The sequence below is a fragment of the Lujinxingia vulgaris genome (genome assembly GCF_007997005.1).
Taxonomy (GTDB): domain Bacteria; phylum Myxococcota_A; class Bradymonadia; order Bradymonadales; family Bradymonadaceae; genus Lujinxingia.
This window is the reverse complement of the sequence record NZ_VOSL01000006.1, coordinates 57,672-115,342: the sequence shown is the minus strand read 5'-3', so window position 1 is coordinate 115,342 and position 57,671 is coordinate 57,672. Positions and strand designations below refer to the sequence as shown.

Annotated in this window: 50 protein-coding genes and 1 tRNA gene (2 of these 51 cut by a window edge); 20 read left to right on the top strand and 31 right to left on the bottom strand. The window is 64.9% G+C overall.

Going from position 1 to position 57,671, the window contains the following annotated elements:
- The 7 genes from FRC96_RS01330 to FRC96_RS01300 form a co-directional block, all read right to left on the bottom strand.
- Positions 1 to 717, bottom strand: the 5' portion of a protein-coding gene (locus tag FRC96_RS01330; protein ID WP_146972238.1) for a hypothetical protein. 66 nt of this gene lie to the left of the window's left edge; the window shows 717 of its 783 coding nt (coding positions 1–717); it begins with the start codon at positions 715 to 717; the stop codon falls past the left edge of the window.
- Positions 718 to 777: 60 nt separating this feature from the next.
- The gene (locus FRC96_RS01325; protein ID WP_146972237.1) at positions 778 to 1,704 is read right to left on the bottom strand and encodes a PfkB family carbohydrate kinase; all 927 of its coding nucleotides are present in this window, start codon (positions 1,702 to 1,704) and stop codon (positions 778 to 780) included.
- A gap of 74 nt (positions 1,705 to 1,778) precedes the next feature.
- Positions 1,779 to 2,942, bottom strand: a complete 1,164-nt coding sequence (gene rlmN / locus FRC96_RS01320) for a 23S rRNA (adenine(2503)-C(2))-methyltransferase RlmN (protein WP_146972236.1) — start codon at positions 2,940 to 2,942, stop codon at positions 1,779 to 1,781.
- A 194-nt stretch (positions 2,943 to 3,136) separates the two neighbouring features.
- Positions 3,137 to 3,565: a nucleoside-diphosphate kinase gene (ndk, locus tag FRC96_RS01315; RefSeq protein ID WP_115602982.1), complete on the bottom strand. Its 429-nt coding sequence runs from the start codon at positions 3,563 to 3,565 to the stop codon at positions 3,137 to 3,139.
- Positions 3,566 to 3,625: 60 nt separating this feature from the next.
- Entirely contained in the window at positions 3,626 to 4,495 is an 870-nt protein-coding gene (gene sucD, locus FRC96_RS01310; protein WP_146972235.1) for a succinate--CoA ligase subunit alpha, read from the bottom strand.
- Between the two features lie 84 nt (positions 4,496 to 4,579).
- Entirely contained in the window at positions 4,580 to 5,743 is a 1,164-nt protein-coding gene (gene sucC, locus FRC96_RS01305) for an ADP-forming succinate--CoA ligase subunit beta (protein ID WP_146972234.1), read from the bottom strand.
- A 191-nt stretch (positions 5,744 to 5,934) separates the two neighbouring features.
- Positions 5,935 to 6,612 (bottom strand): hypothetical protein, encoded by a 678-nt coding sequence (locus FRC96_RS01300; RefSeq protein ID WP_146972233.1) that lies wholly within the window; start codon positions 6,610 to 6,612, stop codon positions 5,935 to 5,937.
- Positions 6,613 to 6,880: 268 nt separating this feature from the next.
- On the opposite strand from FRC96_RS01300, the gene aspS reads away from it, so the two are divergent.
- From aspS to FRC96_RS01260, 8 genes are all read left to right on the top strand, one after another.
- Positions 6,881 to 8,689, top strand: a complete 1,809-nt coding sequence (gene aspS / locus FRC96_RS01295; protein ID WP_349632743.1) for an aspartate--tRNA ligase — start codon at positions 6,881 to 6,883, stop codon at positions 8,687 to 8,689.
- A gap of 243 nt (positions 8,690 to 8,932) precedes the next feature.
- Positions 8,933 to 10,864, top strand: coding sequence for an ABC transporter substrate-binding protein (locus tag FRC96_RS01290; RefSeq protein WP_146972231.1), 1,932 nt, complete (start codon positions 8,933 to 8,935; stop codon positions 10,862 to 10,864).
- Positions 10,865 to 10,977: 113 nt separating this feature from the next.
- Positions 10,978 to 12,471 carry an ABC transporter permease gene (locus tag FRC96_RS01285; RefSeq protein ID WP_146972230.1) on the top strand — a complete coding sequence of 498 codons (1,494 nt, stop codon included), beginning with the start codon at positions 10,978 to 10,980 and terminating at the stop codon, positions 12,469 to 12,471.
- A gap of 87 nt (positions 12,472 to 12,558) precedes the next feature.
- Positions 12,559 to 13,809 carry an ABC transporter permease gene (locus FRC96_RS21630; protein WP_230469734.1) on the top strand — a complete coding sequence of 417 codons (1,251 nt, stop codon included), beginning with the start codon at positions 12,559 to 12,561 and terminating at the stop codon, positions 13,807 to 13,809.
- An 11-nt stretch (positions 13,810 to 13,820) separates the two neighbouring features.
- Positions 13,821 to 14,924, top strand: a complete 1,104-nt coding sequence (locus FRC96_RS01275; protein ID WP_146972229.1) for an ABC transporter ATP-binding protein — start codon at positions 13,821 to 13,823, stop codon at positions 14,922 to 14,924.
- Between the two features lie 27 nt (positions 14,925 to 14,951).
- Positions 14,952 to 16,214, top strand: a complete 1,263-nt coding sequence (locus FRC96_RS01270; RefSeq protein ID WP_146972228.1) for an ABC transporter ATP-binding protein — start codon at positions 14,952 to 14,954, stop codon at positions 16,212 to 16,214.
- Between the two features lie 209 nt (positions 16,215 to 16,423).
- Positions 16,424 to 18,658, top strand: coding sequence for an ATPase, T2SS/T4P/T4SS family (locus FRC96_RS01265; protein ID WP_146972227.1), 2,235 nt, complete (start codon positions 16,424 to 16,426; stop codon positions 18,656 to 18,658).
- 76 nt (positions 18,659 to 18,734) lie between these two features.
- Complete coding sequence (locus tag FRC96_RS01260) at positions 18,735 to 20,060, top strand: FHA domain-containing protein (RefSeq protein ID WP_146972226.1); 1,326 nt, start codon at positions 18,735 to 18,737, stop codon at positions 20,058 to 20,060.
- An 89-nt stretch (positions 20,061 to 20,149) separates the two neighbouring features.
- On the opposite strand, the gene FRC96_RS01255 is transcribed toward FRC96_RS01260, so the two are convergent.
- The 14 genes from FRC96_RS01255 to FRC96_RS01190 form a co-directional block, all read right to left on the bottom strand.
- The gene (locus tag FRC96_RS01255) at positions 20,150 to 20,761 is read right to left on the bottom strand and encodes an MlaC/ttg2D family ABC transporter substrate-binding protein (protein WP_146972225.1); all 612 of its coding nucleotides are present in this window, start codon (positions 20,759 to 20,761) and stop codon (positions 20,150 to 20,152) included.
- A gap of 106 nt (positions 20,762 to 20,867) precedes the next feature.
- Positions 20,868 to 22,358 (bottom strand): TolC family protein, encoded by a 1,491-nt coding sequence (locus FRC96_RS01250; protein ID WP_146972224.1) that lies wholly within the window; start codon positions 22,356 to 22,358, stop codon positions 20,868 to 20,870.
- A gap of 4 nt (positions 22,359 to 22,362) precedes the next feature.
- On the bottom strand, positions 22,363 to 23,250 hold the full coding sequence (gene sppA, locus FRC96_RS01245) for a signal peptide peptidase SppA (RefSeq protein ID WP_146972223.1): 888 nt from the start codon (positions 23,248 to 23,250) through the stop codon (positions 22,363 to 22,365).
- A 110-nt stretch (positions 23,251 to 23,360) separates the two neighbouring features.
- Positions 23,361 to 25,136, bottom strand: coding sequence for a complex I subunit 5 family protein (locus FRC96_RS01240; protein WP_230469733.1), 1,776 nt, complete (start codon positions 25,134 to 25,136; stop codon positions 23,361 to 23,363).
- 11 nt (positions 25,137 to 25,147) lie between these two features.
- Positions 25,148 to 26,623 carry a complex I subunit 5 family protein gene (locus FRC96_RS01235; protein WP_146972251.1) on the bottom strand — a complete coding sequence of 492 codons (1,476 nt, stop codon included), beginning with the start codon at positions 26,621 to 26,623 and terminating at the stop codon, positions 25,148 to 25,150.
- Positions 26,624 to 26,664: 41 nt separating this feature from the next.
- Positions 26,665 to 28,116: a complex I subunit 5 family protein gene (locus FRC96_RS01230; protein WP_230469731.1), complete on the bottom strand. Its 1,452-nt coding sequence runs from the start codon at positions 28,114 to 28,116 to the stop codon at positions 26,665 to 26,667.
- Between the two features lie 56 nt (positions 28,117 to 28,172).
- Complete coding sequence (locus tag FRC96_RS01225) at positions 28,173 to 28,478, bottom strand: NADH-quinone oxidoreductase subunit K (RefSeq protein ID WP_146972220.1); 306 nt, start codon at positions 28,476 to 28,478, stop codon at positions 28,173 to 28,175.
- Complete coding sequence (locus FRC96_RS01220; protein WP_146972219.1) at positions 28,475 to 29,176, bottom strand: MnhB domain-containing protein; 702 nt, start codon at positions 29,174 to 29,176, stop codon at positions 28,475 to 28,477. Before FRC96_RS01220 ends, FRC96_RS01225 begins: the two co-directional genes overlap by 4 nt.
- On the bottom strand, positions 29,154 to 29,402 hold the full coding sequence (locus FRC96_RS01215) for a Na(+)/H(+) antiporter subunit B (protein ID WP_146972250.1): 249 nt from the start codon (positions 29,400 to 29,402) through the stop codon (positions 29,154 to 29,156). Before FRC96_RS01215 ends, FRC96_RS01220 begins: the two co-directional genes overlap by 23 nt.
- A 20-nt stretch (positions 29,403 to 29,422) precedes the next feature.
- A complete protein-coding gene (gene mnhG / locus FRC96_RS01210) occupies positions 29,423 to 29,734 on the bottom strand; it encodes a monovalent cation/H(+) antiporter subunit G (RefSeq protein ID WP_146972218.1) in 312 nt (103 codons plus the stop codon).
- 10 nt (positions 29,735 to 29,744) lie between these two features.
- Positions 29,745 to 29,999 (bottom strand): monovalent cation/H+ antiporter complex subunit F, encoded by a 255-nt coding sequence (locus FRC96_RS01205; RefSeq protein ID WP_146972217.1) that lies wholly within the window; start codon positions 29,997 to 29,999, stop codon positions 29,745 to 29,747.
- Complete coding sequence (locus FRC96_RS01200) at positions 29,996 to 30,475, bottom strand: Na+/H+ antiporter subunit E (protein ID WP_146972216.1); 480 nt, start codon at positions 30,473 to 30,475, stop codon at positions 29,996 to 29,998. Before FRC96_RS01200 ends, FRC96_RS01205 begins: the two co-directional genes overlap by 4 nt.
- Before the next feature lie 30 nt (positions 30,476 to 30,505).
- Positions 30,506 to 32,071: a cation:proton antiporter gene (locus FRC96_RS01195; protein WP_230469730.1), complete on the bottom strand. Its 1,566-nt coding sequence runs from the start codon at positions 32,069 to 32,071 to the stop codon at positions 30,506 to 30,508.
- A complete protein-coding gene (locus FRC96_RS01190) occupies positions 32,064 to 33,725 on the bottom strand; it encodes a cation:proton antiporter (protein WP_146972214.1) in 1,662 nt (553 codons plus the stop codon). Before FRC96_RS01190 ends, FRC96_RS01195 begins: the two co-directional genes overlap by 8 nt.
- A 285-nt stretch (positions 33,726 to 34,010) precedes the next feature.
- Between FRC96_RS01190 and FRC96_RS01185 the strand changes: the two genes are divergently transcribed.
- Together FRC96_RS01185 and FRC96_RS01180 are read left to right on the top strand one after the other, a co-directional pair.
- The gene (locus FRC96_RS01185) at positions 34,011 to 37,121 is read left to right on the top strand and encodes a hypothetical protein (protein WP_146972213.1); all 3,111 of its coding nucleotides are present in this window, start codon (positions 34,011 to 34,013) and stop codon (positions 37,119 to 37,121) included.
- A 358-nt stretch (positions 37,122 to 37,479) separates the two neighbouring features.
- Complete coding sequence (locus tag FRC96_RS01180) at positions 37,480 to 38,196, top strand: response regulator transcription factor (RefSeq protein ID WP_146972249.1); 717 nt, start codon at positions 37,480 to 37,482, stop codon at positions 38,194 to 38,196.
- 64 nt (positions 38,197 to 38,260) lie between these two features.
- On the opposite strand, the gene FRC96_RS01175 is transcribed toward FRC96_RS01180, so the two are convergent.
- Both FRC96_RS01175 and FRC96_RS01170 read right to left on the bottom strand, forming a co-directional pair.
- On the bottom strand, positions 38,261 to 39,238 hold the full coding sequence (locus tag FRC96_RS01175; protein WP_146972212.1) for an asparaginase: 978 nt from the start codon (positions 39,236 to 39,238) through the stop codon (positions 38,261 to 38,263).
- A 90-nt stretch (positions 39,239 to 39,328) separates the two neighbouring features.
- Positions 39,329 to 40,333 (bottom strand): phosphotransferase, encoded by a 1,005-nt coding sequence (locus FRC96_RS01170; RefSeq protein ID WP_146972211.1) that lies wholly within the window; start codon positions 40,331 to 40,333, stop codon positions 39,329 to 39,331.
- A gap of 192 nt (positions 40,334 to 40,525) precedes the next feature.
- Here FRC96_RS01170 and FRC96_RS01165 point away from each other — a divergent pair, with 192 nt between their 5' ends.
- The 3 genes from FRC96_RS01165 (at position 40,526) to FRC96_RS01155 (ending at position 42,989) form a co-directional block, all read left to right on the top strand.
- Positions 40,526 to 41,224, top strand: a complete 699-nt coding sequence (locus FRC96_RS01165) for a pirin family protein (RefSeq protein ID WP_146972210.1) — start codon at positions 40,526 to 40,528, stop codon at positions 41,222 to 41,224.
- Positions 41,225 to 41,319: 95 nt separating this feature from the next.
- On the top strand, positions 41,320 to 42,450 hold the full coding sequence (locus tag FRC96_RS01160) for a THUMP domain-containing class I SAM-dependent RNA methyltransferase (protein WP_146972209.1): 1,131 nt from the start codon (positions 41,320 to 41,322) through the stop codon (positions 42,448 to 42,450).
- 137 nt (positions 42,451 to 42,587) lie between these two features.
- Entirely contained in the window at positions 42,588 to 42,989 is a 402-nt protein-coding gene (locus FRC96_RS01155) for a hypothetical protein (RefSeq protein WP_146972208.1), read from the top strand.
- On the opposite strand, the gene FRC96_RS01150 is transcribed toward FRC96_RS01155, so the two are convergent.
- Positions 42,939 to 43,799: a UbiA family prenyltransferase gene (locus FRC96_RS01150; RefSeq protein WP_146972207.1), complete on the bottom strand. Its 861-nt coding sequence runs from the start codon at positions 43,797 to 43,799 to the stop codon at positions 42,939 to 42,941. The two genes, FRC96_RS01155 and FRC96_RS01150, sit on opposite strands and share 51 nt — an antisense overlap.
- A 201-nt stretch (positions 43,800 to 44,000) precedes the next feature.
- Here FRC96_RS01150 and FRC96_RS01145 point away from each other — a divergent pair, with 201 nt between their 5' ends.
- Complete coding sequence (locus FRC96_RS01145) at positions 44,001 to 44,753, top strand: hypothetical protein (RefSeq protein ID WP_146972206.1); 753 nt, start codon at positions 44,001 to 44,003, stop codon at positions 44,751 to 44,753.
- A 62-nt stretch (positions 44,754 to 44,815) separates the two neighbouring features.
- Here FRC96_RS01145 and FRC96_RS01140 read toward each other — a convergent pair.
- Positions 44,816 to 44,889: transfer RNA gene (locus FRC96_RS01140), tRNA-Pro, on the bottom strand.
- 263 nt (positions 44,890 to 45,152) lie between these two features.
- Between FRC96_RS01140 and FRC96_RS01135 the strand changes: the two genes are divergently transcribed.
- Positions 45,153 to 45,941 (top strand): ParA family protein, encoded by a 789-nt coding sequence (locus FRC96_RS01135; protein ID WP_146972205.1) that lies wholly within the window; start codon positions 45,153 to 45,155, stop codon positions 45,939 to 45,941.
- Between the two features lie 12 nt (positions 45,942 to 45,953).
- Positions 45,954 to 46,850 (top strand): ParB/RepB/Spo0J family partition protein, encoded by an 897-nt coding sequence (locus FRC96_RS01130; RefSeq protein WP_146972204.1) that lies wholly within the window; start codon positions 45,954 to 45,956, stop codon positions 46,848 to 46,850.
- A gap of 92 nt (positions 46,851 to 46,942) precedes the next feature.
- Here the strand turns inward: FRC96_RS01130 and FRC96_RS01125 are convergent, their stop codons facing one another.
- Together FRC96_RS01125 and FRC96_RS01120 are read right to left on the bottom strand one after the other, a co-directional pair.
- A complete protein-coding gene (locus FRC96_RS01125) occupies positions 46,943 to 47,347 on the bottom strand; it encodes a hypothetical protein (RefSeq protein ID WP_146972203.1) in 405 nt (134 codons plus the stop codon).
- 36 nt (positions 47,348 to 47,383) lie between these two features.
- Entirely contained in the window at positions 47,384 to 48,985 is a 1,602-nt protein-coding gene (locus FRC96_RS01120; RefSeq protein ID WP_230469721.1) for an acyl-CoA carboxylase subunit beta, read from the bottom strand.
- Between the two features lie 263 nt (positions 48,986 to 49,248).
- Here FRC96_RS01120 and FRC96_RS01115 point away from each other — a divergent pair, with 263 nt between their 5' ends.
- The 3 genes from FRC96_RS01115 to FRC96_RS01105 all read left to right on the top strand — a co-directional run bounded on the left by FRC96_RS01115 (position 49,249) and on the right by FRC96_RS01105 (position 51,835).
- Positions 49,249 to 49,680: a DoxX family protein gene (locus FRC96_RS01115; protein ID WP_146972202.1), complete on the top strand. Its 432-nt coding sequence runs from the start codon at positions 49,249 to 49,251 to the stop codon at positions 49,678 to 49,680.
- A gap of 107 nt (positions 49,681 to 49,787) precedes the next feature.
- Entirely contained in the window at positions 49,788 to 51,179 is a 1,392-nt protein-coding gene (locus FRC96_RS01110; protein WP_146972201.1) for a dicarboxylate/amino acid:cation symporter, read from the top strand.
- Between the two features lie 41 nt (positions 51,180 to 51,220).
- Positions 51,221 to 51,835 (top strand): methyltransferase domain-containing protein, encoded by a 615-nt coding sequence (locus FRC96_RS01105; RefSeq protein ID WP_146972200.1) that lies wholly within the window; start codon positions 51,221 to 51,223, stop codon positions 51,833 to 51,835.
- 12 nt (positions 51,836 to 51,847) lie between these two features.
- Here the strand turns inward: FRC96_RS01105 and FRC96_RS01100 are convergent, their stop codons facing one another.
- Positions 51,848 to 52,360, bottom strand: a complete 513-nt coding sequence (locus FRC96_RS01100; protein ID WP_146972199.1) for a metallophosphoesterase family protein — start codon at positions 52,358 to 52,360, stop codon at positions 51,848 to 51,850.
- A gap of 284 nt (positions 52,361 to 52,644) precedes the next feature.
- Between FRC96_RS01100 and FRC96_RS01095 the strand changes: the two genes are divergently transcribed.
- Positions 52,645 to 53,886 carry a hypothetical protein gene (locus tag FRC96_RS01095; protein WP_146972198.1) on the top strand — a complete coding sequence of 414 codons (1,242 nt, stop codon included), beginning with the start codon at positions 52,645 to 52,647 and terminating at the stop codon, positions 53,884 to 53,886.
- A gap of 653 nt (positions 53,887 to 54,539) precedes the next feature.
- On the opposite strand, the gene FRC96_RS01090 is transcribed toward FRC96_RS01095, so the two are convergent.
- From FRC96_RS01090 to fusA, 3 genes are all read right to left on the bottom strand, one after another.
- Positions 54,540 to 55,667, bottom strand: a complete 1,128-nt coding sequence (locus FRC96_RS01090; protein ID WP_146972197.1) for a CNNM domain-containing protein — start codon at positions 55,665 to 55,667, stop codon at positions 54,540 to 54,542.
- 19 nt (positions 55,668 to 55,686) lie between these two features.
- On the bottom strand, positions 55,687 to 56,250 hold the full coding sequence (locus FRC96_RS01085; RefSeq protein ID WP_146972196.1) for an NADPH-dependent FMN reductase: 564 nt from the start codon (positions 56,248 to 56,250) through the stop codon (positions 55,687 to 55,689).
- Between the two features lie 138 nt (positions 56,251 to 56,388).
- Positions 56,389 to 57,671, bottom strand: partial view of an elongation factor G gene (gene fusA, locus FRC96_RS01080; RefSeq protein ID WP_146972195.1) — the 3' portion only. It continues 805 nt past the right edge of the window; the window shows 1,283 of its 2,088 coding nt (coding positions 806–2,088); its start codon lies beyond the right edge, outside the window; it ends in the stop codon at positions 56,389 to 56,391.

The window sequence follows — 57,671 nt, the reverse complement described above, 5'->3', positions numbered from 1 at the left end:
ATCTTCATCGTAGTCGTAGTTCACCGACTCCGGTCCCCCGAAGAGCTGCGTCAGCGGAAGCGGCTCCTGACCGGGAACAATGATCAGCCCCACATCCTCGATCTCGGAGAGCAACACGAACCCGCTGAGCACCCCGTCGTTGATCACCGGGTTCTCGCCAGCCGCGCTGGCCTGAAGTTTCGCATCGATGGCCAGGTCGCGAATCGGGATGACCGTCTTGTTGATGTCGCCACCCGACTCCACGGTCGCCACAAAACTTAAGAGCGGCAGCGTCGCCGCAAAATCGCCATTGGCAGCGATGGTGCCGGCCGCCGCTTCGGGCTCCTCGACCTCTTCATCCCAGACGTACTCACCGGCGGTCTCGGTCTTGAGCCCCGCCCCGCCGCGTACCTGCAAGGTACCCGCGTCGGTATCAAGGTCGCGAAGTTCCACCAGCACCACGACCGGGTAGTCCAGATCCTGGTCGAGGAAGTACTCCAGCGGGCTGTTGAGCGAAAAGCCCGGCGTGCCCCGATCAAACGCAAAGGCGTTGAAGCGCATGTCATACTGCGCCTCAAACTCCGGCTCGTCGGCGTAGTCGCCAGCGGCGTCTTCTTCGGTGTCCGCATCAGCTTCCACGCCCGCGTCGACCTCCTCCTCGGACTCGCCACCGCACGCTGCCGTCGCGAGCAACCCCGCCGACACCAACCACACCATCCACGCATTCGACATCTTCATGGCTCTACCTCATCCAGGTTCATCTTCGGCAGGGGGTGCCGACCCTCATCAGCGTTGACCTTAGTCGCCCAGCGGCTCCAGCGGACCAAACCCGACGAGCTCCTCAAAGAGCGCGAAACGCTCCTCGATCGCCTTCGTGTTCAGATCGCGCAGCGCGTTAAGGCTGAAATCTTCCACGCAGAAGCTCGCCATCACACAGCCCACCACCGTGGCCTGGCGGAGCTCTTTGGTCCCAATCGTCTCACAGCTCGAGAGATAGCCCAGCAGCCCCCCGGCGAAGGTGTCGCCGGCACCGGTCGGATCAAAGACCGACTCAAGCGGATAGGCCGGCGCAAAGAAGATCTCTTCGCCGCTGAAAAGCAGCGCGCCATACTCGCCGCGCTTGATCACCAGGTGCTTCGGACCCCGGGCCTGAATCGCGCGCGCAGCCTTGACCACATTGGCCTCACCGCCAAGTTTGCGCGCCTCGCCCTCGTTGATCACGAGCATATCGACCTTGCTCAACACCCGGTCGAGCTCGTCGCGCTTGGGACCATCAATCCAGAAGTTCATCGTGTCGGCCACAACCAGCCGCGGGTTCTTGACCTGCTCTAAGACCTCCAGCTGCAGGCTGGGGTCGATGTTGGCCAGAAACACGATCTCGGCGTCGCGGTAGGTCTCGGGCAACTTCGGGTGGAAGTCACCAAAGACGTTGAGCTGGGTGTCGAGGGTGATGGCCTCGTTGAGATCGAAGCCGTACTTGCCTTCCCAGCGGAAGGTCTTGCCGGCCACGCGATGCAACCCCTCGCAGTCGATCTGACGGGAGCATAAAAAGTCGACCTCCTCTTGCGGGAAGTCTTCCCCGATCACCGCGACGAGCTGCACGTCGGTGAAGTAACTGGCGGAGGTGGAGAAGAACATCGCCGATCCGCCGATCGCCTCTTCTGCCTTACCAAAAGGCGTCTCAACCGAATCAAACGCCACCGACCCTACGACCAAAAGACTCATGCCTGGACTCACTCCGTTCAGACGCACCACGGCGCCCGATGCTTTAATGAACTACGCGCTCGGCCCTCTCACTCTCAGGCGTTGGCCGGGCTCTCATTGCGAAACTTTTCCAGCCGCTTGCGCACATGCGGCGGCTCTTTTTCCCCGGGCTTGCCGAGTTGGCCGCAGGCGGCCATCTCGTCGCGCCCCCGGGTGCGCCGACGGTACACGCCGACGTTGCGATCGACCAGATACTTCTGGAAGGCGTCGATGCGCTCCTCCGGCGGGGTCTGGAAGGGGGTGCGCGGGTGGGGATTGAAGGGGATGAGGTTGATCTTGGAGGGGATCTCCCGCGTCAGCTCGATGATGCGCTGCGCGTCCTCCAACGTGTCATTCAAGTCGCGAATCATCACGTACTCAAAAGTGATGCGCTCGCGATTGGTCAGCGGAAACTCCTTGAGCGCCGCCATCAACGTCTCCAGATCCCAGCGGTCGTTGACCGGCATGATCTGCCCGCGCGTCTCGTCGGTGGTGGCGTTGAGGCTGATGGCGAGCTGCACATCGGTCTCTTCGCCCAGGCGTTTGATCGCCGGCACAAGCCCCGAGGTCGACACGGTGACCTTGCGTCGCGAGAAGTTCAGCCCCTGCTCATCGGTCAGGATATGAATCGCGCGGATGACGTTATCGACGTTATGCAGCGGCTCGCCCATACCCATGAAGACGATGTTGCCGATATGCCCGTTCACATCGCCCATGCGCCGGCGCGCCTGCACCACCTGCTCGACGATCTCGGCGGTGCTCAGGTTGCGCTTGAGCCCCATCTTCGCCGTGTAGCAAAAGGTGCAGCCCATCGCGCAGCCCACCTGGCTGGAGATGCACAGGGTGTTGCGCCCCTCCGAGGGAATGAACACCGTCTCGATGACCGCCCCGTCGTCACACTTAAAGGTGAGCTTGGTCGTGCCATCGCTGGCGGTATGCGAGCCGTCGAACTCCAATGGCGAGACGCGGGCCTTCGCGCTGAGCTGCTCGCGCAGCCCTTTGGAGAGGTTGGTCATCGCCTCAAAGTCATCGGCCAGGTGCAGGTAAAGCCACTGGTAGACCTGCTTGGCGCGAAAGGCTTTCTCGCCAAACCCCTCGGCGAGCAGCTTTTTGAGCTCGGCCTGGGTAAAGTTTTTCAGGTCAATGGGACCGAGCTCGTCGGTGCCCTGGCTCAGCGCTTCGAGCGCCTGGTCGATGCTCGGGGAGCGTTCGCGTCGCATGGGGGTCTCTCTCTCAGAAAAAAGGCGGCCGAGCTGAGCCTACGCCGAGTGCGAAAGGATCTCAAACCGTGCCGCCAGCCCAACACACGCTCCCTTTACAGGGGTACGTGCCGAGCGTCCACCTCGCGCACCCTTCGTGAGGGCGCGCGAGGTGAAAACCGCCGCCGACCCAACGTCGGCGACGGCCTCAAAAATCAGCCGCGCGAGAAGAGCTGCACGTCGCTGAAGAAGTACTTGATCTCGATCGCGGCGTTCTCAGCCGAGTCCGAGCCGTGCACGGTGTTCTCACCGATGTCGGTGGCGTAGAGCGCGCGCAGGGTGCCTTCGGCGGCTTCGGCCGGGTTGGTGGCGCCCATGATCTCGCGGTTCTTGGCCACGGCGTCTTCGCCTTCGAGCGCCATCACGACCACCGGGCCGCGGGTCATGAACTCAACAAGCTCACCGAAGAAGGGACGCTCTTTGTGCACCGCGTAGAAGCCTTCGGCTTCGTGCTTGGCCAGGTGCGCCATGCGGATGCCCACCGGGGTGAGGCCTTCTTCTTCAAAACGCGCGATGATCTTGCCGATCACGTTCTTTTCCACGCCGTCGGGCTTGATGATGCTCAGGGTACGTTCAATCGCCATGGTGTGTCTCCAGATTCAATCGTTGGATGTCGGGGTGTCGCTATTCAACAAGGGGCAAACTCAGCCCATCGCTTTCTTGAGGGTCTCACCGATCTCGGCCGGCGAGCGCGAGACGGCGATGCCGGCGGCTTCCATGGCCTTGAACTTCTCTTCGGCCGTGCCTTTGCCACCGGAGATGATCGCACCGGCGTGGCCCATGCGCTTTCCGGGAGGGGCCGAGGCGCCGGCGATGAAGCCCGCGACCGGCTTGCTCATGTTGGCCTTCACCCATTCGGCAGCTTCTTCTTCAGCCGTGCCACCGATCTCGCCAATCATCACGACGGCTTCGGTGTCCGGGTCGTTCTCGAAGAGCTCGAGCGCGTCGATGAAGTTCATGCCGTTGATCGGGTCGCCACCGATACCGATGCAGGTGCTCTGCCCGATGCCCAGCGCGGTGAGCTGACCGACGGCTTCGTAGGTCAGCGTGCCGGAGCGGCTCACCACGCCGACGTTGCCGGGAAGGTGAATGTGACCGGGCATGATGCCGATCTTGCACTTGCCGGGGCTGATCACACCGGGGCAGTTCGGGCCGAGCAGGCGCACGTTCTTGTCTTTGAGGTAGCGCACGACCGTGATCATGTCCTGAACGGGCACGCCTTCGGTGATCGCCACAATAAGCTCCACGCCGGCGTCGGCTGCTTCCATGATCGCGTCGGCAGCGAAGGGGGGCGGCACGTAAATGACGCTAGCGTTGCATTGGGTCTCGGCGACCGCCTCGGCGACCGTATCGAAGACCGGCGCGCCGTGAACCTTCTGGCCGCTCTTGCCGGGGGTCACGCCACCGACGACGTTGGTGCCGTACTCGATCATCTGCTCGGTATGAAAGCTACCGACCGAACCGGTGATCCCTTGCACGATCAACCGGGTGGACTCGTCTACCATTACACTCATCTTCAACCTCTATATGTCTCTGGGCGGCGCCCCACCCTGGGGGCGACCGCGCCGGTCAACGCGTCTTGGATTGCGCCGGGGCGATCAGCCCTGGGTCAGCTCGATGGCCTTGCGAGCGCCATCGGCCATGCTGTCGGCGCTCACGATGTCGAAGGGGCTCTCTTTGAGGATCTTCTTGCCGAGCTCCACGTTGGTGCCCGCCAGGCGGACCACAAGCGGCACCTTCAGGCCCACTTCCTGCACGGCGTTGACCACGCCGTCGGCGATCACATCGCATTTCATGATGCCGCCGAAGATGTTGATGAAGATCACCTTCACCGCCTCATCCTGGGTGATGATCTTGAAGGCCTCGGCGACCGTCTCTTTGGTCGCTCCGCCCCCCACATCCAGGAAGTTGGCCGGCTCGCCGCCGTAGTGGCTGATGATGTCCATGGTGCCCATGGCCAGACCGGCGCCGTTGACCATGCAGCCGATGTTGCCGTCGAGGCTCACGTAGCTCAGCCCGTGCTTTTTGGCTTCGAGCTCGGCCGGGTCTTCTTCGGAGACGTCGCGCAGCGCTTCGACGTCGGCGTGACGGTAGAGCGCGTTGTCGTCAAAGTTCACCTTGGCGTCCAGCGCGATGAGGTCGCCGGAGCCGGTGACCACCAGCGGGTTGATCTCGACGATGGAGGCGTCTTTTTCGACGAAGAGTCGGTAGAGCGCCTTCATGAACTTGACCGCCTTGAAGACGGCCTTGCCTTCCAGCCCCAGCGCGAACGCGACCTGGCGGCCCTGGAAGTCGGCCATGCCGGTGAGCGAGTCGATGAAGACCTTGTGGATCTTCTCGGGGGTCTTCTCGGCGACATCTTCGATGTCGACGCCACCCTCGGTCGAGGCCATCAGCACCACGCCATCGCGGGCGCGGTCGACGACCATACCCAGGTAGAGCTCGCGGGAGATGTCCACGCCGCTCTCCACGTAGAGGCGACGCACGACCTGGCCTTCGGGGCCGGTCTGGTGGGTGACCAGCGTGGAGCCGAGCAGCTCGGTGGCGATCTCGCGAACCTCATCGAGGCTTTTGGCGAGCTTGACGCCGCCGGCCTTGCCGCGACCGCCGGCGTGAATCTGGGCCTTGACCACCCAGAGCTCTCCGCCGAGCTCTTCGGCGGCCTTCACCGCCTCGTCGACGCTAAACGCCGGGGTCCCCTGGGGGACGGTCACCCCGTACTCGCGAAAGATCTGCTTGGCCTGATACTCATGGATGTTCATACGAACTTACCTGCCGTTGGAAGATCAACCTACGCGCAGCGCGACCCGCTTTGCCGGCCTCCACGCCCTGCCAAAATCACAAAAATAGCGGCCCGCAATGCGCGGCCGCCGCCTTATTACCGCCGGGGTGCCAGCGCGTCAAGGCGGCCTGCCCGCCCATATTCGACTCGCTCGCGCTCCCGAAATCGACGCTATTTAATGCCCATCCCCACATAGGTCAGCGGCACCTCAAGCACCCGCGAGAAGACCTGACCGATCTGGTGGGTCTCTCCTTTATGGGGTGAGGCCTCGACGATGGGGACCAGCCGCCCCTGCGCATCGCGTAGAAGCAATGTGAAGGCATGCACCTTCGTGCCCTCCCCGTCGCTGGAGATCGGGTACTGCGTCATGCCAAAGACCAGCTCTTCGACCTCATCAAAGGGCACCGCAAGCTCGGTGCCCTGCACAGGCCAGGTGACGATGCCGCGCATCAGGTCGAGCTCGCATAAGAGGTGCTCTTCCAGGCTCGTCTTCTTTCCGAGCTTGAGCATCACCGAGCCGGCCACCACCGCGAGCATCACCCAGAGCAGATCCCACATCGACTGAAACCCGGAGCTGCCGCGAAAGACAATCATCGCAGCGAGCAGCCCGGCCAGCATCACCGCGCCCCAGAAGCCCCAGGGGACCACCGCCGGGTTATCGCGCTCCCCGCGCACCTGCAGCGTGCGGCCGGGACGCTCCTTTAAAAAAGGGCTGTAGACCATGCGCGCCCCGGGTGTGGAGACCACCCGGGCCGACGGCTGCACCACAGGCTCCTGCTTCCCCCATTTGACGGGGAGCTTCTCATCCATCGCTACGTCTCGCGTAAGTCCCAGTTCAACGAGCGCCATCATCGCCTCCTTCGGCTTGGAAAGTCCATATGGCGAGTGCGCAGCTCACCAGGTCGCTTTGAGGGTGGGATGATGAGCACCGCGATGAAGTCACAAAATACTTTCTCGGAGAAGTCCCACGGCGAAGGGCAAGAGCGCCGTCGTTGACACTTCGGCAAAGCGCGTGTTTTAGTCCGCGATTCCATCGACGCTTTGCGTCAAATTCGCCCGGGCCCTCGCGGCTTAAGCCGGGCATGAACCTTTGATGATCCCTATTAAGGAGCAGCTCGTGAGTACCTTCCTCGATCAGCACAAGCGCACCCATATGTGTGGCGAGCTCAGCGAGAGCCAGATCGGTCAGACCGTCACCCTGGTCGGCTGGGTCGCCAGCCACCGTGACCTCGGCGGGATGGTTTTTGTTGATCTTCGCGACCGCACCGGCATCTGCCAGCTGCGCTTTGATCCGGACCTGGACGAGGCGACGCTCACCCGCGCCGGCCAGCTCCGCTCGGAATGGTGCGTGGCCATCATCGGGGAGGTGGTCAGCCGCGGTGAGAACGTCAACGAAGAGCGCTCCACCGGCGCCGTTGAGGTGGTCGTGAAGACGCTGGAGGTCTTCTCCGAAGCCAAGACCCCGCCCTTTGCGATCCGCGACGATTGCGACGCCAACGAGAACCTGCGCCTGGAGTACCGCTACCTGGACCTTCGCCGCCCGATGCTGCAGCGCTCGCTGCTCACGCGCAGCAAGGTCTACTCACTCACCCGCAACTACCTGACCTCGCAGGGGTTTGGGGAGTTTGAGACCCCGGTGCTCACCCGCTCCACCCCGGAGGGCGCGCGCGACTATCTGGTGCCCAGCCGCGTGCACCCGGGCAAGTTCTTCGCGCTGCCGCAGTCCCCGCAGATCTTTAAGCAACTTCTGATGGTCTCGGGTTTTGACCGCTACTTCCAGATCGTCAAATGCTTCCGCGACGAGGACCTGCGCGCCGACCGCCAGCCGGAGTTCACCCAGATCGATATGGAGCTCTCCTTTGTGACCGCCGAAGACGTGATGAAGGTCTGTGAGGGCCTCATCAAGTCGATCTTCGAGGGCACCCTGGACATCGAGATCAACCTCCCCTTCGAGCGTATGGCCTACGACGAGGCGATGCGTCGCTTTGGCGTCGACAACCCCGACCTTCGCTTCGGCATGGAGATCAGCGACGTCAGCGACCTTGTGGCCACGAGTGACTTCAAGGTCTTCAGCGCGACCGTTGAGGCCGGAAACACCGTGCGCGGCCTCTGCATCAAGGGCGGCGCCGAGACGCTCAGCCGCAAAGACATCAACGGGCTCGAAGACACCGTCAAAGTCTACGGCGCCAAAGGCCTGGCCTGGGCCAAGGTGGGCGACGGGGAGTGGAGCGGCTCGATCGCCAAATTCTTTGACGACGGCGACCGCGCGGCCATCGAGCAGAAGATGGGCGCCGAGGCCGGCGACCTCGTGGTCTTCGTGGCCGACCGCGAGTCGGTCGTGAACCCGGCGCTGGGCAACCTGCGCAAACAGCTCGGAAAAGACCTGGGCCTGGCCGATCCCAACGCCTTCCGCTTCGTGTGGATCACCGAGTTCCCCATGTTCGAGGCCGACGAAGAAGAGGGGCGCCTCTACGCGATGCACCACCCCTTCACCAGCCCGCTTCCCGAAGACTTCGAGAAGCTCAAGACTGACCCGCTCTCGGTACGCGCCCAGGCCTACGACCTGGTGCTCAACGGCAACGAGATCGGCGGCGGCTCGATCCGTATTCACCGCCAGGACGTGCAGAACAACGTCTTTGAGCTCCTGGGGCTCACTCAGGAAGAGGCCAACGAGAAGTTCGGGTTCTTGCTCAAGGCGCTCACCTACGGCACCCCGCCCCACGGCGGCATCGCCTTCGGTGTGGACCGCCTGGTGATGCTGCTCACCGGCGCGGCGAGCCTGCGCGACGTCATCGCCTTCCCGAAGACCACCCGCGCGGCCGACCTGATGTCGGAGGCTCCCAGCGCGGTCGACGCCGCTCAGCTCGATGAGCTCAGCCTGAGCGTGCGCGCCCGCGAAGCCACAACCGAACAAGAAGCCGAATAATATCAAGCACTTAACACATCAACCGCCTCCCCGGGCGACCTGCCACGCAGGCGCCTCGGGTGGTTGACAGAGTTTTAGAGGGTCCAGTAGCTTACGCCCTCTTTGATGGCGAGCCCGCGCGCGCCTGAGCGCGCCCGGTTGCCCTCGCCGGATGATAACGTCTTAAAGTGATCGTTGAACCTGGCCGGCGCGGCCCTGTGTCTTCGCCCAAGCCCTGGTCCGACCCCTGGAGCGGTAAAGTTCATGCCGAGAACATTCAAAGCCACCCTCGCCCTGATCGGAGTCCTGATCGTGGTTGCCCTGCTGGCGATTATCAGCATCGCGCAATCCTACCAGGCCAACAAAAAGATCATTGAAGTCAACCGCAGCCTGGGTGACCTCAATCGCACCACCGAGCGCATCCTCTCCCAGCTGGAGTCGGGCGTGGCGGTGGCCGGCAACGCCGGCGGGGGCGCTGGCGCCTCGAACGACCGTTACGCCGCGGCGATCAACGATCCCGACAACCTGCTCAGCCCCGCCACCGACCAGCTCATCGCGCCCGACGCGGTGCAGGGTGGCACGCTCAAGCGTCTGATCTCCAGCGACCCCAAGGGGTTCAACTGGCTGACCGAGAACTCCGTCGACGTCAGCGAGATTCAGTCCTACGTGCACAGCGGCTTCGCCCGCCAGGATTTCAACAACCCGGACAACTTCGTCTCGGACCTGGCCTACATGGTCGAGGTCAACGACGAGAACACCGAGTACACCATCAGCCTGCGCGAAGGCGTCTACTGGCACGTGCCCAGGGTTGACTTCAGTGATCCGAAGCACGAATGGCTGCGTGAGCCCCGCGAAGTGACCGCCGAAGACGCCGTCTTCTACTTTGAGATGGCCATGAGCCCGCAGGTCGAGGCCGGCGCGGTCAAAGGCTACGTCGAAGACATCGAGAAACTTGAAGTCCTCGACAAGCATACCTTCAAGGTCACCTGGAAGCGCCCCGTCTATCACTCGCGCTTCACGACGCTCCTGGCCTACCCGCTGCCCAAGTGGCTCTTCTCGCGAGACCGCGAAGGCAACGAGATTCCTGAAGAGAGCGTTCCGGTCGAGTTCAACACCCACTGGTCTGCGGACTATCCGATTGGCACCGGCCCCTACCTCTTCGACAGCTACACCCCCAGTGGTCAGGTCGTGCTCACCAAAAACCGCGACTACTTTGGCGCGAAGCCTCCCATCGAGCGCATCGAGTTCCACATCATCAAGGATCCCGAGCAGGGTTTTGCTCGCCTGCTCAGCGACCAGCTCGACTTTTTGCCCTCACTGCCTGAGCCTCGCTACCGCAGCGAGATCTTGAACGGAGGCCCCGAGAGTCCCTTCAAAACCGGTGAGTTTGAGCACGAAATCATCGATGCATTCGCCTACTATTACGTGGGCTGGAACATGGATAAGCCTCTTTTTGCCGACCGCGACGTGCGGCTGGCCATGACGCACGCGTTCAACCGTCAGAGCATCATTGAGAACGTGATCAATGGCCTTGGCGAGCTGCAGACGGGTCCTTTCTACTACGAGCACCCGGCCAACGATCCAACGATTGAGCCTATCCCCTTCGATCTGGAAAAGGCCGCCGAACTTCTCGATGGAGCCGGTTGGGTGGATACCGATGGTGACGGCATCCGCCAGAAGACCATCAACGGCGAGAATGTCGATTTCCGCTTCACGCTGACCTCGTACAACAAACCGACAGTTCGTAGCTGGGTGACAGTGTACCGCGAAGATCTGCGTAAGATCGGCATTGAGATGCGCGGCGACTTTGTGGAATGGCCCCTGATGCAGCGTCGCATGGACGACAAGCAATTCGATGCCTTCACCGGCGGCTGGGGCTTAAGCTGGTTCAACGACCCCTACCAGATCTGGCACTCCAGCCAGGCGGATATCCCGAAGGGTTCCAACCGCGTGGGCTTCCGCAACGCCGAGGCCGACGAGATCATCGAGACCCTGCGCGTGACCTTCGACAACGAAGAGCGCACCCAGCTCCTGCGTCGTTTCCACCAGATCGTGCACGAGGAGCAGCCCTACAGCTTCTTCTACGCACCGAAGCAAACGGTCGCCTGGAACCCGCGTCTTGAGAACGTAGTCTTCCAGAAGATTCGCCCGCAGACGACCTCGCTGCCCTGGTACATCGACGAATCCGGCGAGTGAGCGACGTCGGCGCCGAGGCAAGCCCGGTGAGGCTAGCCTCGGCGTTGTGCGATTAAGGCATCCTTCGCGCGCCTGACACTCGCGCGCAACCGGCCCCCTGAGGGCGAGGCAACATGTTTACCTACATTCTAAAGCGCGTCCTGCTGATGATCCCGACCTTTGCGATCATCTCGCTGATCATCTTTCTGGTGCTCAACCTGGCACCGGGAGATCCGGCGGCTGCGGCCAACCCCGACGGCACCGAGACCGTCTCGCAGGACGCCCGCGAGAGCTATCGCATCTTTAAAGAGCAGTTCAATCTCGACAAACCGATCCTGCTTAACACCCGCTACGGCCTCACCATCGAAGACGTCGAAGAGCCCTTGCGCGTCGTCGCCGACTTCCAGCGTCCGGTCTGCGCCGAAGGTGCGCCGGTCACTCCCGAGTGCACACCGGCCGATGAGCGCCCCATGTCGGCCGACATCATTGCGGCGCAGGAAGAGGTCGAGAATTACGGCAATTACGCTGTGCCGCACCTCATCGCCCTGGCCCAGAATCACGAGCGCCTCGACATTCGCCGCCTTGCTGTGCAGCGCCTGGCGATCAATGCGCAACGCCCCCAGGTCGACCGTTTCAATCCGGATCCGAGCGACGAGCTGCGCGAAAGCAACCGCGCCATCGCCGCAGAGAACAATCAGCTTCGCTCCTGGTCCATCCCTCAGGATGTGACTCCCGAAGACGTGGATACGATTCTTGAAGAGAAGTGGCTGCCCTGGTTCAACGCAAATATAGAGCGCTTCGAATACTCCGCGGCCGATAAAGTGGGCATCTTTTTCTTCGATACGCGCTTTGCCAAGTACTGGGAGAACCTCCTCACGCTCAACTTCGGGGTGAGCACGGTGGACCGCCGCCCGGTCTTTGACACGGTGATGCAGAAGCTCCCCTACACGATGACCTTGAGCTTCTTCTCGATCCTCATCGCGTACCTTATCAGCGTGCCTCTGGGCATCTGGAGCGCGTACAACCAGAACACCAAACGCGACCAGGTCGTGACCATCGCGCTCTTTGTGCTCTACAGCCTCCCGAGCTTCTTTACGGCGGTGTTGCTCATTCAGTTCTTCGCGGTGGGTCGCCCCTTCTCCTGGTTCCCGGCAGGCGGCTTCATCAGCAATAATTCAGAGAACATGGCGGTGCTGGAGCAGATGGGCTCGATCGCCTGGCATATCCTGTTGCCGCTGATCTGTCTGACCTACGGCTCGCTCGCCGCGCTGAGTCGCTACGCGCGTACGGGCCTGCTCGACGTGATCCGCGCCGACTACATCCGCACCGCCCGCGCCAAGGGCCTGGCCGAGTCGATGGTCGTGCTCAAGCACGCGGTGCGAAACGGCATGATTCCCATTCTTACGCTGCTGGGCACGCTGCTTCCCACGCTGGTGAGTGGCTCGATCGTCATCGAGTTCATCTTCAACATCCCCGGCATCGGGCTCTACCTCTATGAGAGCATCTACATGTACGACTACAACGCGATCATGGCCTGTCTGCTGATGTCGACAGTGCTCACGCTGATCGGGTTGTTGCTCTCGGACATCAGCTACGCGCTGGTCGACCCGCGCATCACCTTTGATTGATGGGCGCTCTCTGAGCCCGCAGGATTCGACCCTTTTTGCCGGGGCGCTTAAAGCGCCCGGCTCGCACCTTACGTTGGACAGGCGACGATGACCGACTCCCAAACCTCCTCCAGCCCCCCGCGGCCCGAGTACAAGACCTACGGGCAGATTGTCTGGGGTCAGTTCAAGAAGTACCGACTCAGCTACTACAGCGTCTACGGCGTGCTTGCGCTCTTCGTGATCGCGATGGTCGCGCCGGTGCTGGCGATGAACGTGCCCTTCTACATGCACATCCCCGAGGGTGTGGGGCCGTATACGCAGCTTCAGGGTACGACGAGCTTTCCGTGGTTTGCGGCGCTCTTCGACCAGAACTTCTTCGACAGCGGCGTCGACATCTTTTTTAACTTCCTGCTCTTCTACGTCCCGGTAAGCCTTGTGGGCTGGACGTTGATGATGCGCTTTAAAAAAGACCTCACCGACACCGCGCGCAGCAAAGCTCGGCTGCGCTTTATTGGCATCGCCTCATTGGTGGGCATCGTACTCTTCTCGGTGATCTACCTGATGGCGTTCAGCCAGCCCTACGTCGACTACGCCTCGCTCAAAGAGCTCGAGGGCGCTCGCCTGATCTTCCCGCTGATCGAGTACTCCTACCGCGACGTGGACCTGATGGCGGTGAGCCAGGGCCCGAGCCTGGAGCACTTTCTGGGCACCGACCGCCAGGGTCGTGACGTGTTCACGCGCCTGATCTACGGCACGCGCATCTCGCTGACGATCGGCGTTGTGGCGGTGAGCATTTACACCGCGATTGGTCTTGTGCTGGGGAGCCTGGCGGGCTTCTTCGGCGGCCGCGTCGACAATATCATCCTGCGCATGATCGAAATTATGATGTGCTTCCCGGTGCTCTTTCTGATCCTGACGCTTGCCGGGTTTATCGAGGAGCCCTCGATCTTCCACATCATGCTCATCATCGGCCTGACGGGCTGGACGGGCATCGCCCGACTGGTGCGCGGGGAGTTTTTAAGGCTGCGTAATCAGGACTTTGTGCAGGCGGCCATCGCGCTGGGCTTTACCCGCGCACGCATCATCTTCCGCCACGTGCTTCCCAACGCGGTGCAGCCGGTCTTTGTCTCGGCGACCTTCGGGGTGGCCGGGGCGATCCTGATTGAGGCCACGCTGAGCTTTCTGGGAGTGGGCCCGGCCAACGCGCCGAGCTGGGGACAGATTCTGACCAGCGGGCGGAACACCCAGCAGATGACGCTGATTCTCAGCTCGGGCTTTGCCATCTTCGTCACCATCAGCCTGCTCAACCTCATTGGTGAGGGGCTGCGCGACGCCACCGATCCTAAACTTCGTAAGTAAGAGCGGACCTTATGGCCAACGATAGCAGCAAAACGAACACCTCCGACGAGGTGATCCTGAAGGTCGACGGGCTCAAGACCTACTTCTATACCGACGACGGGGTGTTGCCCTCGGTCGACGGGGTGAGCTTTGAGATCAAGCGCGGGCGCACGCTCGGGCTGGTCGGCGAGTCCGGCTCGGGTAAGTCAGTGACCTCGCTGAGCGTGTTGCGGCTGATCCCGCAGCCGCCCGGAAAGATCGTCGATGGTCAGATCCTCTTTGGCGGCCAAGACCTGACCAAGCTGACCGAAGCGCAGATGCGCAAGGTGCGGGGCAACGACATCTCGATGATCTTTCAGGAGCCGATGACCAGCCTTAACCCGGTCTTCACCGTCGGCAACCAGATCATTGAGGCGATCCTGCTCCACCAGGACATGGACTACGCCGAGGCGCGCGAGTACGCCATCGATATGCTGGCCAAGGTGGGCATCCCCGCCCCGGAGCAGCGCATCGATGAATACCCCCACCAGATGAGCGGGGGGATGAAGCAGCGCGTGATGATCGCGATGGCGCTCTCCAGTAAGCCAAAACTGCTGATCGCTGACGAGCCGACCACCGCCCTCGATGTGACGATCCAGGCCCAGATTTTGGAGCTCTTGAAGTCGCTGCAGGGCGAAGCGGGCATGTCGATTCTCTTCATCACCCACGACCTGGGCGTGGTGGCCGAGACCTGCGATGACGTGGCGGTGATGTATGCCGGGCGCATCGTGGAGTACGGCGACGTCTACACCGTCTTTGAGAAACCGGCTCATCCCTACACCATCGGGCTGTTCAACAGCCTGCCGACCATCGACACCACCGGGGCGCGCGGGCGCGAGGATCGCCTCTATGTGATCCCCGGGATGGTGCCGCGTCCTCAGGACTTCCCCTCGGGGTGTCGCTTCCGCACCCGGTGTCAGTTCGCCACCGAGAAGTGCGCGCAGCTCCCGCCCACCGTCGAGCTTGAGCCCGGCCACACCGCGGCGTGCTGGTACGCCGAGAAGGTGCGCGCGGGCACCCAGCCCACCACCGACGGAAGCGTGGCGGCCGACGGCTCGGTCGCCCCCAACGAAGATGCGGCGGAAGTCGCACGGTAACCTGCTTAAGGCCCCAAGGTACTCGCTATGAGCGTCGCCCCTACTCTGCTTGAAGTCCGCAACCTGAAGAAGCACTTCCCCATCAAGAAGGGCCTCTTCAACCGTCAGGTCGGCTCGGTGAAAGCCGTCGACGGCATCTCCTTTGAGGTCAACGCCAACGAGACCGTCGGGCTTGTCGGGGAGTCGGGTTGTGGCAAGACCACCGCGGGGCGCTCGCTCTTGCGCCTGCTCGAACCGACCGATGGTGAGGTGCTCTACAAGGGGCAGGATATTCTGAAGATGGGGCCGGCGGAGATGCGCAGCCTGCGGCGCAACCTGCAGATCATCTTCCAGGACCCCTTCTCCAGCCTCAACCCGCGCATGACGATCGAGAGCATCATTGGCGAGGCGATCACCTTTCATAAGGTGGCCCAGGGGCCCGAGGTGCGCGAGATGGTTGAGGGGCTTCTGGAGCGCGTAGGGCTTCAACCTTCTTACATCACGCGTTATCCGCACGAGTTCAGCGGAGGTCAGCGTCAGCGCGTGGGCATCGCCCGGGCGCTCGCGCTCAACCCGGACTTCATCGTCTGCGATGAGGCCGTCAGCGCGCTCGATGTGTCGGTGCAGGCCCAGGTCATCAACCTGCTGATGGATCTTCAGCAGGAGTTTAACCTGAGCTACCTCTTCATCGCCCACGACCTCTCGGTGGTGCAGCATATCTCGGACCGCATCGCCGTGATGTATCTCGGGCAGATCGCGGAGTTCGCCGAATGCGACGAGCTCTACGACAACCCCTTGCACCCCTACACCCAGGCGCTGCTCTCAGCGATCCCGCAGCCCAACCCGCGACGGCGCGCGCAGCGCATCATCCTCAAGGGCGATGTGCCCAGTCCGATGAACCCGCCCTCGGGCTGCCGCTTTCATACGCGCTGCCCGGCGTGTTTTGCCCCCTGCAAGACCGTGGAGCCGCGCACCGTCGAGCCGACGCCGGGCCATAAGGTGCGCTGCCACCTCTACGATCCGGAGTTTGCGCCCAACGATCCCGACATCTGGGCGCGACTTCCTCGCCAGCCCGAGGCGCCGGTGACGGTCACCGGCGATGAAGGTGACGCGCCGGCGAAGCGCGACGCGTCGAGCGACGCTGCCCCCGATGGCACCGATGGAGTGGCCAGCACCGAGGCGGCCGAGACGGCCGAACCCGCAGCGACCTCAACGGTTGAAGAGGCCGGCGCCGAACGATCCGATGTCTCTTCAGACAACGCATCTGCGGAGAGCGCCGAAGCGGACAGCGCCGCGAAGAGCAACGCCTGAGCCCGGTCGTCCGGCAGGGTTCTTGACACCCTTTAGACCCGGTGCGACCATCCGGGCAGATTGAGAAGGGCCTTAAATTTCGCGCCTGATCGCCCTTTTGTTCGGGCGAATCAGGCTTGTAAGGCCGGCCTGGCGTGGCCACCGCCGCGACAGCGTTGACCCCTCTGCACCTCACGTCCGTTTATCTTTTCAAGGAGGATCTGCCCCTCATGTTCAGCGTACTTATCAGCGAGAAAGGTGGGCAGCAGTCACGGCTCGACTTCGACAAGTCCGAGATCACCATCGGGCGAATGAAGGGCAATGATATCGTCCTTCCGAAAGGCAACGTCTCCAAGCAACACACCCGCATTGTGTTGCGGGACAACGCCTTCTTTATCGTCGACTTGAAGAGCACCAACGGCACCTACGTCAACGGGCGTAAGGTCACCGCGGAGCAGGCGGTTGGCGAGGCCGACAAGATCTACATCGGCGACTTCATCCTGCAGGTTGAGCAGCCCAACGCGGCCGCGAACCCCGGACCGCCGATGCCGCCGCAGGCCCCCGGTCGAGGGCTTCCGCCGCAACCGCCGCAGGCCCCGGGTGGCAACCGGCCGATGGATCGGCACTTCCCCACGGTGATGGACGGCCCGCAGGCCGGTGGTTTCGGCGGCCAGCCCCAGAGCGGACCTCAGCAGCCCTACCAGGCCCCCCAGCAACCTGCTGCCCCGCAGCAGCCTGCTGCACCTCAGCCGCCGGCCAGCGGGCCGCAGAGTGCGCCTCCGCGTGCGCCATCGATCCCCGGCGCCCCGATGACGCCGCCGACCCCGACGCCGCCCCCGGGTGGTGCGATGGGTGGTGCGATGGGGCAGGATCTGCGCCAGACCTACGCCGATATGGACGCCCACCCCATCGACGCGGACGTGTTGGAAGTCGCTCCCGAGGTGGAGCCGCTCACCGAAGATGAACGCGTCACCGGCGAGGGCCAGGCCTACGATCCGGGCTTCGAGGAGGTTGACCCCTTCGATGTCGCGGCCACGCCCACGCCGGCGCCCCAGGCTGCCCCGCAGGCGCCTGCCAGCCCGGAGCCCGCTGCCCCGGCGTATGAGGCCCCGGCCTATGAGGTGCCGGTTTTTGATGCGCCTGTCGACGACGAGCCCGCCCCCCCTGCCCCGCTGGACGAAGGCGTGGTGGAGACGCCCGGACCTCAGGGCATCCGTCCGCTCGCCACGCGCATCGCGCTCGAAGATGAGTTTGATGCCGACGCGCACCTGGCCCAGGTGGATGTCGCGCGTGTCGTCTTCGAGAAGATTGGCGAGGACGAGCTCCCCCTCTCCTACCCGCCCGAAGATGGCGACCGCGCGCGCTTTGAGAACATCATCGATGAGGCCATCGAGGTGGTCAGCCCCTCGGGCGACCGCGAAGCGCTGATCGACACGCTGCTCACCGAAGCGGTGGGGCTCGGCCCGGTGGAGTCCTACCTGGATGACCCGGACGTTCAGGCGATTTACGTCAACCGTTTTGACCGCATCATCCTGCGGCGCGGCGGCAAGCTCGTGATCGCGCCCCGGGTCTTCAGCCATCCCGAGTTTCTGACCGTCGCCGCCCGCCGGCTTCTCGGACCGCAGGACGGTGTCTCGCCAGCCGATGAGGTTCGCTTTAGCGACGGGACGCGGGTGCATATCGTGATGCCGCCGCTGGCCGTCGATGGCCCGGTTCTGACGATCCGCAAGCCCCGGCGTTATCAGCCCTCGCTTGATGAGCTCGCAGCACAGGGCACGATGAGCGCCGGCATGGCTGACTTCCTGCGACGGGCGGTCGAAGCGGGCCGCTCTATCGTGATCGCCGGCCCGACAAGCTCCGGAAAAACCACGCTGCTCGGCGCGCTGAGCCGACTGGTGCCCGAGAGCTCACGGCTTATCGCCATCGAAGAGCACAGCTCTCTGAACCTCGACGCCCCCACAGCCCTTCGCCTGGAGGCCAACCCGGCCCAGGGCTTTGATATGCGCTATTTGCTCCGCGGCGCGGTCGCGATGCACCCGCAGCGCATCGTGCTCGATGAGTGCCGCGGCGCCGAGGCCTACGACTGGGTCACCGCCGCGGCCAGTGGCACCGAAGGCAGCATGCTCACCCTGCACGGATCCAGCGCGGTCGACGCCCTGGGACGGCTGGAGAGCTTGAGCCTGCTGGGTGCGGCCGACCTGAGCCCGCGCGGGTTGCGCGAGCAGGTCGCCCGCTCGGTCAACCTGGTCGTCGTGCTGCATGCGACCAGCGAAGGGGGCTTCCGTGTCCAGCAGATCTCGGAGGTTCAAGGGGTCGACCTCGACACCTTCCGCCTGGGCGACGTCTTCTACTACCGCGTCGAAGGCGGCACCGGCGAGTTTTACCCGACGGGTTATATCCCGATGTTTTATGAAGACCTGCGCCATGCCGGCGTCGACGTCGACCTGGGCATCTTCCGCGAGTAGCGTGCTGAGCGTGGCGCCGCAGTCCTCCTGAAGGTCGCGGCGCCTTGCTCTGCCGCCATCATCATCGGCGAACAACATGTTTACGATCACGATCGAAGACCAGAACGGGCAGGTCGCCGACACCTTCTCATTTGACCACGGCTCGTATGTGGTGGGGCGTCTGGACACCTGCGATGTGGTGCTGCCCACGGGGAGCGTCAGCCGCGAGCACGCGCGCATCTTCGTGCAGGAGGGGCGCTGCTACATCGAAGACCTCGGCAGCGCCAACGGCGTCATTGTCGACGGGCAGCGGGTGGTGCAGCAGCGCGATCTGGGCACCGCCAGCCAGATTCGCATCGGCGACTACTACCTCTACCTGGAGTTCAAGCGCTCGGCGCGCATGCAGAATCAGAACGTGCTCTCGACCCTCTTCATCGACTCGGGCAGCGAGCACCATAAACTGGTGCGCATTAATGATGCGTTCGCCGGCGAGGAGTTCAGCCTTTCGGAGGTCGAGAACACCATCGGTCGCACCGACGAGAACTTCATCCTTCTCTCGGACGCCTCGATCAGCCGGCGGCACGCGATCATCGCGCGCCACGGCGACCTCTATTCGGTGGTCGACTGCGGGAGCTCCAACGGCACCCGCCTCAACGGCAAAGCGGTGCAGTCACAGCAGGCACTCTCCCCTGGCGACCGGGTGGAGTTCGGCAACCTGGAGTTTGTCTTTGTCGAGGGCAACGCCACGGTCAATCCGGCCGAGTATGCCGCCAGCGCAAGTGGCGGCGCGATGACCACGTACGCAGGCCTCGCGGTGCTCGTGCTGCTGGGGCTGGCGCTGGGTGGCGCGGCGGTGTTCGCGCTTGTGAACTCCGGCGACGGCGACGGTCAGGCCCAGGCGCAGGCCCCTGCCCCGCCCACGCTTGAGGAGCAGGTGGCCGAGCATATCGCCGCCGGTCGTACGCAGCTGGAGCTTGGCAACTGGGATGGTGCGATCGCCGCGGCCAACGAGGCGCTGGCGCTGGCGCCGCAAAACGCCGAGGCGCGCGCGCTTCGCGATCAGGTCGATGTGGAACGTCAGGCCGCCGAGAAGCTCGCCCAGGGTGAACTTCTCAGCGAGCAGGGCCGTCATGAGGAGGCGCGCGAGATGTTGCTGCAGCTCCCCGAGGGCTCCATCGCCGAAGAGCGCGCGCAGACCACCCTGGCCCACCTCAACCGCACCATTGCCTACAACCTGCGCAGCGAAGCGAGCCGCCTCTTTAAGAGCCGCCGCGACGCCGATCCGAAAGCCGCCCACGCGCTGCTGGTGGAAGCGCTGGAGGTGCTCCCCGACGATCAAGAATCGCGGGCGCTGCTCGATGAGGTTGAGGCGCATATGCGCGAGAAACGCATCGCGTTTGAGGCTTACGCCCCGGCGCCTTGAGCGACTCGAAACAGCGAAGAACGCAAAAAACGCCGGCCCGAAGGGGCCGGCGTTTTTTGCGTTCTGAATGCCGAATGAGGATTGCAGATTCAGTCCTTTTCCATCTCGGCGATACGCTCGCGCATCAGTCGAATCAGCTCGCCCCAGCCCTCATCTTCGATGATGGGCACGTAGCCCTCGCGGTAGGTCTCTTCCAGGCTGATGTCATCGATCACGAGGTCATAGATGCGCCAGGTCTCGCCATCTTGATACAGGCGATAGACCACCGGGTAGGTCTTGCCTTCGCGGGTGACCTCGCCACGCACGAAGGCGCGGGAGCCGCGGGTGCGCTCATCGCCATAGGTGATGGTGTAGTCTTCGTTGAGCGTGCGGCCGCTGAGCTTGTCCTGGTAGTTGGCCTGGAGCATGCGCTGCAGAAGGTCGAGAAACTCCGCGCGCTCCTCCGGCGTGCGTGCTTCCCAGTGCTCACCGAAGGCCTGAGAGGCCAGGTAGGCGAAGTCCAGGGTCTGGTTGAGCTCGCGGGTTAGCTGGGCGTTGCGCGCCTCGCTGTCGGGCTTCTCAAGCACCTTCGCGATCGCGGAGGTGCGCTCCTCGACCACCTCGGCCGGCGCATCAGCCCAGGCGTTGAGGCTCAAAAGGGCCAGAGAAGCGCCGGCGGCCAGCCCTGCGACCCGTCGAATGATGGACGTGGAGTTCTTCATACGTCATGCTCCTGCTTGATCGGTCATTTTGTGCGACGCACCTCGCCGCGCTCATCCTTAAGACAGCGGGGAGGCGGTCTTCATTCAACCCGGCAGACCAGAAAGTTCAGTTCGTGCCGGGCTGCGCGTTGAGGTCGGAGAGCAGATCGAGGGAGGGCGCACCGATGGTGCGGGCCAGGCGCGCGCGCGCGTCAAGGTAGCCGTGGGCCGATTCGAGCACGGCGACTTGCGCTTCGTAATAGGCGCGCAGCGGGTCGAGCGCGTCGCGCATATCGTTCGACTCGCTGAGCTGCTGGGAGAGCCCGTACTGGTTTCGCCAGCGGCGCGCCGCGTCCAGGCGACGCTGCTCAATGTGCATGCGCTCGCGAGCATCGATGGCGGTGCGCCAGGCCTGCTCCACCTCCAGAGCGACCGCGCCGCGGGCGCGGCGCGCCTGTGCCTTAAGCTCGGCGAGCTTCGCGTCGGCCTCACCGACCTTGCCGCGCTGCTGGGCAAAGTCGAAGTTCCAGCGCAGCCCCAGGGCCACCCCGAAGGTCAGGGAGTTGAGGGGATTGGCGTAGGGGCGGGTCCACAGGGTGTCGACGTTGACGCAGGGCTCCCCCGGGGCCGCGCGGCGGCAGACGCGCTGCAGCGCCGGCGATTCGGTCGACCAGGCGAACCCAAAGTCGGCTGCGGCAAACACGTTAGGAAGATACTCGCGGCGCGCCAGGGAGGTCTGCAGCTCACGGGCGCGAATCGCGCCCTCGAGTTTTTGAAGATCGGGGCGGTTGGCCTCGGCGAAGCTCTGGCAGGCCTGGAGGCTGGCCAGCGGAAGATCGGCCTGCTCCGGATCGAGGGGCGGCACGCTCAGCGGCTGGTCCACCTCGGTGAAGTAGCGCAACGCAGCCTCACTCAGGTCGCGAAGGCGGGCGTTGTCGAGGACCATCGTGTCGAGCTCGGCCTTAAAGATCTGCAGCCGGCGCAGATCTTCGGTCGAGAAGTCGGCGTCGCCGAAGTCACGCGCGTCTTCCATCTCGCTCAGCGTCTCATCGACCATCGACTCCCCTTCGGCGAGCAGGCTGCCGAAGGCCTCGGCCAGCTGACGACCAAAGTAGGCCTGTCGGGCGCGAAGAAGTTGCGTCTCAACGGCCTCGGAGGCCTGAATCTCGGCGACATCCACCCCGACCTCGGCCAGCTCCTGCGCCAGCCCGAGGCGTCCAAAGGTATAGACCGGCACGATGACCCGCGCCGTCTGTCGCACCAGCGGCCCGAGGTTGAGCGCGAGGATCTCATCGAGGTTTTCGTCGATGCGCGAAGGGTCAGCGTTGGCCGGCACGGGCGCCACCAGCGTCTGAGCCTCAAGTTTGGGCCACCAGGCGCGCTCCGCGCGGTAGGATTGCCAGCGGGCGTGGTCGCGCCGGGCCTGCTGCTCGGCCTGAAGATCATCGCTCTGGCGAGCGCGCGCTTCGACCTCTTCCAGCGTCAGGGAGACGACCTCGCCACGCCCCTCTTCGGCGCTCTGAGGCGCCTCTTCGGCTTGGGCGTCGGGCAGCTCGGCGAGGAGCGAGACGCTGACGATAAGCGCGAGCGCACCTGCAGAAAAACGTGTGCAAACCATGGACTCACCGCGGGCCGGTGTAGAGGAGCTGCACGCGCGGAGCGGCTTCGGCGCGGGCGGCCTCGGCGGTCGAGCGCACGCTCGCGCTCAGCAGTTCCTGCACAAAGCCCATGCTCTCTTCGGGCGGATAGACCACGGGGGGATCCTCAAGACCGACCTCGGCAGCGAGGTAGTCGATGGTGTCCTGCAGGGTCCCGATCTCATCGACGAGCTTGTTGGCTTTTGCCTGACGGCCCGTGTAGACGCGCCCGTCGGCCAGGCGGCGCACCGCGGCCTCGTCCAGCTCGCGGCAGGCCGCGACATCTTCGACAAACTGATTGTGGATGTCGTTGACCATCTCGGCGAAGACCGCCTCATCCTGCGGCAAAAATTCGCGGAATGGCGAGCCGGAGTCTTTGAACTCGCCGCTCTTGATGGTGTTCACCTCAAGGTCGACGCGGTTGATGATGCCCTCGACATTAAAGAACTGCGTGATCACCCCAATGGAGCCGGTGAGCGTGCCGTTGTTGGCGAAGATCGTGTCGGCACCGCACGCGATGTAGTAGCCGCCGCTGGCTGCGGTCGCGCCCATGGAGATGGCCACCGGCTTGACCTCTTTAAGGTCTTTGACCGCCTCGTAGATCTCCTGCGAGGGGGCCACCGCGCCGCCCGGGGAGTTCACGCGTACGACGACGGCTTTGATGTTGTCGTCTTTCTGAAAACGGCGGATGTCTTCGATGGTGTCTCTGGCGTCCATGATGGTGCCTTCCACCTCAACCACGCCGATGCTCTCACCGGGGCCACTGAAGCCCTCCGGGGAAAACGCGGTGACGAGCACCGCGATAAAGATCATCAATCCGAAGAAGAGCGCGCCAAAAATGGCGACCAGGGTAATAATTCCACGTTTCTTCATGCGATATCCTCAGAGGTGACGCCGGGAGCCGGGCCAGGGGCGGCGGCGCGATCGTTCGATCTCAATCGCGCCCCTCATACCACGGAGGGCGTGGAGATCGAAACCAGACGCTACACGTTCAGCCAGATCGCCGCGGCGAAGATCAGGGCGAGCGCCAGGGCGAGCCACTCGCCGGAGAGCCAGCGCGCCCAGAGTTGGTAGCGAGCCCCCGGCGCCGCCTTGATCCGCAACGCGATCCGCTCGGCGCGATCATTTAGACGCGCCAGCCCGCGCGTCCAATGTCGCTCCAGGAACGCGCTGAAGCGGTTGGACCCGCGCAGCAACACCAGGCTCAACACGACGGCAGGCCCGAGCAGGTCGCCCGGAGCCACTCGCCCCACCCCGCGATGCAGGACCGTGCCGGAGGTCCCCGTGACGATCCAGGCCACCGCGGCGACGACCACCAGGGGCCAGAGCGCCGACCACACCGCGGTCAGCGTCTGAATGCTTCCGAACCATTTGGAGGGAATCGCCAGGGGGAGGATCGCCAGCGCCCAGAGCGATCCGGTGGCCAGGATGGCCCAGGCAACTAGCCCGGCCCCCGGCAGCGTCTCGGTGTCGCGAGCGGCGCGCGCGCGCCACACGACGATGAGAAAACGCGCCATGAGCACGCCGGTCGCCAGCGCCCCGGCGACCAACCAGACATCGAGCAGGGCCGTGGGCAGCCTCACATGCTCAAGGTGCGACACGCTCTTGAGCGCGTATTTGGCCAGCGCGCCGCTGGTCAGCGGTGCGCCGCAGAGGGCGACGGCGGGTAAGAGCACCATCACCGAGCTGATGAATGTGCGCCGCGTTGAGCCGGAGAACGCCAGACGAGGCGCGGCGTCGACGCTCAAAAAGAGCGCGCCTTTGGCCAGACCGTGGTGCACGACGAAGACGACGATGGCCAGCAGCGCCGTCGGGTAGGTCGAAGGCCAGCGCGCGGCAATACCGATGAGCAGTGCGACATACCCCATCTGACTGACGCTGGAGTAGGCGAGGATGGTTTTGGGCTTTCGCTGCAACAAACCTACGACGACCGCGCCGAAGGTTCCGAGCGCGCCCAGCATGACTGCGCTTGCCCCGAGGGTAGGAAGTTCGATCTCTCCCAGAGGCAGAAAGCGAAGCCAGCCGAGCACCCCGGCTTTGATCATGGCGGCGCTGAGCACGGCGCTGGCGGCGGTGGGCGCCGCCGGGTGGGCCAGGGGAAGCCAGATGTGCAGCGGGACGAGCCCCGCCTTGACCCCGAAGGCGCCAAAGATCAGGGCGATGGCCAGAGGTGCAACGCCCTCGGAGGTGGCGAGCGCGTGGCGGATTTCAGCCAACTCCCAGGTGTCGGCCATCGACCAGGCCAGCACCGCGCCGGCCCAGAGGGCCAACTCCGCCGCGACCGTTAGCGCCAGATACACCCTCCCCGCACGCCAGGCCGAGACGCTCATCGCATGGGCGACCAGCCCGTAGGCCGCGTAGCTCATAAGCGCGAAACCCGACATGAAGCTGATCATATCCATCGCGCCGATCAGCACGAAGTTGCCGGCCATCGCGCCGAAGAAGAAGACGCCGAAGCGTCGCAACCCTCCCTCATCGCGCATGGTGGCTGCGGCATAGACCGACGCCATCGCCCAGACCACCGCGCAGACGGCAAGAAACGCCATGGAGGTCACATCCAGACCAAATCGCGCCTCCATCAGCATCGTGGGGACGCGGCCGCTCTGCTCGCCGACCACGCCGAGGGAGGCCAGCGCCGGGGCCGCCCACAGCGGTCCGACCATCAACGCGAGCCTCGGGCGACCGAGCGCCGAGAGCAGCGCGCCCAGGAGCGGAAAAGCCAGCGCCACAACCAGCCCGACCACAGCGATCGACTCCATATCGGCCATCCTTAAAGCCCTCCGATGCCGGACTCAGGATCGGGATAAATGCGCGTAACGATCAGCTCAACCCACGAGAGAGGACTGGCCGTTGAGCTGGCCCACAGCCCCATCGCGATCACCAGAAGTGCCGTGATCACCGGCGGCACGAGCAGGCTCAGGTGGGTCTCCAGACGCCCTGCATCGCCCTCCCGAGGCCAGGGGCGCAGGGGTTCCTGGAAGTAGGCACGGAAGACGACCGGCAGAAAGTAGGCCGCGTTCAGCGCGCTGGAGGCCGCCAGCACGGCCAGCGCCCAGGGTGACCCGCTGGCCATCGCGCCGGTCCCCAGGGTCCATTTGGAGATGAACCCCGCCAGCGGAGGCACCCCGATCATCCCCAGCGCGCCGATCGTAAAGGCAGCCATCGTCCAGGGCATGCGGCGGGCGACTCCGCGCGTCTGGGAGATGCGATGGACTCCGAGGGTCTCGGCCAGGTTGCCGGCGCAAAAGAAGAGCGTGATCTTCATCACCCCCTGGTGCACCAGATGAACAATCCCGCCCACACTGGCCAGCGGGCCGCCGAGCCCCACGCCGAGGATGATGTACGCCACCTGGCTGACCGTGGAGTAGGCCAGCATCCGCTTGAGCTTGTCCTGGGAGAGCGCGCGAAGCGAGGCATAGAGGATGGTGATTGAGGCCCAGATCGCCAGGCCCGTGCCCAGCCCCAGCTCGCGCACAAAGGTGATGCCGTAGACATCATAGACCAGGCGGACGATCCCGTAGGCCCCGGCCTTGACCACGGCCACCGCGTGCAACAATGCGCTCACCGGAGCCGGCGCGACCATCGCCACCGGCAGCCAGCCATGCAGGGGCACCAGCGCCGCTTTGACCCCGAGTGAGGCGACCATCACCCAGAAGAGGATGATCAGCGCCTGATGATGATCCTCATAGTGCGCCGCCAGCGCTCCGCCCTCAGTGAAGTCAAAAGGCCCGACCACGGTATGCATCCACACCACCGCGACCATCAGCGCGGTGCCGCCAGTCAGGGTGTAGGCCAGGTAGATTTTGCCCGCTCGCAGCGCTTCGCGGGTCCCCCGATGAACGACCAGCGGATAGGTCGCAAGAGTGAGCAGCTCGTAGAAGAGCACAAAGGTAAAGAGGTTGCCGGAGAGCGCGATGCCCGTGGTCGCGCTAACGCACACGCTGAAAAACCCGAAGAAGCGACTGCGCCCTGGCGAGCGCTCCAGATAGCCAATGGCGTAGATGGTGGTGATCAACCAGAGCACCGCCGAGAGCACCACGAAGAGCATGGGCAACGCCGAGGCATGAAGCACCAGATCGAAGCCCGGCATCAGGGGAAAACGCGTCTCGTAGATCTGCCCGCGGTAGACGCCAAAGACCATCGCGGCGATCAACGCCAGCTTCGTCAGCGCACCGAGCAGGTTGAGGGCGGTGCGTGCGACGACCTGATCTTCGCGCAGCAGGAAGATCGCCAGCCCGGGGACCATCGAGCTGAGCACCACCGCCAGGGGTAACCAGAAGAGTACGCTCAAGGGGTGACTCCTTCGGCCAGACTCTGCCCGAAGGGCAGGCCCACCTCCAGAAGTGCAAGCGGAGCGCCGGCGGCAAGTCCCAGCGCCACGGCCACCGCCCCCAGAACCAGCGCTGACCACCCCAGGGTCGCAGGGATCGGACGCAGCGAAGGTGCACCCTCGCGCGGCGCTCGCTCAAAGGCCAGCGCCAGCACACGAAACACATACGCCGCCGCCAGAAGACCTCCCAACGCCACCGCGATCACCACAATCACATCGCCGGTGGCCGCCGCCGAGGTGATGAAGAGCCACTTGCTGACATAGCCTCCGCTGGGAGGTAGCCCCATCAGGCTGATCCCCCCCAGCCCAAACGCGAAGAAGGGTAGCGCCAGCCGTGCCCCGACCCCGCGCATCTCCTCGATCTGGTCATGGCCGACGGCGCGCGCGATCGCCCCGGCGGCCAGAAACATCGCGCCCTTGGCGCAGGCATGCGAGATCGCAAAATACGCCCCGGCCTGCCATCCCGCGCTCCCGTCGGCTCGCGGCCCCAGCCCGAACACCAGAAAAAGATACCCCACCTGGGCGACCGTCGAGTACGCCACGAGCATCTTCAAGCGCTGCTGACGCAGCGCACGCCAGCTGCCCCAGATCACCGCGATCAACCCCAGGAGCATCAGCGCCTCCCCCACCGGTTGACTCACCGAGGCCGGAAACACCACCACCCAGAGGCGCACCAGAATGTAAAACGTCACCTTGATCACCAGCGCGGAGAGCAACGCGCTGACCGCCGCCGGCGCGTCGGCGTGGGCCGGCGGCAACCAGAAGTGCAGCGGGAAGAGCGCGGTCTTTAGCGCCAAACCTACCACCATCACCACGAGCGCGGCCTGCGCCAGCGTCCCTGCAATGAGCGACTCACCGGCCTGAAAGAGCGCCAGGGTCCCCACCTCGCTGTAGATCAAGACCACGCCCAGCAGGTAGAGCAACGAGCCGCTCAGCGTCACAAAGAGGTAGCGCATGGCCGCCGGCAGCGCCCGCCCCCCGGCAAGCGCGACCAGGGAGACGGCGCCCAACCCCACAACCTCCAGCGTGACGTAGAGGTTAAAGAGGTCGGCCGACGCGAACACCCCGTTGATCGCCGCCCACACCAGCAACCAGATCCGCCAGAAATAAGCCTCTCGACGACCTTCCACCTCCTGACGTTGCGGATCGCCCGAGCTGTCTTTGGCTCGAAAATAGGCCAGGGCATAGACGCTGACGACCCCACCGACCACCGCGGTCATCGCGATCATCAACGCCGAGAACCCGTCGATCCACAGCTCGATGCCCGCCGGCGCGCCCCACCCTCCCAGGCGCTCGCGGCGCGGCCCCGAAAGGGCCACCGCCACCACGAGCAGCAGCGCGGCAGCGGCGCTGGCAATCGACGCCCCTATGCCGCAGCGCGCCGCGTAGCGGCGAGGCCACAACGACACAAAAAGCGCCCCGAGCAAAGGCACCCAGATCGACGCGCTGATCAGCGGAAGCCCCCTCACATCGGCCCCCTCTCTTCGACCGAGCGCTCACCACGCTGATCGTAGATGCGTTGGATCAGCGCCAGCCCCAACGCCGTGGCGCTCACCGCAACGACGATCCCTGTGAGCACCATCGCCTGGGGCACCCCATCAGGCCCCCCTTCCACGCGCCGCGCGCCGCCAATCAACATCATAAACACACCGGTGCTCAGGATGTTCACGCCCATCATCCGCCGCACCAGGTGGCGGCGCACAACCCAGGCAAACACCCCCACCGAGACCAGTCCCGCGCCGGCGATCACGTAGATCTGCGAAGGTATCATGGCGCCTCCCCGCCGCCAGACTCCACGTCCAGCCCTTCTCGCCCGCCGGAAAAAAGCCCCAGAAGCACAAACGCGATGGTCGCCGCCCCCGCGACCTCGATCGCCAGGATCCACCCTCGCGCTTCGCCCGCCGTATAGCTCCAGACCTCGCTGCCCCCCTGAGCGCTCAGCGCGCCGGCCACTCCGGCGACCATAAAGACCACCACCCCCACGACCACCACGACCTTTCGGGCCGGTCGAAACTGCGTGGCGGGAACCCTCTCGCCGATCAGCAACGTGAGCACTCCGCATGCTCCCAGCACCGCGCCGCTGGCGAACTCCCCTCCCGGCCGGCTCGTTCCCGCCCAGAGCAGATAGATGCCCAGAAGCCAGAGCACCGGTAACATCCCGCCTACCGTGCGCATCAAGATCGGGTCGGACGGCCGCCAGTGCACCCGCGCCTCCGTGGGGTGCAGCGACCACGCCCCCCAGAACGCCACCACCAGCACCACAACCTCCAGCATCGTATCGTACGCCCGAAAGTTGAGCAGGACCGCGGTGACCACGCTGCTTACGCCGCTTTGCTCCAGGAGCCCCTGCACCACATCCCCCGCAGCGGGCTCCAGAGAGCGGCGCCTCAGCGCCCCCGCCGCAACCAGCCCCCCGAGCCCCAGGCTCGCCAGGGCGACGCCGTACTCAAAGATGTGACGTGTCCTCACCCTCCCCCCTCTCGCCCGGTCTCTGCTCGAGATGCCCCAGCGTGTTTAAGAAGAGCGCCCCGGTGATCCCCGCGCCCACCGCCACCTCGACCATCGCCAGATCCGCCGCACCCAGCCTCGCCCAGGCCACCGCCACCACCACCCCCATCGTCACGAAAAGCACGACCGACTTGAACAAGTCCGCCTGCGAGACCGCCCCGACCGCCAACACCCACAGGGTCACCATCAGAACCACATCGAAGACGATCACAGGTCCCCCCCCTGCTCCGGTTTTACGCCCTGCCGGTAGGCCTCCCGCGCCACGAGATGGCAGGAGATCGCCCCGGCGATCATCACAAAAATCCAGATCAACACCAGCTTAAGCACCAGCTGCCACCCCGGAGCCTGAAGGCTCAACCCGAACACCAGCAGCCCCATCCCCAGGTTGTCGGCCTTGGTCAGGGCATGCAGGCGCGTGTACACATCCGGAAAGCGCAACATCCCCACCGAGCCCGCCACAAAGAAGAGCGCCCCCAACACCATCACTCCGACGGCAAGCGCCTCCCTCACCCCCTCCATCTCCCTCCTCTCACTGCGGCATCGACGCCCGCTCCGTCCGCTCGACAAACGCCACCACCGTAACCGCCGCCAGCGACGCGAACACCAGCGCCACATCGATCAGCGACCAGTCCTCCAGCATCGCTGCCAGCACCAGCACGGTGGCCGCGCCCGAGCTGCCAAACAGCTGCGCGCCCATCATCCGGTCCGCCCCGCTGGGGCCTCGCCAGATGCGGATCAACGCCGCCGAGAAACTCCCCAGGACGAGCGCCGCGACCACAATCATGCCCCCTCCCCGGCCACAAACATCGCCGCGATGCGTCGCTCCAACTCCTGCAGCTGCGCCTCCACCGGCGCTTCCAGATCAATGGCGTGAACCATCACCGACGTCTCCCCCAACTCCACACTGAGGGTGCCCGGCAGCAGACTGATGATGTTGGCAAAGAAGACCGCCGGTGCCCTCCTGGCATCCAGGCGAAGCGGGTACTCAATGAACCCCGGCCGCAGGCGCATGCGCGGGCTCATCGCTCTCCATGCCACATCCACGCCCCCCTGAAAGGAGGCCCGAACAAAGTAAATCAGAAACATACCGAGCCCCCGCATACGCACCCGATGCGACTCATCGCCAACCCGCCGCGCTGCCATGAACGCCGCGCTGAGCACCGCCGGCGCCCCAAACCACCAGGACGCCGGCTTGTCCCCCGCCCAGATCCACCACAGCGCGGCAAAAAACACCACGCGCCAGAACACGCCCACCGCCATCGCCTCCCCCTTGCGCCCCTCACTCCATCACTACGACGTCGTCTCCGCGCTCTCTAAACTCTCAAACCACGCCATCACCCGACGGCTCGAGGCCCGCGAATAGTTCACTGTATGAGCCCCCACAGCCTCGCACGCGCTCACCTGGGAATCGTCCATCAAGTTGACCCAGATCGGCGTCCCCTTCGCCACGCGTTCGGCGACCTGCTCCACGTGCGCGAGCCTGCCGGTGGTGATCATCACTGCGCGCGCCTGGGAGAGATTCAACGCTTCCAGGGCTCGCGGATCATCAGCGTCGCCCCACACCACCTGATAGCCTCGCTCCCGCAGGTGCGAGACCTCCGCCGGGTCATAGTCCAGCCCCACGGCCTGCATCTGCGTCCTTTTGATCTTCTCCATCAACATCGAACCCGCCACCCCCAGCCCGATCACCACCACGTGATCTTCAAGATCGGTGCCCCCCTCAACAGCCCGGGGCCGCGGATGAAGCCGCATCCCAAGAAGCACCATTCGGCGAGCGGAGATCCAGGGCGTCAGCCCGATGGTCACCACGGTGACCAGCGTAATGATCGTCAACGTCCCCTCACTGAGCTGACCGCTGGCTACCCCCTGCAGCGCTACCACCAGCGAAAACTCACTGGTTTGCGCGAGCAAAAGCCCCGCCTCGACCGCTCCGCGCGTTGTAAACCCGGCGCGCTCCGCCACAAACACCACCACCACCGGCGTCACCACCCACAGCAAGACGATCAACCCCAACCCGATCCGCAACTCATCCAGCGAGGGCACCACCAGAAACGCCCCCAACGCCACAAAGAAGAGCGCCATAAAGAAGTCGATCAGGGGTCCGATCAACCCCCGCACCAACGCATTGGTGGGAAACGAAGAGAGCGCCAACCCGGCAGCAAAAGCACCGACAATAATCGGCACCTCCACCAGCGATGCCAGCCCCAGCATCGCAAAGAGCGTGGCGACGACCACCAGCAGACCGATCTCATCGTCGTCTTCATACCGATCGATCACCCGGGGCAGCACCTGCCAGTAGAGCAACGCCGAGAGTCCCATCAACAGCGCGCCTCCCCCCACCCGCTGCGCCACTACCGCCGGCCCCTGGGGCAACCCCGAGACCACCACAAGCCCCAGAATGATCAGCACATCCTGCAGCAGGAGCACTCCGAGGATCATCCGGCCCAGGGGCTCAAAGATCTGGCGCCGCTGGCGCAGCAAACGCACCACCACCAGCGTCGAGCTCGCCGCGACCGCCAACGCCACATAGAGCGACTCCTCCACGCTCTGGCCCCCCACCCACAACACCACCATGGCCAGGCCCCCGAGCAACGCAAACTGCGTCAGCCCCACGCGCCACACCGCCCCCACCTGCTCGCGCACCCGCGAGGGGGCCATCTCCAGCCCCGCGGTGAACACCAGAAAGGTCAACCCCATCTCCAGCATCGCACCGACGACCTCGCGGTCGTCGAGCAGGCCGGTGAGCGAGAAGAGCAACCCGGCCACGATCAACAGCGGCATCGCCGGGATGCGCAGCCAGCGCCCCAGCCCGAAGGCCACCGCCGCTCCAAACACAATGACCGCGACCTCAATCATTCCCAGACTCCTGGCCCTTTCCGTTTTCCAACAACGACGCCTTGAGGCGCTCCCACTCCTGCTCGACCGCATCGGCTCGCGGCGTGATCAGGTAATCCACCCCCAGCTCTTCAAGCTCCGAGATGATCGCGCCATCAAACGCGTGAATCGCCACCGGCACACCCGCACGCCGGGCCTTCAGCGCCACCACCCGGTTGGTGTCATCAATATGCAACGCGCTGATGATCGCCCGCGCATGCTCAAGCCCCGCCTCCTCAAGCACCGAGCCGTGCTCCACATTGCCCAGGATCGTCTCCGCGGGAAGATCGCTCAGCTTGGCGACATCCGTATCGATCGCCACCACCTGCTCCCCACAACTCTCAAAATAGCGCACAAGCTCTCGCCCCAGGGGGTTCATCCCCACGATGATCACGTGGTCGCGCGCTCCTTCTTCCCGCTTCGCCTCCTCCGGGTTGCCCGACGCACCGAACATCTTCAGCGCCCCCTTCTTCTCAACCCAGCGATAGAGCGGATCGCTGTACTGAATGAGCATCGATGAGAGCGCAATCGTCGTCAGCCCCACCACCGCCACAATCGAGAGCACCTCTTCGCCGATCAGCTGCGCGGAGAGCGCCATCGACGCAAAGATAAATCCAAACTCGCTGATCTGCGCCAGCGACACCGCCGTTTGAAACGCCGTCCGCTCGCCATAACCGCTGCGCCCCACGCTCACCATGAACATCACGAACTTGCCCACCATCACAAACGCCGAGAGCACCAACGCCACCCCCAGCCCCTGGCGGGCCGAGCCCAGATCGACCTGCAGCCCCAGCGTCACGAAAAAGATCGCCACAAAGAAGCTCATCAGGGGGTGAACGCGCCGCTTCAGCTCCTCGCTGTAGGGCAGCTGCGCCAGACTCAGCCCCGCCAGAAACGCTCCGATCTCCAGGCTCAAATCGAGCACGTAGCTCACGAGCACGAACACAAAAAACCACCCCAGACTCCACATAAAGAGCGTCTCGGCTGAGCGCGCCGCCCAGGCCATCGGCCGCGGTAGCACCCAGCGCGAGGCCGCCAGCGCCGCGACCATCAACACCGCCGTCCCCCCCAGCGCAAAACCCACGCTCGAGAGCAGCGCCTTGACCCCCACATCGGTGCCCCCCTCGGCGACCCCGGCGAGCACGGTGAGCGCGAGCACAACGACGATGTCTTGCACCAACAAGATGCCCACCGCGATGCGCCCGTAGAGCGCGTCGAGCTCCCCCTTCTGATCGACGAGCTTAACCACCACCACGGTGCTGCTGAACGTCACGGCGATGCCCAGCAGCAGCGCCTGCATCGGCTCGTAGCCCAACGCATAGCTGATCCCGAACCCGCCGGCCGCCGAGAGCCCCACCTGCGTCAGGCCCGCCACGGCTGCGACCTTTCCGACGTCCCGGATCTTCTCCAGGCTCAGCTCAAGCCCCACCACAAAGAGCAAGAGCGCAATACCCACCTCACCGATCAACTCCACGGCGTGCGTGACCTCGAGCAGCCCGAAGATCGGCCCCAGCAAAAGCCCCGCCACAATATACGCCACGATCGAGGGCACCCTCAGACGATCGGCCAGCAACACCACCAGGGTCGAGGCGCAAATGATCCACCCCAGATTTTCCATAAACCCGGGCTCCATCATCCCCACACCTCGCCAGCTGCAACTCCGCGCACAGGCGCGCGCACGCCATCCTTCATCACCACATCCATAGTCACTCGCGTTACTGTCATCTCATCCATACAAAGACATCCGCCACCAAGAGTGCGCACATTCGGCGGGCATTCAACGCCGCATCGCGCGTGCAGCCCCCGCGCGTCGACACTCGTTTCTATTTGTATTAGGCTGCTCGGCGATGGTGATAACCCGTAGTGATCCACGTCCCGACGTCCGGGCGTGACGCCAAAATTTTCGGCAGGAGACTTCGCAATGACCCCACGCTTCTCCCTCTTCGCGCGCACCGCGCTCACTCTGAGTGCGGCGGCGAGCCTGTTCGGCTGTGAGCCCCAGTTCAACGACCAGGTCTGCGAGAGCGACCAGGACTGCTTCCCCGATGAAGCCTGTCAGGCCGGCGTGTGCGTGCTGCGCACCGAACTTCCCGATGTCGGCCCTGACGCCGAGCTGAACGTCTGCGGCGGCATCCAGGAGTTGGAGAACGCCCCGGGCGATCCCTGCGGCCCCTGCAACCTGGACCAGTACCAGTGCGAGGGTGCCGAGCTCGTCTGCTCTGGCGAGACCCCCTGCCCCGAGACCGACGTCATCACCACGACGCCCACCGACATCACCGCCGACGGCGCACAGCTCAATGGCGAGCTGGCCGAAATCCCTGTCGAGGGCCTCAGCGAGCTGGGCTTTTGCTGGTCCTCCACCGAGGCCAACCCCACGCTGGACAACGCCGACTGCATGGCCATTGAGACCGTGCTCGAAGCTCCCGGCACCTTCACGTTGCCTGTCGAGGGGCTCAACCCGGGCACCAGCTACAACGTCGCCACCTACTTCATCGATGGCGACGCCGACTCCGGCTACGGCAACACGCTCGCGTTCATCACCCTGGCTCCCTCGCCCGCCAACGTTGCGGCGACGGTCGAGGGCGACGTCATCACCCTGACCTGGGATGAATCCGACGGCATCGTCGAGTATGAGGTTCTGCGCGATGGCACCTCCATCGCCGTGGTCAGCGAGACCACTTACGCCGACGAAGACGCGCCGGCGGGCACCCTCTCCGGCTACGAAGATCTCAGTGCCACCCAGGGCACCGAAACCGGGGGCGTGCGCCTGACCTGGTCGGCAGCCGCAGGCAGCGCCAGCGACGAGCTCAGCTACGAAGTCATCGCGTCCTACCCCGACGCCGACAGCAATCCCTCGGAGGCCGTCACCGCGCAGCTACCCGCGCCGACGCCGACCTCCTACGAAGTTCAAATCGACGACGGGGCCTGGATCGACGTGGGCCTTGTCACCGAGTACCTCGACGAAGACGCCCCCGAAGGTGCCATCACCGCCGGCACCACCACGGTGAGCGCTGGCGAGTTCGCCGACCGCGTTGAGCTGAGCATCAGCGGCAGCACCACCGAAGACGGCCAACCGCGCCAGTACCGCGTGCGCGCCCTGGCCGACGCCACCACCGGCGCTCCCAGCCCCCAGGTCTCCGGATTCCGCGGCGCCGGCGAGCTCAGCTACCAGTGGCAGCGCACCACCTCGGATGTCGATCAGGAAAGCGACTACCAGGACATCAGCGGGGCCACCGCGGCTACCTACAGCGACTTCGACGCCCCGGCCACCGGTGAGACGCGCTTCTACCGGGTGGTGCTGAGCGCCCAGGGCGCCCCCTCGGTCACCACCGCGGGGCAGGCCGGTTACCGCGCCTTCGGCGCCCAGGTCGCCCTGGTCGACATCACCGACGTGGGCATCAGCGCCGCCACCATCAGCGCCAACATCACCGGTCTGGGCGATCCGGCCGCCACCGAGCACGGCATCTGCATCAGCCCCCAGGCTGGCGTGAGCTTCCCGGCCGCCGGCGCTACCGAATGCGCCTTGCGTGGGGCTCCCACCGCCACCGGCACGTTCGCCGAAATCTTCTCCGACCTTGATCCGGCGACCACCTATTTCGTGCGCGCGTTCATCGTCAACGCCACCGGCACCTCGTACTCTGGCGAGCAATCCTTCACCACCGACCCGGCCATCCCCACGCCGCCGACCAACCTGAGTGCCTCGACCAACGACGCCGACCTCGTCGCGCTGAGCTGGAGCGCCGTCAGCGGCGCCGACGGCTACCGCGTTTACCGTGACGGCACCGAGATCGCCGAGATCACCGACGCCGGACAGACCTCCTACAACGACACCACCGCTGAGGAAGGCACCCTCAGTGCTCCGAGCGGCCTCACCGCCTCCACCACCAACGCCGACCAGGTTGACCTCTCCTGGAGCGCCGCCTCGGCCTCGGCCGGAGACAGCGCCTCCTACACCGTGCGCGCCTTCAACGTCTCTGGCGAGAGCGCCGACAGCAACGCCGCCACCGGCTCGCGCGCTGCGCCCGCCATCACCGGCTACGAGATCTTCCGCAACGGCACCTCCATCGACACCCTCGGCGACGTGCTGACCTACGCCGACACCTCCGCCGACGCGGGCTCGATCGGCGCTCCCATCGATCTTCTGGCCTCCACCACCAACGCCGCCCAGGTCGACCTGAGCTGGAGCGCTGCTGCAGGCTCCGCGGGAACATCTTACGCCTACACCGTCCGCGCCTTAAGCAACGTCGGCCCCTCGGCTCCGTCCAATGAGACCACCGGCTCGCGCGCCGCCCCCGAAGTCACCGGCTACGAGATCTTCCGCGACGAGGTCTCCATTGGCACCGTCGGCCTGGTCACCACCTACGCCGACACCACCGCCGACGCCGGCGCTATCGAAGCCGTCTCGGACCTGAGCGCCTCGAACTCCAACCCCGATCAGGTTGACCTCAGCTGGAGCGCCCCCAACACCCTCCCCGGTGACAGCGCCAGCTACACCATCTTCGCCCTCAGCGCCGCCGGCACCTCCGAGGTCTCCAACCCCGCCAGCGGCTCGCGCGCGGCGCCCGCGATCACCGGCTACGACATCCTCGACGCCAGCGATGACTCCGTGCTCTCGACCGTGCCCTCCGCCGGGTCGGCCGCGCTGGCGGCCAACGCCCCCGACTACACCTTCGACCAGATTGACGGCACCTACGACAGCGGGAACAACGACATGGCGCTCACCATCACCGACGGCACCCCCGTCGACGGTGCGCCCATCACCGTCCGCATCATCGCCCGCGGTGAGAGCGGCATCGACGCGACCGCCTCGGCCGACGCCACGGGCTTCCGCCCCGCAACCTCCCTCACCTTCACCTGGGAGCGCGCCGACCTGTCCTCCGATCCCGTCGTCTGGGAGACCTTCGGAGCCGCAAACGCCGCCAGCGTTACCGACGCCGACGTCGACCCGAGCAAGCTCACCTACCGCGCCACGGTCGACATCGGCACCAGCGTCACCGTCGAGGTTCCCGCGGAGACCCTCACCATCCCCTGAGCGCATTCCGCACTCTTAACAGCTGTTAAACTTGAAGCCGCGCCCGCCCCGGGCGCGGCTTTCATTCTTTTTGAACGTTGCGCTGGCGCCCATTGTGAAATCTTGTAAAATACTGCAATCGCCCCGCGCCCGAAGTTATCCCCGGTGTTATAGTTCCGCCGCGATAGCGTCTGCCGGAGGATTTTTTATGCCGCGCAGATCGTTGCCATACTTCCGATAAGACGCCACGAACATGACCTGTTGTTGAGCACGAGTTCCTGGCGCAAAACTACTGCAGCCGCTCCCTATGGCGAGCGCTCTTTGAGCTTAACTCGCCCCGTATTCGATTTTGCGTCTTCCTGAGGAGACTGTTGGCATGATGGAAAGTGAAGCGACTGTCTTGATCGTCGAGGACGACCCCGGCCTCGCCAGCGCGCTCAGCGAGCTGTTGGAGGTCGAGGGTTATAAAACCCAGGTCGAGCATAATGGCGAGCGCGCCATCGAGCGCATCCGCAGCGAGAACCCCGATGCGGTGCTCCTGGATCTGGGCCTCCCCGACTCCGACGGCTTTGAGGTGTGCAAGGCGGTGCGCCCCGCGTACATGGGCGCCATCATCATGCTCACGGGCTCGCACGGCGACAACGACCACATCCGCGGTCTGGAAGTCGGCGCCGACGATTACGTCACCAAGCCCGTCTCCCCGCCCCTGCTCCTGGCCCGCCTCAAAGCGCTCTTGCGCCGCCTGGAGCAGATCAGCGAGGTCACCGACCTCTCGGTCGCCGGTGGTGACTCCAAAAAGCTCAACATGGGCCCGCTCTTCATCGATCGGCGCGCCCGCCAGGCCACCATCGACGAGACCCTGGTCGAGCTCACCACCTTTGAGTTTGACCTCCTCTGGATGCTCGCCAGGCGCTCCGGCACCACCGTGCGCCGCGACGAGCTCTACCGCCACCTGCTTGACCGCGAATACGACGGCCTCGACCGCACGATCGACGTGCACATCAGCCGTCTGCGCAAGAAGCTCGTGGAGTTCGGCGGCGAAGCCGACTGGATCAAGACGGTCCACGGCAAGGGCTACCAGTTCTTCGTCGCCTGAACGCAGCCGCTCTTTCGAACGCTCACATCGTCGGGGAGACGCGCCAGGGCTCACCCGCCCTTGCTCACCCTCGCTCCCCGGCGATGTCGCGCAGCAGGTAGTCGCGTCGCGCCGCAGAACCCTCGAAGTTCGCCAGGGCGTGCATCATCTTGGTCACCGCTGCCTCCACGTGCAGCCCCCCGCCCCCGATCGCTCCGGCGTCGGCCAGGCGACGGCTGTTCTCGTAGAGCCCCAGATCCACTTTGCCGGCGGCCTGTGTAATCACGAGCACCTCCACCCCCGCCTCCACCGCTCGTGCGACCATCGCCGTCATATCGGGATCGCTCGCCGGCACCGTCCCCATCCCGTAGGCCGCCAGCACCAGCCCTCCGAGCGCGCCCCCCTCAAAGAGCGGCTCAATGAGGGTCGGGCTTAACCCCGGCGTCATATGCAACATCATCACCCGGGGGTCAAAGCCGGGTCGAAACACGTAATCACCCTCCGGGAGACGAAGCCCTGCACTCAGCTCAATATCGACGCCCAGCTTTGCGATCGGCGCGGTCCCCGGGCTATCAAACGCGCGGTAATCGTTGGCGTGACTCTTGGTCGCGCGCGTGCCTCGCACCAGAATCCCATCAAAACAAATACCGACTTCGGGGATCGCTCGCGTCGCAAGCTCCACAGCATCCGCCAGGTTGCGACGCGCGTCGGTGCGCAGCGCCCCCAGAGGCCGCTGCGCGCCGGTGAGAATCACCGGCTTCCCCAGGTTCACCAGCGCAAAACTCAACGCCGCTGCCGTGTACGCCATCGTGTCGGTGCCGTGCACGATCACAAAGCCTTCAAACGCGTCGCGGCTCGCATCGATCTCCCGCGCCAAAGCCTCCCAATGCGCCGGCCCCATATCGCTGGAGTCGAGGTTGAAGACGATGCGCGTCTCAATGGTCGCCAGCTGCTCAAGCTCCGGCACCGCCTCAGTCAGGCGAGTGGCATACGCATCCGGGTAGAGCGGTGAGCCGCTCATCCCCAGCGTCCCGCCGGTGTGCAGAATCAATACGCGTGGCATCCCTTACCTCCTTTCCATCATTGCAGCGCGCCTTGAAGCGCACCGTCTCGCGTCATCGCGCGCCGACTATGCGCCAGCCCATCCTCGCTATCAAGCCAGGAGCTCATCGATCGCGCCCAGCGCCCAGGCCACCGCATCGTCGCGTTTCGACCCGGCCCTCAACGTCCCCACCAGCGTGTGCAGACGGTAGAGCGTCACCACCTCCCAGCCCTGCGTCCACCGCCCCGCGGACCATCTGGCTTCGAGCAGCTGGAGCACCCGCGCGCTCTCCTCACGCCAGCGGCTCAACGCTCTCGATGCCGACCAACGCCCGAGCTCAATCAGCGGATGCCCCGCACGCCCCATCTCCCAGTCGACCAGGCACCACCCCCACGCCCCACCCACACGCCGCCTCACAAAATGCGCGTCCTTCAGATCCCCGTGCATCAGATACGCCGCACCTCCCAGACGCTCCAGCGCCTCCTGACCTGCGACGACCCGCGTGCGCACGCGTGCCAGCCGCCTCTCCCCCAGCCGCCCCACCACAACCTCCTGGCCGAGCGCCCACCGCATAAACCCCTCATACTCCTCGCGATGCGTCGCCCAGCGCGTCGTCAACGCCAGCCCCTCCCCCAACAACCCCGGGCACGGATAGGTGCGCGCGCTGGCGACCCGCACGATCGCCTCGGCCACATCCTCCGGTCCGGGCCTCACATCCGCCTCCCCCTCCACAAACGCGACCAGCGACCAGTACACCGAACGCCCCCGATCATCGCGATCACCTCCACGGTCGATAAGCGCCGGCGCGCCCGCCGCTTCGGCCAGGTCGCGACACACCCCGCACTCCGTATGCCAGGCGCGCTCGTTGCGAACGTAGTCGCAATAGACCGCGCGTCGCCCCTCGTTCAGCGCAACAACCACCCCGGGGTTGGTCCCGCCGGGCAACCTCCCGATCACCTCAACCGGCTCCCAACGGTGCAGACGTCGTCGCAGCGCCTCGCGGTCCAGCGGCTGATGCACAACCAACTCCCAGGGGCGCGCATCAGGCACAGCCGCCACGCGCGACGCTCCCTCCCCGCGACGGGCCCCGTTTCGTTCGTCCTTCGCGTCACTCATGCCTCACTCCGGCCTTCGCTCACCCTGACGATCACCGCATGCTTTGCGGGCATCTCGCCCTATATGCGTCCCGAGCAACGACGAACCTTCATCGACACCCTGGTGCTTTCCAACGCCGGACGGCTGCTTAGGTTCTCGCCGTCTAAAAACCGTCCGGCCGCCCGGCGCGGCCGCATCTTCTCAGGAGTCCCTATGCTTGAACACCTCCCCGCATCGCAACGCGGCAGCACCCGCATCGACTGGCTCAACTCCCGCCACTCCTTCTCCTTTGGCGGCTACCACAACCCCGAACGCATGGGCTTTCGCAACCTGCGCGTCATCAACGACGACATCGTCTCGCCCGGTGCTGGCTTCGGCGCCCACCCCCACCGCGACATGGAGATCATCTCCTACGTCGTCGAAGGCCAGCTCGCCCACCGCGACTCCATGGGCAACGGCTCCACCATCGGCCCCGGCGAGGTCCAGCGCATGAGCGCCGGCACCGGGGTGCGCCACAGCGAATTCAACGGCTCCGACACGCAGCCGGTGCGCTTCCTGCAAATCTGGCTTCCCCCCTCCGAGCCCGGGCTCAACCCCTCCTACGAACAGCGCAAGTTCGATCTGGACGCGGCCCCCAACACCTTTCACCTCATCGTCTCCCCCGACGCCGAAGGCGACGCGTTGACGATCCATCAGGACGCCCGCATCTTCGCCGCGCGCATCGACGAGGGAGAGTCCGCCGATATCGAGCTTCCCGAAGATCGCTACGGCTGGGTGCAGGTCGTGCGCGGCACCCTGAAGGTCAACGGCCAACCTCTCGCCGAGGGCGACGGGCTGGCGGCGTTCCAGGAGCCCACTCTGAGCTTTAAAGCCACCGAAGAATCCGAAGTGCTCTTCTTTGACCTCGCCTGAGCCCCCGCTGCCAACCGGAGGCCTCTTGCACAGGGCCGGAGGCGCGGGCATCGTCGCGCGCGCCACTGGCCTTCTCTCTGCCCCCGGTACTCGTTATGGCTCAGACCTACTTCGCCACCACCCAGCCCGGCCTTGAGGACGCGCTCCTCTCCGAGCTTCGCCAGCTCAAGATCAAAAAACCGAAGGTGCTCACAGGCGGCGTCGAGTTCCAGGCCACCTACGCCACCCTCTACGAAGCCAACCTCACCCTGCGCAGCGCCACGCGCATCTGGCTTCGCCTCGACGAGTTCCGCGCCCGAGACACCTCCGAGCTCTACCGTAAATGCCGGCGCTTCGACTGGGAGCGCCTCCTCGGCCCCGACCTCACCCTCGACATCCGCGCGCACAGCCAGCAGAGCCGCATGGTGCACACCGGCACCATCGCCGAGGTCGTCGCCCAGGCCATCGGAGAGCACTTCACCGACGATCTGCGCCGCCCAGCCCCCACGTTTGGCGACCGCGACGACGCCCAGCGCATCATGGTTCGCATCGAAGGCGATCGCTGCCAGCTCAGCCTCGACACCAGCGGCGCGCGCCTCCAGCAGCGCGGCTGGCGCACCGAGTCGGGCCCGGCCCCCCTTCGCGAGAACATCGCCGCCGGAATGTTGCTCCTCTCCGGCTGGACACCGGACCAGCCCCTCCTCGACCCGATGTGCGGCAGCGGCACCATCCTCATTGAGGCCGCGCTCATCGCTACGAAGACCGCACCCAATCTAGCGCGCAACTTCGCCTTCGAGCGCTGGCAAAACTTCGAGCCCCGAAAACTTCGCGGCCTTCGGGCGAATTTAAAGTCGACGCAGATGACCGACGCAGCCCCCACCCTTCTGGGCTTCGACCAGGATCCGCAGGTGCTCGACGCGGCCGCCGCCAACGCCCGCCGCGCCGGCGTCAACGCCCACCTTCACCTTACGCCCGCCCCCCTCTCCGACCTCTGCGCCCCGGACACCCCGCCCGGCTTCCTCATCACCAACCCACCCTATGGCGAACGCCTGGAGAGCGGCGACGTCTTACCCACGATGATAGAGCGCTGGCAAAGCCAACTCCCCGCCTGGTCGCTCGCCTTCATCTGGCCCCGCAAGCGCGCCGCCGAAGTTCAAAACTGCGCCGAAGGACGCCTGCAAAACGTCGCCACGATCTTCAACGGCGGCATCTCCGTGGATCTCTGGCGGAGCGCCCCCTTGCGCTGAGTTTTTTCACTTTTTTCCACCGCTCACGCAAAACTCGCCGAGCACACACGATAATAGATCGTACGCCCCCACAGGGGGCACCGCCACGGGGGACGTTTCACCCGAAACGACGTGACACACCATGACGAGGGGACGTGATGGGACTGAACTTTCGCTGGAACATCTTTGGGTTTAAAGCGCGCCGCGTGGTCAAAGTGCGTCGGGAGCTCGACGCGCTGCTCTCGCGCCGACAGGAGCGCGACGCGCTCGACGACGCCCCTGGCGCCGAGCCGGTGCTGGTGGCCTTCCCTCCCGGCGGCCGACCGCAGATCTATCATTTTGAGCGTGGGCACCGCGCGAGCCAGGCCGCCCGGATTCGCGCGACACAGGCCAACCTCTCGGGCCTCCCCACACCGGACTACGCCCCGCCCACGCTGGAGGATCTCGGAGCCGCCAGCGCGCTCGCCAGGCACCTGCACATGCACATCCGCACCGAATCAAAAACGAACTCAGAGGACGAGCAGCAGCAGGGTCGCCTGGCCGAGAATCATCCCGTCTAGCGCGCCACTGTAATAAAGCTCGCCGGGGGGGCGGCGCGCCGCGAAGCGGCGCTTGCCGTAGAGAAGCAAGCCGAGCGAAGCGAGGGCGGCGGCCGCCACCGCCACGCTCCCGATACCCGGGCCGACAAGCGCGCGTAGACTCGCGGAGACGACCACGGTCAACGCCGCGGCCTGCGCCAGCGCAAAACTTCCGCCCTCTCCCAGCCTCGTGGCGAGCGTGCGCAGCCCCCCGGCGCGATCGCTGCGCATATCGCGAACATCAAAGGGGAGCGTCAGCGCGTAGATAAAGAGCGCCCGCTCCAGCACAAGCCACGTCCACACGCCGGGCTCGATCGCTCCGCCCAGCTCCAGCGCCGGCAACCCGCAGGTCACCACCGCCCACACCAGCGCCGTCGCCGGTGTCTTCACATGCGGAAGATCCTTGAGTCGCGCGCTCTTCCAGAAGATCAAGGGCAGACTGTAGCCCACCGACACGACCCCTAACGGCACCAGCGCCATCAACGTCGGCAACCGCAACATCCAGGCCGACACCGCGCTCCCGACCGCGCCCAACCCGATCAACGCCGTCACCCCCCCGCGATGCCCGCTCAACCAGCTATGGCGCACACTCCCCGCCAGGCGATCTTCGCCACGGCCCCCGACCCAGCGATCCAGGCTGTACACCGCGAGCGTCGCCCAGAAGACCATCGACCCCAGCGCAACGATCTCCCCGGGTGACCCGCCGAAGAGGCGTGCGCTGACCAGCGTCAACACGCCCGCCCCGGCCGCGATCCAGATGTTCGAAAAGATCAGTGCGCTGACAATGCGCATCACAGACTCCTGCCTCAAACCACCGCTGCATTGCTTAGCAACTCCGACGCCCGAGCCATAGCGCAGCGCAGGCCATCACCCTACGTCAGGGCTCCCCTCGGAGCCACGCGGCGAATCGCCGCGCCCGTTGCCCCCCCCGGCCTCCTCTGCCACCATCGCAACCCTTCGCCACTCCTCCAACTTCCTGCCCGCGACCAACCCATGCACGTCTTCGACCCGCTCGCTCTCGACGAATCTTCCCGGCGAAAGCTCGCCAACGACCTCAACACGCTGCTGCTGCCCTACTTCCCGCAAGCCACCACCGAGGCCCTGCATCAGCAGTACTTTCACACAAACATCGAGCGCAGCCGCATCGCACTCCTCCAGGATGACGACCGACTGACCGGTTTTCAGATCGTCACCTCCTCACCGCTAACCCTGCCCGCCGGCGACTTCATGATCATCCGCAGTGTGGTCGCACGCGCCAGCGAACACAGCTCCCGCGGCTCCCGCGCCTTTGAACGCTTCGGCCCCACCGAGCTCGTCCGCCAGGCCCTGCGTGCCCACGCGTCCAACCGCCGCCCCTGGCTTGTGGGACAATCCGCCGGCCCGGTCACCTACATGCGCCTGGCGCGCTACTTCCCCACGATCCTCCCCCCGCCCGACCCACACGCCAGCGCCTCCACCGCACAACGCGCGATCTTCATCGACCTCCTGCGCGCCATCGACATGGCTCCCGAACACCCCGAGGCCTGGTCGATGCGCAATGGCCCCTTCTACCCCATCTCGCCAGACGAACGTGCCTCCTGGCTTGGGCGCCCCGAGCCAGCCGTGCACCGCTTCTTCCAGGAGTGCCCCGACGCCGGCACCGGCCAGGTTCTGCTCTTTGGCGTCGAGCTCACGCTGCCCACCCTGGCCGCGATCCTCCCCCGCCAGCTCCGACACCTGATGCGTCGCAAACCCGCCCCGGCCTGAACCCCCCCGATGTTTCGGGCATGAAAAAACCCGCGAAGCATTCGCTTCGCGGGTCTCTTAAGTCGGGGCGACAGGATTTGAACCTGCGACCCCTTGCACCCCATGCAAGTGCGCTACCAGGCTGCGCCACGCCCCGACATCCGACTCGTTGAAAGCCCCGTGCTGCAGGCCCTCGTTGAGTGGAGCGCTTAGATACCCATACCCCCGATTGGCGTCAACACCCTTTTTGAAAAACTTTCGCTTTTCGCCAAAAAGGCCCGCCTCCCAACCCTTGAACTTTCCCGATCGGCGATCCATCATGCGCTGCCCTCGTCGGCCCCGCGCCGACACGTGCCAGGGAGGCCGGGGCAGACGTCAACGTCGGGGCTTTGAGGGCCCGCGCAGCACTGAGGTGCGATCGTGAAGAAAATCGTCGCAATTGCGAACCAGAAAGGAGGCGTGGGAAAGACCACGACCTCAGTCAACCTGGCCGCCTGCCTGGCCGGGGAGTCCTGCCGGGTGCTCCTGATCGATCTCGATCCCCAGGGCAACGCCACCAGCGGTGTCGGCGTCGACCGCGATGAATGCGATACCTCCATCTACGACGCGCTCGTGGGCCTGCGCACCGTCGAGACGCTCATCCGCCCCACCCACACCGAGAACCTCGATCTGATCCCCAGCACCACCGATCTTGCCGGGGCCCAGATCGAGCTGGTCAGCGCCGATGACCGCGAGTTCCGACTTCGCCAGGCTCTGGAGAAGGTGCCCGACGACTACGACTTCGTGATCCTCGATTGCCCGCCCTCCTTAGGCCTGCTCACCCTCAACGCGCTGGCCGCCGCCAACACCGTGCTCGTGCCCATTCAGACCGAGTATTACGCGCTCGAGGGCCTCGGCCACCTGCTGCGCACCATCGAGCTCATCCACGAGCACCTCAACCCGGCGCTCACCATCGAAGGCATCCTTCTGACCATGTACGACTCGCGCACCAACTTAAGCGAGCAGGTCGCCACGGAAGTCTCCACCCATTTCGGCGAGCTCGTCTTCCAGACGGTCATCCCGCGTAACGTGCGCCTTGGTGAGGCGCCCTCCTTCGGGATGCCGATCAGCGAATACGACCGCAGCTCCCGCGGCGCGATCTCCTACCGCGACTTCGCCCGTGAATTCCTCAAGCGTAACGGGCACGGCGGCGTCAGCGCCTCCGCCTGATAAGGACCCCTTATGGCACCGACCGACGATCAGAAGCCGACGCGCAAAGCGCTCGGAAAAGGCCTGGGCGCGCTCATCCCCAAACAGGCCGAGAGCGCTGAGAAGCGCGAGTTTATTCGACTTCCCATCGCTCGCATCGACACCGCGCGCCCCCAGCCCCGCACCCACTTCGACGGCGACCGCATCGACGAGCTGGCCGAGAGCATCAAAGAGAGCGGGCTGATTCAGCCCCTGGTCGTGCGCGAGCGCCAGGGCCGCTACGAGCTCATCGCCGGTGAGCGCCGCCTGCGCGCCTGCAAACGTGCCGGCTTGAGCGAGGTGCCCGTCGTCATCAAAGACGTCACCGACTTTGAGGCCTACACCCTGGCGCTCATCGAGAACATCCAGCGCGAAGACCTCAACCCGGTCGAAGAAGCCCTGGCCTACCAGAAGCTCCTCGACGACTCGGGCTTAAGCCAGGCCGACCTGGCCAACCGCGTGGGCAAGTCCCGCAGCGCGTTGGCCAACTCGGTGCGCCTGCTCACCTTGAGCGAGTTTGTGCTCGACCTGGTCGCCAGTGGCGAGCTCAGCGCCGGCCACGCCCGCGCCATCATCACCCTCGACGAGGAGCCCGCCGAGCGCCTGGCCGCCCAGGTCGTCGCCGAGGGCTGGTCGGTGCGCGAGACCGAAGAGTACGTGCGCAACCTCAAAGAGCCCCCCGGCAAAAAAGCCGAGCCCAAACGCAACCGCTACCGCGACGACGCGCTGGTGCGCGACCTCACCGAGCGCCTCCAGCACAGCCTGGGCACCCGCGTCAAAGTCAAAGACCGCCAGGGCAAAGGCAAGATCGAGATCTTCTACGACGACGTGGAGATCCTGCAGTCGGTCCTCGACCGCATCATCGTCGACGATAAAGAGTCCCAGGGCTGATTTTTTCAAACCGCCCCGACGACAAAGAGCCCGGTGCCAACGCGCCGGGCTCTTTTTATGAAAGCCTCACAGCCAACTTCGGGCCGCATCACTCAACCGCAGCAGCCCTTTCGCCCACAGCGCGCCGCGACCTCCGGCTTAAAGAACGCCTCCAGAAACTCCGGCGAAAAATACTGCGCGGCGATCTCCGGCTCCACCTCCATGGCCTGACGCACCCAGTACTGCACGATATCCGCATCCGAGCGCGCAGCGGCCTCGGTGATGAGCCGCGTCGCCGTCTCCCGCTGATACGCTTTCCACAACTCCCCGATGGCGTGATCCCACAAGGTGGGCTGCTCCGCTGGCGAGGCCGACTCCACCGCAGCCAGCACCCCGGCGAGCTCGCCGGTGCGCATCGCGTGCGCCAGCGGCTTCTGCAGCCGCCCTGCCCCGAACTGCCAGAGCACCACGACCACCGCAGCGATCGCCGCCACAATCATCCACAGCGTCATTGTCATCGTCTCACCTTTGCTCTTAGTCGTCGTGTCTTCTGCTCAGACCGGCCGCACGCCGCTCTTTCGATAAGGGCGCTCCACGCGCTTCTCGCGCGCAAGCTCCAGCCCTGCCAGTAGATAGTCGCGCGTCTCCCGCGGATCAATCACCTCATCGACAAGCCCTCGCCCGGCCACCTTGTAGATGTCGATGTAGGGGCGAATCGCCTCGACCATCTGCGCCTTCACCTCCGCAGCATCCGGCGCGTTATCGAGCATCTTCCGAGCGAAGATCGACACCATCCCCTCCGGGCCCATCACGCTGATCTCGGCCGTGGGCCAGGCCACGATCAGATCCGGCTCATACGCCCGCCCGCACATTACATAATAGCCCGCACCGTAAGCCTTACGCACGATCACGGTCAGCTTGGGCACCGTCGCGCTGGCCACCTCAAAGAGCATCTTCGCCCCGTGGCGGATGATGCCGGCCTTCTCCACCTTGCTGCCAATGATGAAGCCCGGCACATCCTGAAAGAAGATCAGCGGGATGTTGAAGCTGTTGCACAGGTTGATAAATCGCGCGGCCTTATCGGCCGCGTCATTCTCCAGGATGCCCCCCAGGTATCTGGGGTTGTTGGCCACCACCCCCACCGGCTGCCCACCCAGACGCGCAAAGGCCGTGACGATGTTGCGGGCAAATTTGGGCTTCATCTCAAAGATCGACCCCTCATCGACCACCGCCGCCACGAGCTTTCGCATATCGTAGGCGCGCCGGCTCGACTCCGGCAGCACGTCGAGCAGCCCCTCACACAGCGCACCGCCGGGCTCGCGCGCCTCGTCCGACGCCGCCTCGGCAACCGGTGCGCGCTCTTCGCAATGCTGCGGCATGTAGCTCAGATAATCCTTGATGGCGTCGAGGCAATCCTCATCGCTCTTGTAAATCTGGTCGGCCACCCCCGATGCCTCATTATGCACGCGCGCCCCGCCCAGCGCCTGCTCGTCGATGTCTTCGCCCACCGCCGCCTTGACCAGCGGCGGGCCCCCCAGCGCCATAAAGCTCGTGCCATCGACCATCGGCACAAAGTCCGCAAGCCCCGGGATATACGCCGTGCCCGCAGCCCCCGGTCCCAGCATCGCGGCCACCTGGGGCACCACCCCGCTCATGATCACCTGCTCCCGAAAGAGATACCCGGTGTTGGCAAAGAGCGTGATCTGATCCCCGTCAATGCCCGAGCCCCCGTGCACCCTCGCCCCGGCCGAATCGATGAGCCAGATCATCGGCACGCGATTCTTCAGCGCGAACTCCCGGGCGCGCGTCACCTTCAGCTCCCCCACATCACCGATCGAGCCACCCAGCACGGTAAAGTCATAGGCCGCGCACACCGCCAACCTCCCGCGGATCTTGCCAAAGCCACACACCACCCCGTCGGCCGGTGTGCGCACCTTCTCCGGCGGTACGGGCTGGCTGTTGGAGTGAAAAAACGCGTGCTGCCCGAACTCCCGAAAACTCCCTTCATCGAAGAGGTAGGCGATCCTCTGACGCACATCGAGCTTTCCCCGCTCATGCTGGCGCGCCACGCGCTCAGCCCCGCCCATCTGCGCGACGTCAGCGCGGCGCTCACGCAGCTTTTCGACCAGCTCTCGCATGCGTTTGTTTTCTGACATCGCTCGCTCCCGGTGCTGACCCACACGCCTCGGCGTCGCCAGCTTCGCGTCTCTGATAGTCCACATGATCCCGTATCGTCCGCAGAATAGTGGCGCGGGACGATCGCATGCAACCCAAGCCCCTCATCGCCTCGTCCTCCCTTTGGGGGAATCCTCACCGCCCGACCGACGTTTGGGGCACATCGAAGCACACGCTTCGACCCACCCTGGCAGCATGCTTTTGACCCTGCGCTTCGATACCCCTCTCGCCACTGAGCCCGCTGATGGAACACCTGATCCCTGCCCGCCTTCGCCCCCTCCTTAACGATCTCGGCCTTCTGATCCTGCGTCTGTGGATTGGCGGCGCGATGCTCGTCGCCCACGGCATGCCCAAACTCCTTAGCTTTGGTGAGCGCTCGGCCTCCTTCCCCGACCCGCTGGGCCTCTCCAGCCCCGTGAGCCTGACCCTGGCAGTCGGCGCCGAAGTGGGCGCCTCCATCCTCCTGATGCTCGGCCTCGCCACGCGCATCGTCAGCGTGCCCCTGCTCTTCACGATGCTCATGGCCGCCTTCGTGATCCACGGCGACGATCCCTGGCAGAAAAAAGAGTTCGCGCTGATGTACGCCGTCCCCTACCTCACCTTCATGCTCACCGGCCCCGGGCGCTTCTCGCTCGACCACCTCATCGCCCGCAAAAAAGGCGACCTCGGCGCCTGATCCCCATCGCGATGTCGCCGCGCCCCTTGTGCCCGAGGCCCGCTCGCGCTCTACTTCCACGCACACAACCTGTGTGCTGTCGAAGTCTCAAGACGTGAGCGTACGCGATGCGAAAGATCAAACTTCACTGGTGGATCCTCCTCGGCATGGTCGCCGGCGTCGTCTGGGGCATGGCCCTGCACGGCGCCTACTACGAGACGCTGCTTGAGCAGGCGCGCCAGCAGGTGCTCGGCCAGGGCTACCGCCCCGACGACCTGATCGGCGCCACCCGCGAGATCAACACCGCGCTCCAGGGCCTGATGAACCAGACCCCGGCCGGCGCCGCCGCCGACGGTTTGGCCGAGCTCTTCCTGGCGCTCCTGCGCATGATCGTCATCCCCCTGGTCTTCGCCTCCCTGGTCTGCGGGGTGACCGGGATGCGCGACTTCGCGCGCCTGCGACGCATCGGCGCGCGCGCCGCCGGCTGGTACGTCACCACAAGCCTGCTCGCCATTGTGCTGGGCCTGATCCTCGTCAACCTCTTCAAGCCCGGCGTTGGCCTTGAGATGCCCATGGCCATTGGCGAGGTCGACATCCCCGCGCCCAGCGGCCCCTGGGAGATGCTCCTCTCGGTGGTGCCCACGAACGTGGTCGCCGCCGCGGCCAACTTCGATCTTCTGGGGCTGATCTTCTTTGCCATCCTCTTTGGCATCTTCGCCCTTCAGGTCGAGGAGCCCTTCCTGGAGACGATCGACGGCTTCTTTCAGGCCGTCTTCGCCGTGATGATGAAGATGACCCTCTTCGTCATCGCGCTCGCCCCGGTGGGCATCGCCGCGCTCATCGCGCGTCTGCTCGCCATCACCGGCCCCGAGGCGCTCACAAGCGTGGTCGGGTATGCGGGCACGGTCGCCGCCGCCCTCCTCTTACACGGCCTCCTCACCCTGCCGCTCCTCTTCTGGCTTCTCACCCGCCGCAACCCCTACCGGGTGCTCGGCGCGATGGGCGCCACCCTGCTCACCGCCTTCTCCACAGCCTCCTCCGCCGGCACCCTGGGTATGACGCTGGAGCAGCTCGAAGACAACGTCGGCGTCAAAAACGAAGTCGGCGGGTTCGTGCTCCCCCTGGGCGCGACCATCAATATGGACGGCACCGCCCTCTACGAATGCGTGGCGGTGCTCTTCATCGCCCAGGTCTACGCCAGCGCCAACCCCGACTTCGTGCTCACGTTTGGCACCCAGCTCACCATCGTCGTGCTGGCGCTTATGGTCAGCATCGGCGCCGCCGGCATCCCGCACGCAGGCCTGGTGATGATGGTCATCATTTTTGAGGCCGTGGGCCTGCCCCTGGAGCTCATCGCGCTTCTGTGGGCCATCGACCGCCCCCTCGACATGATGCGCACCATGATCAACGTCTGGAGCGACTCCATCGGTGCCACGGCCATCGCCCACTTCGAAGACGCCATCGACGAGAGCAAGCTCTTCGCCCCCGAGAGCGAAGACGGCTCCTTCGCCACCCCCTGACCCCATCAACCCACCACAATCCCCCAACCCAAAGGAACCCTATGTCCTGGGAAGACGCCTGGCGCGAGGGCCGCACCGGCTGGGACGCCGGCCAATCCTCACCCCTTCTTCAACACCTGGTAGAGCGCGGCGAGTTGAATGGCGAGCGCGCGCTCGTGCCGGGATGCGGCGCGGGATATGACGTGATCACGCTCGCCAGCGCCTTCAACGAGGCCCGCGGCCTGGATCTGGCGCCCACCGCCCGAGAGCGCTTCTTTGAGCTCCGCGACGCCGCCGGCCTCTCCGAAGAGCGCGCGCCTTACCAGGTGGGCGACTTCTTTGAAGACGATCTGCACGCCCCCTTCGATCTGGTGTGGGACTACACCTTCCTCTGCGCCATCGACCCCACCCTTCGCCCCCGCTGGGCCGAGCGCATGGCCGCCATCATCGCCCCCGGCGGCCTGCTCGCCACGTTGATCTTCCCGGTGCTTGAGGATGATCCGCAGCGCGAGAACGAGCGCATGGCCAACGGCCCGCCCTTCCCCCTTCGCCCCGCCGGCGTGGAGGCCCTGGTCGCCGCGCACTTTAAGACCCACCGGCTCGACGCCGTGCCCCCCGCCTTGAGCCATCCCGGCCGCGAAGGGATGGAGTGGATCGGCATCTTCGAGCGCGCGTAAGCGCGAGGTGCCCTAACCCTTTTCTAGCGACGCGCTACGCGGCCCCAGCACCACGCGATCCATCGCAAAGCTGCCATCCTCCTCGATGTGCAGAATCGCCGCGTAGCGCTCCGTATGAAAGCCCACCCGCCCCGCCGCCCCGGGGTTGATCCAGAGCGTCGGCCCCACCTTCCCCACCACCGGGATATGGCTGTGCCCCACCACCAGCACATCGGGGCGAAGCCTGGAGATGAGCTCCCGCGCCGCCGGCCGGGGGCGTTTGGGGGAGCCGGCAATATGCAGCGCGCTGATCTTCTTGCCGGCCACCATCACGCTGGCCTCCAGCGGGTAAAAACGCAGCTCGCCACCGTCGATATTGCCCCGCACCACGGTCACCGGCGCCACCTCCTCCAGACGATGCAACACCTCCTCCCGCCCGATATCGCCGGCGTGCACAATATGCGACACGTTTTTGAATACCTCGCAGACTTGTTCGTCCAGCCAGCCGTGCGTATCTGAGACCAGGCCCACGCTTGTTCGTCCCATCACACCCTCGTAAAGTCTCGTAAACCCTTGAAATGACTGCCCCGTCACGACGCGGCGTGTCTAAAAAATATCTTGCACCGCCCCGGTGAGGTGTGCACGATGGCGCCGTCTCACTCCCGAGAAAACCCGAACTTAGAGAGCTCGCGATTCGCGGGACGAGATGAGCGTCGACGTACCATGCAGAAGTTGAATCGTCACTGTAGCACCCTTTGAGCTGTAGGCCGGCACGGCTGCCGGCCGCTTTGGATGAACGCCGCTTTTGGCGTAACGACACGGAGCTGTACATGAAGATGAATACGCAACTGCGATGGATGTTCACCCTGGCCGCCGCCGGCGCCATGACCCTGACCCTGGTGCCGGAAGCCGACGCCGCGCGTCGCGCCAGCCTCGGCCAGAACCGTCTGATTCTCGACAAGAACGACGTCTACCTCTTCCCCCAGACCTCCACCGAGTACAACAACCTGCTCAGCCTGGAGTACGGCGGCGCGCAGAACGCCGGCTCGGGGCTGGCGCTCATCGGCAACGACGCGATGGTCTTCGGTCTGGGCATCTACCGCGGCGACCTCTTCACCGCGCAGGGCTACCCCTACAACCTGGGCCACCCCAACCTTGGCAACGTCGGCAACCCGCTGGCGCCGGTCAGCCCGCAGGCCCACACGATCTTCGATCTCTTTGCCGGCTTTGACATGGGCGCCGGCGCCGCCGGTGCGCGCCTCTCGCTGGGTAACGGCGGGCAGCGCAACGTCGATGGCGAAGACGTCGTCGACGCCCAGACCCACAACTTCGTGGGCCTGACCCTGGGTTACTCCATGATGGGTGACACCCGCGTGGACACCGGCCTGAACATTCAGTTCAACTCCGGCAACGAGATCAACGGCGGCGACGACGTCCTCGACGTCTCTCGCCTGGCCATCGGCGCCACCGCCCGCGCCTACATGCCCATGGCCGAGCGCACCAGCCTGGGCATCCTCGGTGACGTGACCTTCGAGAGCAACGGCGCCACCGGCCGCACCTTCGACGCCAACGGCGTGGAGACCTCCAGCACCGAAACCACCTCCAGCGCCTTTGGCATCATGGCCGGTGTCGGTCCGGTCTTTGAGCTCAAAGAAGCCACCACCCTGGCCGGTTACGCCCTGCTCGGCGTGGCCACCGAGGGCACCGACCCCGACACCGACACCGACTTCGACGGTCAGCGCATCACCACCTACCTGACCCCGGGCGTGCACGTCGCCGCCGACATCCAGCTTCTGGACTGGCTCTACTTCCGCACCGGCGCGCAGTACACCTACATCGGCGCGACGACCTCCAACGAGATCGACCCCGACGCCGGCAACAACGTGCGCGATACCACCACCGCCAACATCCGCACCAGCGACTTCGGCTGGCGCGCGGGCCTGGGCATCGAGCTGGGTGACTTCACCCTCGACGGCGCCTTCCAGGCGGGCTTCATCACCAACGGCCCCGACTTCCTCGGTGGCGCCGGCGGTGGCATGTTCACCTCGGTGGCCGCGGGTTACCGCTTCTAAGTGTTCGACGCAGGTCCCACGTCCTGACGTCTGACCTGCATTAAGCATCACGCCATAAAAATCCCCGGCCGCGAATGCGGCCGGGGATTTTTTGTACGCGCCGAACGTCAACGCGACGAACCCCCTTCCAACACGTTCGGCCCCCCTTCGTCACCGCTACGAACGCCCCCTTATGGGTCATTCAAGCCCTTCGTCACCTCGACGACCCCCCTCCCAACGCCTTCGGCCCCCCTTCGTCACCGCTACGAATACCCCCTTATGGGTAATTCAAGCCCTTCGTCACCTCGACGAAGCCCCTCCCAACACCTTCGGGCCCTCTTCGTTACCGCGACGAACACGCCCTGATGGGTCACCATGGCCCCGCGTCGCGTCGACGAACACCGACCGAACACCGTCGCTCCCCCCGCGTCACCTCGAAAAAGCCTCGCTGACCGGAGTTGCCTGGTCTCGCGTCACGGCCACGGCCCTTGCCACTCCGGCCTCCGACTGGACGCCGCGCTCCCCTCGGCCTCGACTCACCCCCGGCACACCCTCGACGGGGCGCCCCTGAGCACGACGCCCCCGATCAAAAAGACCCTGCGGCTCACCGGGGAGCCTGCAGGGCCTTTCCACTGCCGGCGAAGACACAGCGCCGTGGCGAGGACTTCGAGCGCTTACTTCTCTTCCTGAGCGCTCACGTCGGTTTCAGCGCTCGGCGACGCGTCATCGCTGACCTGGCCGGTGACGCTCTCAAACTGCTCGGTGGAGATGCCCATGCGCCGGGCGCGACGCAACCACTGCTTGCGCGCCATATCCCGCATATCCTGCTCCACATCCGACTCGTCGACGATCTCGAGCCCCAGCAGCGTCTCCACCACGTCTTCCATGGTCACGAGCCCGGCGATGCCGCCGTACTCATCAACCACCACCGCGATGTGGTGCTGCTCGGCGACAAAGAGCTCAAAGAGCTCGCGCACCGAGAGGTGCTCCGGCACAAACTTGATGTCGCGGCGATGCTCCACCAGCTTGCGCGCGTCATGATCCCGCGCCAGATCCAGCAGAAGGTCGCCTTTCAAGACGTAGCCCACAATCTCGTCGGCCTTCTCGCGGTAAATCGGGATGCGCGAGAACACCGGGTTGGGATGCGTCTCAAAAAACTCGCCAATCGCCGTGTCTTGCTCCACGGCCAGGAGCACCGTGCGCGGGGTCATGATGTCGCGCACCCGCAACGCGCCCACGCGCAGCACGTTCTGCAGGAGAATCGACTCCCCGATATCGACCACGCCCTCCTGGACGCCGATCTCGGTCATCGCGCTCATCTCCTCGCGGCTCAGCTGCGGCTGCGCCTCCTTGGACGAGAGCACCTTCATCAAAAGCTGCGAGATCACCACCAGCGGGTAGCTGATAAAGATCAGGATCGGAAGAATGCGCGCCACAGGCCCGCTCAACCCTCGCCAGTAGTTCGCACCGACGGTCTTCGGGATGATCTCGGTCAGAAAGAGAATCGCCAGGGTCATCACCGCCGAGACCACCCCGACATAGCCCTCGCCCCAGATCTTGGTCGCTTCAGCGCCCACACCCACCGCACCCACGGTGTGGGCGATGGTGTTCACGCTCAAAATCGCCGCCAGCGGCCGATCCACATCGCTCTTAAGTCGGTGGAGCTGCTCGCCAATGGGCTGACCTTCGTTACGCAGCGCGGCCACATACGAAGGTGTGACGCTCAGGAGCACGGACTCCAGCAACGAACACAAAAAGGACGTCCCGAGCGCGAATAGCGCATAAATGATCAGCAATGTCATCGACGTATCGTCCTCGCGCTCAACGGCGCGTTAACGCTCTGGCAAATTCAACGAAATCAGCGAGCAAACCATCAAGCTGCTCATTCAATTCAGCGCTCTTGAGGCTGCCATCATCCTCAAACGCCTGGTGGGCCATCGAGAGCCCGAACATCCGCGGTGAGACCACCGCCCCCATCGACTCCAGCGGGATACGGGTCTGCCACAGACCGCGGTTGCCGCCGATCATCGAAGGAGACGCACTCATCAGAAGCAAGGGCTTATCACGAAGCGGCCCGGGACGGTAGCGCGAGAGCCAGTCCAGCGCATTCTTGAGATTACCCGGGATCGAGTAGTTGTACTCCGGCGTGACGATCAGCAGCGCGTCGGCCGCCTCCACCGCCGCCTTCAGGCGCTCGGCCCCCTCGGGGAAGCCCTGCTCCTGGAGGTCCTGATTATAAAGGGGCATCTCGAACTCGGCGAAGGTCCGCCGGTCCACCGCCACGCCCTCCATCGCGTCAAGCAGGTCGGCGGCCACATCGAAGAGCTTTCCGTTATGGGAGTTCTGCCGCAGCGAGGCGGCAAACCCCATGATGTTCACAGTCATCTCAAAGCTCCCACGCCGTCACAGGCGTGTCGGGGTGAATGAACACACGCGTGAAACGCGCGCATAAAAAAGCAGCGCTCCCCGGATGTTCTCCGGGGAGCGCCGCCTCTTATTGCTCAGTACTCAGGACCATCTGGCTTAGCTGTTCTCCGCCGCGCGCTTGGCCTGGTACTCCTTGATCAGGTCTTCCTGGACCGAACGCGGCACCGGAGCGTACTTGGCGAACTCCATGGAGAACTCCGCCTTGCCCTGGGTCGAGCTGCGCAGGTCGTTGGAGTAGCCAAACATCTCGCTGAGCGGCACCTCAGCCATCACCACCGCGTAGCCCTGACGGGTACGCGAGCCGGTGATCATGCCGCGGCGCTTGTTCAGACCGCCGAGCACCGCCCCGCTGAACTCCTCGGGGCTCTCGACCTCAACCTTCATGATCGGCTCGAGAATGACCGGGTTGGCGCGCTTGTACGCGTCGCGGAAAGCCGCACGCGAAGCCAGGCGGAAGGCCATATCGGAGGAGTCAACCGCGTGGGAGTTACCATCGATGATCGCCGCTTTGACGTTGACCACCGGGAAGCCGATGAGACCACCTTCGTCCATCTGGTCCTGGAAGCCCTTATCACAGGAGGGCTGGTACTCTTTGGGGATCACACCACCGGTGATGTTGTTGATGAACTGGTAGTGCTCACCCTCATCGGCCGGCGCAAGCCAACCCACGACGCGCGCGTACTGACCCGAACCACCCGTCTGCTTCTTGTGAGTGTAATCGAAGTCGGCCTGCGTGGTGACCGTCTCGCGGTAGGCAACCTGCGGCTGACCCACCTCAACGTCGACGCCGTACTCACGACGAATACGCTCGATGTAAACCTCCAGGTGAAGCTCACCCATACCACCGATGATGGTCTGGCCGCTCTCCTCGTCACGCGAGACGCGGAAGGTCGGGTCTTCCTTGGAGAAGCGGTTGAGCGCCTTGGAGAAGTTCTGAAGGCCGTCCTTCTTCTTGGGCTCCACGGCGAAGGTGATCACCGGGTCGGGCACGTGAATCGAGGTCATGGTCACCTCAATGTTGCCGTCGGTGAAGGTATCACCCGAGGCGCAGTCGATGCCGAAGAGCGCCACGATGTCGCCGGCAACCGCCGTGTCGATGTCGTGCATCTCATCGGAGTGCATGCGCACCAGACGACCGACCTTATGCTTGTTCTGGTTGCTCATGTTGTAGATGAAGTCGCCCTTGTTCAGGCGGCCCTGGTAGATGCGGCAGTAGGTCAGCTGACCGTAGCGACCGTCTTCCAGTTTGAACGCGAGCATAACAAGCGGCTTCTCGGGCACCGGCTCGAGATCGACCTTGCTCTCTTCTTCGTCCATCGAGAGCGCGTGGTAGGGCATCTCCAGCGGGCTGGGCAGGTAGCTGACCACCGCGTCGAGCA

Coding starts and splice junctions, on each gene's coding strand:
- sucD (WP_146972235.1), bottom strand. CDS start 4,495: ATGAGTGTAATGGTAGACGAGTCCACCCGGTTGATCGTGCAAGGGATC.
- FRC96_RS01120 (WP_230469721.1), bottom strand. CDS start 48,985: ATGTCAGAAAACAAACGCATGCGAGAGCTGGTCGAAAAGCTGCGTGAG.
- FRC96_RS01085 (WP_146972196.1), bottom strand. CDS start 56,250: ATGACTGTGAACATCATGGGGTTTGCCGCCTCGCTGCGGCAGAACTCC.
- FRC96_RS01125 (WP_146972203.1), bottom strand. CDS start 47,347: ATGACAATGACGCTGTGGATGATTGTGGCGGCGATCGCTGCGGTGGTC.
- FRC96_RS01160 (WP_146972209.1), top strand. CDS start 41,320: ATGGCTCAGACCTACTTCGCCACCACCCAGCCCGGCCTTGAGGACGCG.
- FRC96_RS01095 (WP_146972198.1), top strand. CDS start 52,645: ATGAAGATGAATACGCAACTGCGATGGATGTTCACCCTGGCCGCCGCC.
- FRC96_RS01180 (WP_146972249.1), top strand. CDS start 37,480: ATGGAAAGTGAAGCGACTGTCTTGATCGTCGAGGACGACCCCGGCCTC.
- FRC96_RS01115 (WP_146972202.1), top strand. CDS start 49,249: ATGGAACACCTGATCCCTGCCCGCCTTCGCCCCCTCCTTAACGATCTC.
- FRC96_RS01285 (WP_146972230.1), top strand. CDS start 10,978: ATGTTTACCTACATTCTAAAGCGCGTCCTGCTGATGATCCCGACCTTT.
- FRC96_RS01175 (WP_146972212.1), bottom strand. CDS start 39,238: ATGCCACGCGTATTGATTCTGCACACCGGCGGGACGCTGGGGATGAGC.
- FRC96_RS01195 (WP_230469730.1), bottom strand. CDS start 32,071: ATGATTGAGGTCGCGGTCATTGTGTTTGGAGCGGCGGTGGCCTTCGGG.
- FRC96_RS01255 (WP_146972225.1), bottom strand. CDS start 20,761: ATGAAGAACTCCACGTCCATCATTCGACGGGTCGCAGGGCTGGCCGCC.
- sppA (WP_146972223.1), bottom strand. CDS start 23,250: ATGAAGAAACGTGGAATTATTACCCTGGTCGCCATTTTTGGCGCGCTC.
- FRC96_RS01110 (WP_146972201.1), top strand. CDS start 49,788: ATGCGAAAGATCAAACTTCACTGGTGGATCCTCCTCGGCATGGTCGCC.
- FRC96_RS01155 (WP_146972208.1), top strand. CDS start 42,588: ATGGGACTGAACTTTCGCTGGAACATCTTTGGGTTTAAAGCGCGCCGC.
- FRC96_RS01235 (WP_146972251.1), bottom strand. CDS start 26,623: ATGGTCCCCGGGCTGGCGATCTTCCTGCTGCGCGAAGATCAGGTCGTC.
- FRC96_RS01170 (WP_146972211.1), bottom strand. CDS start 40,333: ATGAGTGACGCGAAGGACGAACGAAACGGGGCCCGTCGCGGGGAGGGA.
- FRC96_RS01265 (WP_146972227.1), top strand. CDS start 16,424: ATGTTCAGCGTACTTATCAGCGAGAAAGGTGGGCAGCAGTCACGGCTC.
- FRC96_RS01200 (WP_146972216.1), bottom strand. CDS start 30,475: ATGGCGGTGGGCGTGTTCTGGCGCGTGGTGTTTTTTGCCGCGCTGTGG.
- FRC96_RS01105 (WP_146972200.1), top strand. CDS start 51,221: ATGTCCTGGGAAGACGCCTGGCGCGAGGGCCGCACCGGCTGGGACGCC.
- FRC96_RS01250 (WP_146972224.1), bottom strand. CDS start 22,358: ATGGTTTGCACACGTTTTTCTGCAGGTGCGCTCGCGCTTATCGTCAGC.
- FRC96_RS01290 (WP_146972231.1), top strand. CDS start 8,933: ATGCCGAGAACATTCAAAGCCACCCTCGCCCTGATCGGAGTCCTGATC.
- FRC96_RS01325 (WP_146972237.1), bottom strand. CDS start 1,704: ATGAGTCTTTTGGTCGTAGGGTCGGTGGCGTTTGATTCGGTTGAGACG.
- mnhG (WP_146972218.1), bottom strand. CDS start 29,734: ATGGAGGGGGTGAGGGAGGCGCTTGCCGTCGGAGTGATGGTGTTGGGG.
- FRC96_RS01185 (WP_146972213.1), top strand. CDS start 34,011: ATGACCCCACGCTTCTCCCTCTTCGCGCGCACCGCGCTCACTCTGAGT.
- FRC96_RS01215 (WP_146972250.1), bottom strand. CDS start 29,402: ATGGTGACCCTGTGGGTGTTGGCGGTCGGGGCGGTCTCGCAGGCGGAC.
- FRC96_RS01225 (WP_146972220.1), bottom strand. CDS start 28,478: ATGATACCTTCGCAGATCTACGTGATCGCCGGCGCGGGACTGGTCTCG.
- FRC96_RS01130 (WP_146972204.1), top strand. CDS start 45,954: ATGGCACCGACCGACGATCAGAAGCCGACGCGCAAAGCGCTCGGAAAA.
- FRC96_RS01090 (WP_146972197.1), bottom strand. CDS start 55,667: ATGACATTGCTGATCATTTATGCGCTATTCGCGCTCGGGACGTCCTTT.
- FRC96_RS01275 (WP_146972229.1), top strand. CDS start 13,821: ATGGCCAACGATAGCAGCAAAACGAACACCTCCGACGAGGTGATCCTG.
- sucC (WP_146972234.1), bottom strand. CDS start 5,743: ATGAACATCCATGAGTATCAGGCCAAGCAGATCTTTCGCGAGTACGGG.
- FRC96_RS01205 (WP_146972217.1), bottom strand. CDS start 29,999: ATGATTGTGGTCGCGGCGCTCGTCCTGGGGAGTTTCTCGGCGGCGTTG.
- FRC96_RS01260 (WP_146972226.1), top strand. CDS start 18,735: ATGTTTACGATCACGATCGAAGACCAGAACGGGCAGGTCGCCGACACC.
- ndk (WP_115602982.1), bottom strand. CDS start 3,565: ATGGCGATTGAACGTACCCTGAGCATCATCAAGCCCGACGGCGTGGAA.
- rlmN (WP_146972236.1), bottom strand. CDS start 2,942: ATGCGACGCGAACGCTCCCCGAGCATCGACCAGGCGCTCGAAGCGCTG.
- FRC96_RS01240 (WP_230469733.1), bottom strand. CDS start 25,136: ATGGAGTCGATCGCTGTGGTCGGGCTGGTTGTGGCGCTGGCTTTTCCG.
- FRC96_RS01100 (WP_146972199.1), bottom strand. CDS start 52,360: ATGGGACGAACAAGCGTGGGCCTGGTCTCAGATACGCACGGCTGGCTG.
- FRC96_RS21630 (WP_230469734.1), top strand. CDS start 12,559: ATGACCGACTCCCAAACCTCCTCCAGCCCCCCGCGGCCCGAGTACAAG.
- FRC96_RS01270 (WP_146972228.1), top strand. CDS start 14,952: ATGAGCGTCGCCCCTACTCTGCTTGAAGTCCGCAACCTGAAGAAGCAC.
- FRC96_RS01300 (WP_146972233.1), bottom strand. CDS start 6,612: ATGGCGCTCGTTGAACTGGGACTTACGCGAGACGTAGCGATGGATGAG.
- FRC96_RS01150 (WP_146972207.1), bottom strand. CDS start 43,799: ATGCGCATTGTCAGCGCACTGATCTTTTCGAACATCTGGATCGCGGCC.
- FRC96_RS01145 (WP_146972206.1), top strand. CDS start 44,001: ATGCACGTCTTCGACCCGCTCGCTCTCGACGAATCTTCCCGGCGAAAG.
- FRC96_RS01165 (WP_146972210.1), top strand. CDS start 40,526: ATGCTTGAACACCTCCCCGCATCGCAACGCGGCAGCACCCGCATCGAC.
- FRC96_RS01190 (WP_146972214.1), bottom strand. CDS start 33,725: ATGATGGAGCCCGGGTTTATGGAAAATCTGGGGTGGATCATTTGCGCC.